Source organism: Hymenobacter cellulosilyticus, assembly GCF_022919215.1.
GTDB classification, from domain to species: domain Bacteria; phylum Bacteroidota; class Bacteroidia; order Cytophagales; family Hymenobacteraceae; genus Hymenobacter; species Hymenobacter cellulosilyticus.
Genome location: NZ_CP095046.1, coordinates 2,239,139 through 2,296,809, shown reverse-complemented (window position 1 = coordinate 2,296,809; position 57,671 = coordinate 2,239,139). Strand labels below are relative to the sequence as shown.

50 protein-coding genes and 5 pseudogenes (2 of these 55 running past the window's edge) are annotated in these 57,671 nt (G+C 60.0%); 27 read left to right on the top strand and 28 right to left on the bottom strand.

Going from position 1 to position 57,671, the window contains the following annotated elements; all coding sequences use genetic code 11:
• The 9 genes and pseudogenes from MUN79_RS11165 to MUN79_RS11130 all read right to left on the bottom strand — a co-directional run.
• Positions 1–979, bottom strand: partial view of an Ig-like domain-containing protein gene (locus MUN79_RS11165; protein WP_244677723.1) — the 5' portion only. Its footprint begins 833 nt before the window's first position; the window shows 979 of its 1,812 coding nt (coding positions 1–979); its start codon is at positions 977–979; the stop codon falls past the left edge of the window.
• The gene (locus tag MUN79_RS11160; RefSeq protein WP_244677722.1) at positions 922–1,248 is read right to left on the bottom strand and encodes a carbohydrate binding domain-containing protein; all 327 of its coding nucleotides are present in this window, start codon (positions 1,246–1,248) and stop codon (positions 922–924) included. Before MUN79_RS11160 ends, MUN79_RS11165 begins: the two co-directional genes overlap by 58 nt.
• Positions 1,245–1,628, bottom strand: coding sequence for a hypothetical protein (locus MUN79_RS11155; protein ID WP_244677721.1), 384 nt, complete (start codon positions 1,626–1,628; stop codon positions 1,245–1,247). The genes MUN79_RS11160 and MUN79_RS11155 overlap by 4 nt, the downstream gene beginning before the upstream one ends.
• A complete protein-coding gene (locus MUN79_RS11150) occupies positions 1,613–1,825 on the bottom strand; it encodes a hypothetical protein (RefSeq protein WP_244677720.1) in 213 nt (70 codons plus the stop codon). Before MUN79_RS11150 ends, MUN79_RS11155 begins: the two co-directional genes overlap by 16 nt.
• Positions 1,822–2,154 carry a PKD-like domain-containing protein gene (locus tag MUN79_RS11145; RefSeq protein ID WP_244677719.1) on the bottom strand — a complete coding sequence of 111 codons (333 nt, stop codon included), beginning with the start codon at positions 2,152–2,154 and terminating at the stop codon, positions 1,822–1,824. The genes MUN79_RS11150 and MUN79_RS11145 overlap by 4 nt, the downstream gene beginning before the upstream one ends.
• 11 nt (positions 2,155–2,165) lie before the next feature.
• Positions 2,166–2,978, bottom strand: coding sequence for a glycoside hydrolase family 16 protein (locus MUN79_RS11140; RefSeq protein WP_244677718.1), 813 nt, complete (start codon positions 2,976–2,978; stop codon positions 2,166–2,168).
• 170 nt (positions 2,979–3,148) lie between these two features.
• Entirely contained in the window at positions 3,149–3,361 is a 213-nt protein-coding gene (locus MUN79_RS32360) for a T9SS type A sorting domain-containing protein (protein ID WP_511177085.1), read from the bottom strand.
• Between the two features lie 150 nt (positions 3,362–3,511).
• Positions 3,512–3,733 (bottom strand): annotated as a pseudogene (locus MUN79_RS32355) (discoidin domain-containing protein); the annotation flags it as partial.
• Positions 3,734–3,752: 19 nt separating this feature from the next.
• Positions 3,753–6,641 carry a glycosyl hydrolase gene (locus tag MUN79_RS11130; protein WP_244677717.1) on the bottom strand — a complete coding sequence of 963 codons (2,889 nt, stop codon included), beginning with the start codon at positions 6,639–6,641 and terminating at the stop codon, positions 3,753–3,755.
• 920 nt (positions 6,642–7,561) lie between these two features.
• Between MUN79_RS11130 and MUN79_RS11125 the strand changes: the two genes are divergently transcribed.
• From MUN79_RS11125 to MUN79_RS11065, 14 genes are all read left to right on the top strand, one after another.
• A complete protein-coding gene (locus MUN79_RS11125) occupies positions 7,562–8,944 on the top strand; it encodes a ligand-binding sensor domain-containing protein (protein ID WP_244677716.1) in 1,383 nt (460 codons plus the stop codon).
• Positions 8,848–10,602 (top strand): ligand-binding sensor domain-containing protein, encoded by a 1,755-nt coding sequence (locus MUN79_RS11120; RefSeq protein ID WP_244677715.1) that lies wholly within the window; start codon positions 8,848–8,850, stop codon positions 10,600–10,602. The genes MUN79_RS11125 and MUN79_RS11120 overlap by 97 nt, the downstream gene beginning before the upstream one ends.
• Before the next feature lie 590 nt (positions 10,603–11,192).
• On the top strand, positions 11,193–11,999 hold the full coding sequence (locus MUN79_RS11115; protein WP_244677714.1) for an SDR family NAD(P)-dependent oxidoreductase: 807 nt from the start codon (positions 11,193–11,195) through the stop codon (positions 11,997–11,999).
• Positions 12,000–12,013: 14 nt separating this feature from the next.
• The gene (locus tag MUN79_RS11110; RefSeq protein ID WP_244677713.1) at positions 12,014–12,925 is read left to right on the top strand and encodes a helix-turn-helix domain-containing protein; all 912 of its coding nucleotides are present in this window, start codon (positions 12,014–12,016) and stop codon (positions 12,923–12,925) included.
• A gap of 271 nt (positions 12,926–13,196) precedes the next feature.
• Positions 13,197–14,390, top strand: a complete 1,194-nt coding sequence (locus tag MUN79_RS11105) for an MFS transporter (protein ID WP_244677712.1) — start codon at positions 13,197–13,199, stop codon at positions 14,388–14,390.
• Positions 14,391–14,462: 72 nt separating this feature from the next.
• On the top strand, positions 14,463–16,484 hold the full coding sequence (locus tag MUN79_RS11100) for a DUF3858 domain-containing protein (RefSeq protein ID WP_244677711.1): 2,022 nt from the start codon (positions 14,463–14,465) through the stop codon (positions 16,482–16,484).
• Between the two features lie 236 nt (positions 16,485–16,720).
• Positions 16,721–18,724, top strand: coding sequence for a transglutaminase family protein (locus tag MUN79_RS11095; RefSeq protein WP_244677710.1), 2,004 nt, complete (start codon positions 16,721–16,723; stop codon positions 18,722–18,724).
• 122 nt (positions 18,725–18,846) lie between these two features.
• A complete protein-coding gene (locus MUN79_RS11090) occupies positions 18,847–19,413 on the top strand; it encodes a DUF3857 domain-containing protein (protein ID WP_244677709.1) in 567 nt (188 codons plus the stop codon).
• On the top strand, positions 19,350–20,654 hold the full coding sequence (locus tag MUN79_RS11085; protein WP_244677708.1) for a DUF3858 domain-containing protein: 1,305 nt from the start codon (positions 19,350–19,352) through the stop codon (positions 20,652–20,654). Before MUN79_RS11090 ends, MUN79_RS11085 begins: the two co-directional genes overlap by 64 nt.
• 153 nt (positions 20,655–20,807) lie before the next feature.
• The gene (locus tag MUN79_RS11080; RefSeq protein WP_244677707.1) at positions 20,808–21,167 is read left to right on the top strand and encodes a hypothetical protein; all 360 of its coding nucleotides are present in this window, start codon (positions 20,808–20,810) and stop codon (positions 21,165–21,167) included.
• A gap of 17 nt (positions 21,168–21,184) precedes the next feature.
• Positions 21,185–21,361, top strand: coding sequence for a hypothetical protein (locus MUN79_RS11075; RefSeq protein ID WP_244677706.1), 177 nt, complete (start codon positions 21,185–21,187; stop codon positions 21,359–21,361).
• Between the two features lie 115 nt (positions 21,362–21,476).
• Positions 21,477–22,487: a reprolysin-like metallopeptidase gene (locus MUN79_RS29985; protein ID WP_262923021.1), complete on the top strand. Its 1,011-nt coding sequence runs from the start codon at positions 21,477–21,479 to the stop codon at positions 22,485–22,487.
• A 17-nt stretch (positions 22,488–22,504) separates the two neighbouring features.
• Entirely contained in the window at positions 22,505–23,947 is a 1,443-nt protein-coding gene (locus tag MUN79_RS11070) for a reprolysin-like metallopeptidase (RefSeq protein ID WP_262923020.1), read from the top strand.
• Positions 23,941–25,077 (top strand): T9SS type A sorting domain-containing protein, encoded by a 1,137-nt coding sequence (locus tag MUN79_RS11065; protein WP_244677705.1) that lies wholly within the window; start codon positions 23,941–23,943, stop codon positions 25,075–25,077. The genes MUN79_RS11070 and MUN79_RS11065 overlap by 7 nt, the downstream gene beginning before the upstream one ends.
• A gap of 93 nt (positions 25,078–25,170) precedes the next feature.
• Here the strand turns inward: MUN79_RS11065 and MUN79_RS11060 are convergent, their stop codons facing one another.
• From MUN79_RS11060 to MUN79_RS11045, 4 genes and pseudogenes are all read right to left on the bottom strand, one after another.
• A complete protein-coding gene (locus MUN79_RS11060; protein WP_244677704.1) occupies positions 25,171–25,953 on the bottom strand; it encodes a hypothetical protein in 783 nt (260 codons plus the stop codon).
• Between the two features lie 29 nt (positions 25,954–25,982).
• Positions 25,983–27,209: a ComEA family DNA-binding protein gene (locus MUN79_RS11055; RefSeq protein ID WP_244677703.1), complete on the bottom strand. Its 1,227-nt coding sequence runs from the start codon at positions 27,207–27,209 to the stop codon at positions 25,983–25,985.
• Positions 27,210–27,279: 70 nt separating this feature from the next.
• Positions 27,280–28,131, bottom strand: a complete 852-nt coding sequence (locus MUN79_RS11050) for a hypothetical protein (RefSeq protein ID WP_244677702.1) — start codon at positions 28,129–28,131, stop codon at positions 27,280–27,282.
• A gap of 151 nt (positions 28,132–28,282) precedes the next feature.
• Positions 28,283–30,603: pseudogene (locus MUN79_RS11045) on the bottom strand (S46 family peptidase).
• A gap of 139 nt (positions 30,604–30,742) precedes the next feature.
• Here MUN79_RS11045 and yidD point away from each other — a divergent pair.
• Together yidD and MUN79_RS11035 are read left to right on the top strand one after the other, a co-directional pair.
• Positions 30,743–30,964 carry a membrane protein insertion efficiency factor YidD gene (gene yidD, locus MUN79_RS11040; RefSeq protein ID WP_244677701.1) on the top strand — a complete coding sequence of 74 codons (222 nt, stop codon included), beginning with the start codon at positions 30,743–30,745 and terminating at the stop codon, positions 30,962–30,964.
• Positions 30,965–31,048: 84 nt separating this feature from the next.
• Positions 31,049–31,948 carry a hypothetical protein gene (locus tag MUN79_RS11035; protein WP_244677700.1) on the top strand — a complete coding sequence of 300 codons (900 nt, stop codon included), beginning with the start codon at positions 31,049–31,051 and terminating at the stop codon, positions 31,946–31,948.
• Between the two features lie 68 nt (positions 31,949–32,016).
• On the opposite strand, the gene lgt is transcribed toward MUN79_RS11035, so the two are convergent.
• From lgt to MUN79_RS11010, 5 genes and pseudogenes are all read right to left on the bottom strand, one after another.
• Positions 32,017–33,024, bottom strand: coding sequence for a prolipoprotein diacylglyceryl transferase (lgt, locus tag MUN79_RS11030; protein ID WP_244677699.1), 1,008 nt, complete (start codon positions 33,022–33,024; stop codon positions 32,017–32,019).
• A gap of 70 nt (positions 33,025–33,094) precedes the next feature.
• Positions 33,095–35,028 (bottom strand): annotated as a pseudogene (gene nadE / locus MUN79_RS11025) (NAD(+) synthase).
• A 292-nt stretch (positions 35,029–35,320) separates the two neighbouring features.
• Entirely contained in the window at positions 35,321–35,956 is a 636-nt protein-coding gene (rnc, locus tag MUN79_RS11020) for a ribonuclease III (protein WP_244678314.1), read from the bottom strand.
• A gap of 113 nt (positions 35,957–36,069) precedes the next feature.
• A pseudogene (fabF, locus tag MUN79_RS11015) lies at positions 36,070–37,316 on the bottom strand (beta-ketoacyl-ACP synthase II).
• A gap of 88 nt (positions 37,317–37,404) precedes the next feature.
• Entirely contained in the window at positions 37,405–37,641 is a 237-nt protein-coding gene (locus MUN79_RS11010) for an acyl carrier protein (RefSeq protein ID WP_100334675.1), read from the bottom strand.
• Positions 37,642–37,804: 163 nt separating this feature from the next.
• Here MUN79_RS11010 and MUN79_RS11005 point away from each other — a divergent pair, with 163 nt between their 5' ends.
• The 3 genes and pseudogenes from MUN79_RS11005 to MUN79_RS30885 all read left to right on the top strand — a co-directional run bounded on the left by MUN79_RS11005 (position 37,805) and on the right by MUN79_RS30885 (position 39,835).
• Positions 37,805–38,233 (top strand): IPExxxVDY family protein, encoded by a 429-nt coding sequence (locus MUN79_RS11005; protein ID WP_244677698.1) that lies wholly within the window; start codon positions 37,805–37,807, stop codon positions 38,231–38,233.
• A gap of 244 nt (positions 38,234–38,477) precedes the next feature.
• Positions 38,478–39,322, top strand: a pseudogene (pyk, locus tag MUN79_RS30890) (pyruvate kinase); the annotation flags it as partial.
• A gap of 15 nt (positions 39,323–39,337) precedes the next feature.
• Positions 39,338–39,835: a pyruvate kinase alpha/beta domain-containing protein gene (locus MUN79_RS30885; protein ID WP_375378252.1), complete on the top strand. Its 498-nt coding sequence runs from the start codon at positions 39,338–39,340 to the stop codon at positions 39,833–39,835.
• A 75-nt stretch (positions 39,836–39,910) separates the two neighbouring features.
• Here the strand turns inward: MUN79_RS30885 and MUN79_RS10995 are convergent, their stop codons facing one another.
• Complete coding sequence (locus tag MUN79_RS10995; protein WP_244677697.1) at positions 39,911–41,167, bottom strand: T9SS type A sorting domain-containing protein; 1,257 nt, start codon at positions 41,165–41,167, stop codon at positions 39,911–39,913.
• A gap of 400 nt (positions 41,168–41,567) precedes the next feature.
• The gene (gene rpsT / locus MUN79_RS10990; protein ID WP_135463256.1) at positions 41,568–41,825 is read right to left on the bottom strand and encodes a 30S ribosomal protein S20; all 258 of its coding nucleotides are present in this window, start codon (positions 41,823–41,825) and stop codon (positions 41,568–41,570) included.
• Positions 41,826–42,055: 230 nt separating this feature from the next.
• Between rpsT and MUN79_RS10985 the strand changes: the two genes are divergently transcribed.
• Together MUN79_RS10985 and MUN79_RS10980 are read left to right on the top strand one after the other, a co-directional pair.
• The gene (locus tag MUN79_RS10985; protein ID WP_244677696.1) at positions 42,056–42,520 is read left to right on the top strand and encodes an MFS transporter; all 465 of its coding nucleotides are present in this window, start codon (positions 42,056–42,058) and stop codon (positions 42,518–42,520) included.
• Complete coding sequence (locus tag MUN79_RS10980) at positions 42,487–43,224, top strand: MFS transporter (RefSeq protein ID WP_244677695.1); 738 nt, start codon at positions 42,487–42,489, stop codon at positions 43,222–43,224. Before MUN79_RS10985 ends, MUN79_RS10980 begins: the two co-directional genes overlap by 34 nt.
• A gap of 66 nt (positions 43,225–43,290) precedes the next feature.
• Here the strand turns inward: MUN79_RS10980 and MUN79_RS10975 are convergent, their stop codons facing one another.
• Together MUN79_RS10975 and MUN79_RS10970 are read right to left on the bottom strand one after the other, a co-directional pair.
• Positions 43,291–43,737 (bottom strand): DUF4142 domain-containing protein, encoded by a 447-nt coding sequence (locus tag MUN79_RS10975; RefSeq protein WP_244677694.1) that lies wholly within the window; start codon positions 43,735–43,737, stop codon positions 43,291–43,293.
• Between the two features lie 8 nt (positions 43,738–43,745).
• A complete protein-coding gene (locus MUN79_RS10970) occupies positions 43,746–44,060 on the bottom strand; it encodes a hypothetical protein (protein WP_244677693.1) in 315 nt (104 codons plus the stop codon).
• A gap of 337 nt (positions 44,061–44,397) precedes the next feature.
• Here MUN79_RS10970 and MUN79_RS10965 point away from each other — a divergent pair, with 337 nt between their 5' ends.
• Positions 44,398–44,847, top strand: coding sequence for a YheT family hydrolase (locus tag MUN79_RS10965; protein ID WP_244677692.1), 450 nt, complete (start codon positions 44,398–44,400; stop codon positions 44,845–44,847).
• 20 nt (positions 44,848–44,867) lie between these two features.
• A complete protein-coding gene (locus MUN79_RS10960; RefSeq protein ID WP_244677691.1) occupies positions 44,868–45,338 on the top strand; it encodes a YheT family hydrolase in 471 nt (156 codons plus the stop codon).
• A 291-nt stretch (positions 45,339–45,629) separates the two neighbouring features.
• Here MUN79_RS10960 and rsmG read toward each other — a convergent pair whose 3' ends face one another.
• The 3 genes from rsmG to MUN79_RS10945 all read right to left on the bottom strand — a co-directional run bounded on the left by rsmG (position 45,630) and on the right by MUN79_RS10945 (position 48,111).
• The gene (gene rsmG, locus MUN79_RS10955; protein WP_244677690.1) at positions 45,630–46,259 is read right to left on the bottom strand and encodes a 16S rRNA (guanine(527)-N(7))-methyltransferase RsmG; all 630 of its coding nucleotides are present in this window, start codon (positions 46,257–46,259) and stop codon (positions 45,630–45,632) included.
• A gap of 152 nt (positions 46,260–46,411) precedes the next feature.
• Entirely contained in the window at positions 46,412–47,035 is a 624-nt protein-coding gene (locus tag MUN79_RS10950) for an RNA polymerase sigma factor (RefSeq protein WP_244677689.1), read from the bottom strand.
• The gene (locus MUN79_RS10945; RefSeq protein ID WP_244677688.1) at positions 47,026–48,111 is read right to left on the bottom strand and encodes a glycosyltransferase; all 1,086 of its coding nucleotides are present in this window, start codon (positions 48,109–48,111) and stop codon (positions 47,026–47,028) included. The genes MUN79_RS10950 and MUN79_RS10945 overlap by 10 nt, the downstream gene beginning before the upstream one ends.
• 246 nt (positions 48,112–48,357) lie before the next feature.
• Here MUN79_RS10945 and tgt point away from each other — a divergent pair, with 246 nt between their 5' ends.
• From tgt to MUN79_RS10930, 3 genes are all read left to right on the top strand, one after another.
• Entirely contained in the window at positions 48,358–49,488 is a 1,131-nt protein-coding gene (tgt, locus tag MUN79_RS10940) for a tRNA guanosine(34) transglycosylase Tgt (protein WP_244677687.1), read from the top strand.
• Between the two features lie 172 nt (positions 49,489–49,660).
• Positions 49,661–50,737 (top strand): LptF/LptG family permease, encoded by a 1,077-nt coding sequence (locus MUN79_RS10935; protein ID WP_244677686.1) that lies wholly within the window; start codon positions 49,661–49,663, stop codon positions 50,735–50,737.
• A 114-nt stretch (positions 50,738–50,851) separates the two neighbouring features.
• Positions 50,852–51,814 (top strand): DMT family transporter, encoded by a 963-nt coding sequence (locus tag MUN79_RS10930; protein WP_244677685.1) that lies wholly within the window; start codon positions 50,852–50,854, stop codon positions 51,812–51,814.
• 9 nt (positions 51,815–51,823) lie between these two features.
• On the opposite strand, the gene MUN79_RS10925 is transcribed toward MUN79_RS10930, so the two are convergent.
• The 3 genes from MUN79_RS10925 to ispE are packed head-to-tail and all read right to left on the bottom strand — an operon-like array spanning position 51,824 to position 56,769.
• Positions 51,824–54,385 (bottom strand): DUF3160 domain-containing protein, encoded by a 2,562-nt coding sequence (locus MUN79_RS10925; protein ID WP_244677684.1) that lies wholly within the window; start codon positions 54,383–54,385, stop codon positions 51,824–51,826.
• 19 nt (positions 54,386–54,404) lie between these two features.
• Positions 54,405–55,934: a CapA family protein gene (locus MUN79_RS10920; RefSeq protein ID WP_244677683.1), complete on the bottom strand. Its 1,530-nt coding sequence runs from the start codon at positions 55,932–55,934 to the stop codon at positions 54,405–54,407.
• 25 nt (positions 55,935–55,959) lie between these two features.
• Complete coding sequence (ispE, locus tag MUN79_RS10915) at positions 55,960–56,769, bottom strand: 4-(cytidine 5'-diphospho)-2-C-methyl-D-erythritol kinase (protein WP_244677682.1); 810 nt, start codon at positions 56,767–56,769, stop codon at positions 55,960–55,962.
• A gap of 183 nt (positions 56,770–56,952) precedes the next feature.
• On the opposite strand from ispE, the gene MUN79_RS10910 reads away from it, so the two are divergent.
• Positions 56,953–57,671, top strand: partial view of a sugar transferase gene (locus MUN79_RS10910; protein WP_311136710.1) — the 5' portion only. 145 nt of this gene lie beyond the right edge of the window; the window shows 719 of its 864 coding nt (coding positions 1–719); it begins with the start codon at positions 56,953–56,955; the stop codon falls past the right edge of the window.

Here is a 57,671-nt window from a genome sequence, read left to right as displayed (position 1 = left end):
TCAGGCCCGAAGGTGCGGCCCCTACCGTTATGCTCACGGCGGCCGAAGTCGTTACAGCACCAGCGTTGTCGGTGGCGCGGGCTGTGAGCGAATAGGTTCCAGCGGCTACGCTCGTCCAGCTGAATGAGTAAGGGCTGCTCAGGTCTTCGCCCAGCTTGGTTGTGCCGTTGTAGAACTCAACCTTGCTAACTGTACCGTCAGCGTCAGCGGCGGTAGCAGTTAGGGTGATGCTGGCGGGGGCCGTAAACGTAGCACCGCTGGTCGGGCTGGTCAGGCTCACCGTGGGTGCTGCGTTGGGCTGGGTGCTGACGGCCGTCAGGCTGCGCAGGTTGTCGAAGTAGAACACCGAGCCGGTAAGGCTGTTGGGGGCAAACAAGAGCACGACGTTGTCCACGTCGGCGTCGGCCGTGCCCGCGTCGGGCGAGCCGGCGTAGCTGAAGGTAAGCGTGTGCCAAGCGTTGGTCTGCTTCACCACGGCCTGGTAGCTGCTGTGGCGGCCGGTGGGGTAGTTGCCGGGTGTGGTAGCCGTGCTATTTTCCAGCTGCCACGAGATGGGCGTGCCCACCGGGGCCGACGTGTACACGTCCATGGCAAACACTTTCTGGCCGCTTTCATAGGCAGTGCCGTCCTTAATCTGGGTGCTGGTCAGGGTCAGCACGTCGTATTGCGAGGCGGAGTTGCGGGTGTACTGCGCCACTTTGGCCGAGGTATTTAGGCCCGTAGCGGCCGGGTTGGTGGCGGCGGCCACGTACGTGCCGCTGGCCGCGCGCAGCGGTAGGTTGCGCACCGCGTCGTAGTCCTCGAATACGGTGCCGGCGGTATAAGTGGGCGTCGCCCGTTTCGCCACCCGGATGTTGTCGATGTAGTACGTGTCGCCGGAGGCTACGCCGCTGTTGAATAGGATGGCCAACTGATCGATGCTCACGTTGGCCGTGCCGCCATCGGGGTGGTGTTGTAGGCAAAAGTGAGCGTTTCCCACTGGTTCTGCCGGGTGGTATTGGCCAGGTACGTGCTGTTGCGGCCGGCCGGGTAAGCGCCCGCCGCGGCGGCCTTGTTTTGCAGCGTAATGCCCACCGGCGTGCCCACCGGGGCCGTCGAGTACACGTCAAACTGCAGCTGATAGGTCTGATTTTTGAACAGGGCCGCGTCTTCAATTACGGTGCCCGGCACGCCGGTGTCAAAGAACAGCACGTCGTACTGCTCGGCTGGGTTGCGCACGTAGCGGGCCACAGTGGCCGAGGTGTTCACGCCGGTAGCCGACGGATTGGCGAAGCCTGCCGTGTACGTGCCCCGGTAATCGTCGGGTCGAAGGTGATGCGGGCCGCGCCGTCGTAGTTCAGCAGCACATCCGTGGCTACGACGGGCGCGTCGGGCTTTTGCTTGATCAGTAAGTTGTCGAAATAGAACGTGGCGCCGGAGTTGGTGGCCGGCTGAAACAAGAAGGCCACGTTGTCAATGGCGTAGATATTGGTGCCCGCGTCCAGGCTGCGCTCGAACTCAAATTCGAGGGTTTCCCAGGCGTTCTGGCGGGTGGTGAAGGCCCGGTAAGCACTGTGGCGACCCGTCGGGAAGTTGGTAGCCGTGGTGGTTTGGCTGTTCTCAAACTGCATGGTCACCTTGCTGCCCACCGGGCCGTGGAATACACGTCCACGAACACCTTGCGGCGTCCGGCCACAAAGTCGTTGGCATTGCGAATGCCCAGGTTGCGCACGTACAGCACGTCGTACTGCTCGCTGGCATTGCGCACGTACTGCCCCACCTTGGCCGACGTATTACCCGCAGTAGCCGCCGGGTTGTTGGCGGCCTGGGTGAGCGTGCCCGTCACCACCCGTAGGTGATGACGCGGTTGCTCTCAAAGTCCTCGTACACCCGGTCCAGCTGCAAAGCGGGCAGCACCGTCACGGCCTTAGAGTACGTGCCCGTGGGGCAGTTGTTTACCGTCACCGTGGCCGAAATGGTGCCCGTGGTTGCGCCGCTGCCGAAGCTCACCTGCACGGCATTGGTGCCCTGCCCGCTCGTGATGGTTGCACCACTGGGCACTGTCCACGCATACGTGGCACCTGCAATGGCCTCCAGGCGGTAGGTTTTGTTGGCGTCGCCCTGGTAGACCTGGCCGGCTCCCAGCACCGCGGCGCTGAAAGCGCCTTTGTACACCCGCACGTAGTCTACTTGGGTGGTGGTGGGAAAGTCGGAGGGGTAGGATTTTGGTAGCCGGTGAAACCAGTGCCGGGCCCACCCACGGCTGCGTTCAGAATGATGTAAAAATTATTGTCGTTGAAAGGCCAGGAGCCGCCCACCGTAGTATTAGGCGAGGCCGTGTTAAACAACACGCCATCCACGAACCATTGAATTTTCTCGGGACTCCATTCCACCGCGTACACGTGGAAGGCCTGGGACAAATCGACGGCCGAGGTGTAGTCGCGGCCGGAGTAGCGCCAGCCTCCCGCATCGTAATGAATGGTGCCGCTAACCGAGGTTGGGTTCTTGTGCTTGGCCTCCATGATGTCGATTTCGCCCGTGGTGGGCCAGTTGCCGGGGTCGGCCAGCATCCAGAAGGCGGGCCACACGCCCTGGGCCGAGGGTAGTTTCATGCGGGCCTCGATGCGGCCGTACTTAAAGGTTTGGAGCGCCCCGCTGGCTTGCTTGGAGTAGAGCTTAGCGGAAGTATAGTTGTAGGTGCGGCCGCCAACCACTGTGTTTTCGTAGCGGGTGGCAATGTTTAGGACGCCACCCGTCACGGTGGCGTTGCCGGGGCGGTACACTTGCAGCTCGGCGTTGCCGAAGTTACAGTTGCCGGTTTCGCACCCGTCGCCTTCGTACACCTGCCACTTGCTTAGGTCGCCGGGCGTATCAAATTCATCTTGCCAGACCAGCTGGGTGCATTGGGCTTGCGCCGGCGTGGTTTGCAGGAGCCAGCCCATGCCCGTGGCAACGACCAACCGGGCCCAGCGGCCCTGAAAAATAGAAAGTGCTTTCATAGAGCGGTTGTGGAAATTGTGGAGGAAAAGCAGAGTGAGCAACCTGCCCAAAGAGCAGGAAGTAGCAGTAATGAACACAGTGATACTGACTGAAAACCAATTGAGTAGCGCGACTTACAGATGGCCGTGGCGGTCATCATGCGCGCTTACTCCAGTGGTTGCCGGTGGAATTACTCCAGCATCAAGCGGCTTGATTGGCCGCCACAGCGCACCAGGTACAGCCCCCGGGCCAGCTCAGCCGGCAAGGTGAGCTCCAACGGAGCGTCGTTTTGCACGGCTTGCTGCAGCACGACCCGGCCTTGGGCATCCAGCACTTGGACCAGCTGACCCGGCACGGCGCCCGCCACGCGTACCCCGGAACGGGCGGGGTTAGGCCACACCATCAATGGCGCGGTAGCATCCGGGCGTGCTTGCCCGCCGGTAGTCGCCAGGGCGGTGCGGGCCGAGAAGCCGCCGCAGGTCGTCAGCTCAAAAATGGAATAGCCCCAGACCGTCGTGCGCGCCGTGGCGGCCATGCGCAGGTAGCGGTACGAGCCCGAGACAGTCAGCACGTCGGTCCGGCGGTAGTCGGCGGCCGCGTCGGTGCTGACCGGCAGGTTGGTGCGCACGGCCAGCTCCTGCCACGTAGTGCCATCCACGGAGCCTAGCAGTCGATAGTCTCTGGCACTGGCACGCTCCCACACAATGGTTACCGTGGTCAGGGGAATGGTGCGGCCGTAGTCAACGGTGAGGTCCTGCTGATCAGTGAAAGCACTTTCCCAGCGCGTGTTCGGGTTACCGTCGGTAGCGTTGCGGGCGGGCTGCGAGGCCGTAGACGCGACGGTATTGGTGGCTACCTGGTTTGTGCAAGGGTCCGTTGGCGTGGGGGCGGGGTACCCAGCGTTGGGAAGGTGAGCAGGGTCCGCGCCGGCACGACGGCGGAGGTGACAATGCCCCCTGCGCGTTGTAGACGGTGCAGGTTTGGGCGCTGGCCGACGGGTTGTAGGCCACGGCGTGCGAGAAAGTCCCGTTGCGCTCAAACACGCTGCTGGTAGGGAAGTTGGTATGGAACTTCGAGGAGAAGTAACCCAGGTTTTGCTGGGCGTGTGCGTAGAAGTAGGTAAGGCCGGCCACCTCTTTGGCGTCCATGATGTAGCGCGGATCGGTGGTGGGCAGCCGCAGGTTGTCGGCCAGCAGCTTGGTTACGTACTTCGGATCGGCCATGTACTTGAAGCCCAGGGCCACGTGGCTCCAGTCGTCCTCGCCAAAGTCCAGCTCCGAGGCGTAGCCGTTCACGGCCCGGGACTCGCGCAGCAGGTCGCTGTACTCGCGCCGCGCCCAGGCCGTGTCGCGGGCCAGGTAGGTCAGGCCGGGGTTCACGGGCAGGTACTCAATGCCATGCACGTACTTTTCCTGGGCGCCGAAGTAAGTAGCGTGAGCCAGGCCCTGGTTGGAAAGGATGGCGCCCATGCGGCGGCTGGCGGCGTAGGCGGGCGGGAAAATGCGCTGCTTCCAGTCAAACCAGTACTCGAGGCTGGCCGCCGCCTCGCTGGTGTAGCCAAAGGCGCCGGCGGCGCGCATACCCGGGTCGTTCAGCGCATCGCCGAGCAGAAACAGGCCAATCCACGACTGCATGGCTTCCGACGACGACTCCTGGTTGTTGCCATTGCCCGAGCTGACACCGCCGGCGTAGCTGTGGCCTACCCACGGGTCGAAGGTGCGCATCCAAGGCTGGCTCCGGTCGGTTTTGTCCCAATTGGCGTACTGCTTGGCAATGAGGCGGGCCATGCCGCCGTACTGGTTCTCCTGCAGGAAAGTGGGGTCCACCATGCCGTAGATGGCGCAGGCCAGCGTGAAGTAGCCGTAGTGGAAGTGGTTGTCCACGAACTCCTCGGAGCCGAAGGAGGAATCAAAACCCACCAGTGCTTTCCACCGGTCGTAGCGGGCAAAGTAGCGGCTGCTCTCACCGGCCTGATACGTCATCCAGTTCACCAGATTGGTCTGGGCCTGGGTTTTGAGTGCCGCAAAAGCCGGGTGGTTCAGTTCCTTAGCCAGCAGCGCGTACTTGGCTTGCAGCACTATGTCCTTGCCGCCAAAGTACGTATCGGCACGGTTGGAAGAGTTCTGAGCGTACGCCGTCACCAAGCGGTTCAGTGTCGCAACGTCGTAGGGATTCACATCGGCTGCACGGCTGACCGGTGCCGTGTAGGAAGGAATAACGCCCTGGAAGTCATACGCAAACGGAAAGCTCGTGCCGGCCACCGTTTTCAGCGTGCCACGCGGGCTCAGGTAGTCATAGCTGGTGAAGGCCAGGCTGTGGGCGGCATTCTGGTAGAGGTGGGGCAAAAACCCCTGGAGCGTGGGCCCGCCGGCTTGCCCGGTACGCAGGTCCTGGGTTGTCAGGCGCCACGTCAGGTTCACTTTGCCGGCTATAGGGTCGTAACCGTACTGTACCTGCGTGTCCGTCACCTTGTTGTAAGCGTAGGCCTCATACGCCGTCAGGCGCTGGCCGGCGGCTTGGTTGCTCGTCGCGTTCAGGGCTGACACCACAAAATAGCTGTTCACCGAGCCGGGCGTCAGCACGAGCTGCGGCTGCTGGGTGGCGTCTGAGGCCCAACGCGTGCTCAGGTTGCCGTCGTTGACCAGCGTATTGACAAAGCCTCCCGTCGGCTGGGTAGAGGTTACCTCCACTGGCCGGTTCTGCGAAACCAGCGTGCTGCCGTCGAACACCTGCATTTCAAATAGCGAATAGCCAAAGTTGGTGGCGCGCTTGTTCAATACGAGCCGCACATAGCGGCCAGCCGCGCTCGGGGTTAGGGCCGTGAGGTTTTCCGTGCCGCCGGGGCTGGCGGTAGTGCTGTACACGCGTTGCCAAGTGGCTTTGTCGTCGGATACCAGCACGTCGTACGCCGAGGCAAAGGCCGCTTCCCACACCAGGCGCACCGTCGATACGGCGCGGCGGCTGCCCAGATCAATGGTCACGGACTGCTGCCCGCGCAGCTCTACGGTGCTGCCCGGGGCCACGTGCACGCCAAAGTAGCGCCCGTCGGTGTTCACCACGAACGAGTTGCGTGTCGGTAGGGTCAGGGGCGTGCCGTCGGCGGCCAGATAGGTGGCATCTCGCTCGAAATTAAATTTAGGGCTGATGCCCTGGGTTTCGACCCACACAAACGGCACGCCGTGGGCCATGCTCACGGTCATGTTCTTACCCGTCGTGGTGTCGGGCAGGCTCATCACCAGGCCCCAGTCCGACCAGCTCTCGGCTTGGGCCGTGCTGGGCGTATAGCCCGTGGCCGTCACCCGCAGGTTGCCCCCGTAGGCCATGTCGTAGCTGCCCCCGCTGCCGGCCGCCGTGCTAGGCACGTTGACGTTGATGCTATTGGGAAAATTCAGGTTGAGCCCGTTGGGGTCGGGGTCGGCGACGAGCGGGTACACCCACAGCAGCCCGGCATCCTTGCCGCGCACCAGCAAATCGGTCCACCAATCGTTGGTCGGAATGGGGCCGCTCTTTTTGCTGCGGGCCACATACAGGGGCTTGTTGTAAACAAAGTCCCGGAGCGGGCCCGGCGCGACGGCCCGGGGCGGGAAGGAGGCGTAGGAGCCAGCGCCTACCGGCACCGGCGTCTGCGCCCGCAATGCGGGTGCTGTTGCCAGCAAAGCCAGCAAGAATAGAGGTTGTTTCATAGCGGTAGGGAATTGGGGAAGGATGGACTACAACAGTGGGCGTAAGGCCTCGTGATGGTAAAGTCTACTGCGTGGGAAGGCAGCTATTCTCGCTCTCTGCCCGACCACTATAAGGCCGGCCTCTCATGCCCTTTCTCTCCTGCTGCTACTCCCGCTGCCGACGCTAAGTGGGCAGAACCAAATGTGTGCTTTCAGTCCCGACGAACCAAAAAAGGGGGTACGGGATAGGTACGGTCCGTTGAAAAGTCCTTGTGATACTTACTTAATGAATATTGCTTATTTATTGTCAAAACCTTAAAAATCAATGTATTAACTTACAATTCAGGTCTTATATGTCGGTTTTCTGCTAATGCCCTGCCCAAAAGCCACTACGGTTCCCTCCTGCAGGGCGAAACCCATACGTGTTACTCCACTAGTAGAGTAACTAAGCGTTCATAACCCCTGATATGACCGAATTTTGAAACTCAACACCCGAGTCCTCCGGCAGCGAATCGTGTCATTTTCCCAGTGCCGCAGTTAGCAGCCGACGGCACTTGCTATTTACCACCAGCAACGACTTTGCTTGTCAATAAACCGAACCGACTAGGCAACCTAAAACCGTTTTATGGCGAAGTCCCAGTCGGTTTAGCCCCGGTCAACTGCCCAGTCTGGACCACCCGATACCGGAGGTTTGTTCCCGATATACAGCCCCTTCATTAGCCCGCCGGTTACCGCGCATTCAGCTGCCTGAGCGGTGGACTAAGTTGAAAAATCATTTCGGGCCAACGAGTCAGTACGGTCGGCATAGCCGCGCTAAAGTTGGGGGTATGCTGAACACCAAGAGTACCTGGTCAATAAGCCATTCCCGACTTTAATGCTTATTGCTTCAAAATTCGTCCCGCCGTCTGGCTATGTTCAGTAAGCTCTACCTTCCCGAACGATTGACCATTCCAAGCATCTCCCGATTCCTGCTGTTGCTAGTCTGGCAGGTCTGGAGCTTGCCCTGCCGGGCTCAATCCTACCCGTTCTCCCATCTTACGGTAGACGATGGCCTGTCCAACAACAGCATCCTCAGCATCATTCAGGATAGCCGCGGCTTCATGTGGTTTGGCACTTATCATGGTCTAAATAAGTACGATGGCTACCACATCACACCCTACCTAGCCAACGCGCAGGATTCGCTGGCCATCAGCGACAATTCCATTACCTGCCTCTATGAAGACCGGCAACACACCTTGTGGGTCGGGACCCACCTGGGCGGGCTCAACCGCTACGACCGAAACCAGGATGCGTTTATCCACTACAGCAGCGAAAGCCGACCGCCGTACCGCCTGAGTGCCAACTGGGTAACATGTATTTTTGAAGATAGCCAGGGCCGGTTGTGGATAGGCACCGACTATGGCCTGAACCTGCTGGAGCGCGGCGCCCACTCCTTTCGCACCTTCCGGCACAACCCGCAGGATGCTACCAGCCTCAATTCCAGTCAGGTATACGCCGTCACGGAAAACGTGCGGGGCGACATTCTGGTGCTGACCAGCGCCGAGCACCTAAACCGGTACCAACCCGCCACCGGCACTTTCGTGCCGGCCAACGTGGGCGGCGAAGCGGGCCAGCTGCACTCGGCCCGGGTACTAACCCAGGACCGAGCGGGTCACTACTGGGCCGGCACGTTTGAACGGGGCCTGCTGCGCTTCGGGGGCGGACCACTGCGTCAGTATCAGCATCAGCCCACGAATTCGCGCAGCCTGAGCCGCAACCAGATCAAGGCCCTGCTGCCGACCAGCCGCGGCGGGCTCTGGGTGGGCACTGACGGCGGGGGGCTGGACCTCTACGACCCTAAGCACGACGGGTTCACGCACCTGCGAACCGACGAAGAAAACCCGAACAGTCTTAGCAGCAATGCGGTGCATTCGCTCTATGAAGACCGAACTGGTACGCTGTGGGTGGGCACCTTCAATGGCGGCGTAAACTACTACAACCCGCACCATAACTGGTTTGCACACTACACCCACCAGCCGCGCGTTGCCACAAGCCTCAGTAACCGCTCGGTACTGACCCTGCACCAGACGCCCAATGGCAGCGTGTGGGTGGGCACCGACGGCGGCGGGCTGAATGTATTCGACCCGAAGCGTCGCACGTTTCGCCACTTCCGCCACGACCCGGCCAACCCGCACAGCCTGGCGGCCGACGTGGTAAAGACCCTCTACCAGGACCGAAAGGGCACGTTGTGGGTGGGCACCTACCTTGGGGCCTCGACCGATACGACCCGGCCACTGGGCGCTTCGAGCACTACATCAACGACCCGGCCAACCCGCACAGCCTGACTAACAACCTCGTATGGGCCCTCTATGAAGACCGGCACGAGCAGCTGTGGGTGAGCACGTTGGGCGCGGGCTTGTGCCTGTTGGACCGCAGCCGCCGCAGCTTTACCCGCTTCCAGCCGCTCACGGGCCCCGGTAGCCTAAGCGACTACAACGTGGTGACGATGTTGGAAGACCGCACCGGCCAGCTCTGGATTGGCACTGAGGACCGGGGGCTGAATATGTATCACCCGCGCACCCGCACGTTCAGCTACGTGCAGCACGACGCCAAGAGAAGCAATTCCCTGAGCAGCAACCGGATTCAGGTGCTGTTTGAGGACAGTCGCGGCCAGTTTTGGGTAGGTACCGCCGACGCCGGGCTGAACCTGCTGGACCGCCGCACCGGCACCTTTCGCCACTTCACCACTCGGCAAGGCCTGCCCAGCAACATCATCAACAGCATCGTGGAAGACCAGACGGGCCAGCTCTGGATTGGTACCAACCAGGGCCTGGCGCGCTTCGACGCCGCCCGCGGTACTTTCAAAGTCTATAACCGGGAAGACGGCCTGCAGAGCAACGAATTCGCCATCAACGCGGCGCTGCGCGCTCAAAGCGGCGAGCTGTATTTCGGAGGCGTAAACGGATTCAACGTTTTCTCGCCGCAGACGCTGACCAGCAACCCCACGGTGCCGCCCGTGGTGCTCACCGGACTGTTGGTGTTCAACAAGCCCGTGCAGGCGCGGCAAGCGCCGGGGCTGTTGCGCCGTCACATCACCGAAGCTGATACGCTGACGCTCTCGTACCGAGAGGCCGCAGTCACGTTCCAGTTTGCGGCGCTCAATTTCATCGACCCGCAGAAAAACCGCTACGCGTACCGCCTCGATGGCTTTGATACCGAGTGGCGCTATGTGGGAGCCAGCCACGAAGCCACCTACACCAACCTGGACCCCGGTACCTATACGTTTCGGGTGCGGGCAACCAATAACGACGGGGTCTGGAACCAGCGCGGTGCGGCTCTTACCGTGGTAGTGACGCCCCCGTGGTGGAAAACGGTCTGGTTTCGCCTGGCAGCGGCGGTGCTGGCCTGGAGCGGAGTGATGAGTCTGTACCTTACGCGCACCGATCGGCTGCGCCGCCGCCTGGAGCAGGAAAAGCTGGTCGAGCTCAACAGCAAAAAGGCGGAGTTGCTCGAAGCGCGGCTCAAGCACGAGCAGGCGGTGGCCGAAATGAGCAAGGCGCAGCTGGAAAACGAGATGCTCAGCAAAAACTCGGAACTGGCTTCCTCGGTGATGAACACCGTGCACCAGAATGAGGCCCTGCTGACTATCAAAGACCTGCTTAAAGAAGCCCTTGATAACCAGGATGCCCAGGAACAGCGCAAAAAGCTGAGTCGGGTGGTACGCCTGATTGAGCGGGCCGTAACGCCCGACCAGCACTGGCAGCACTTCGAACAGCTGTTTAACCAGCTGCACGAAAACTTTCTGCAGCGGTTGAAGACAACCTACCCACAACTAACCAGCCGTGATATCAAGCTCTGTGCGTATCTGCGGATGAACCTCAGCAGCAAGGAAATAGCATCACTCATGGGCCTCACGGTACGGGGGCTGAAGACCTGCGCTACCGGGTTCGAAAGAAAATGGGCTTGGATACCGCCACCAACCTGGCCGAGTTTATCCTGCTGATGTAAAGCAGTAGTCTCCTTTCACTTATCGGACCATTCCGTTAATCTTCGAGCTACACTTGCGCAGTGGAAGCCAAGCCTGAGATTCTAGTCAAGTGGAAGCTGAGGTACCCGGAAGTTTCCATTGGCATGTGCCAAATGCGGTTGACTTGGAAGCGAGGCCCCGTTATCGAGACGACAGGCAACGATTATAGAGACGATGCGAGCTTGGTGCATTAAGGCGACACTGGACATTGAAGAACAAGCGCGGTGAAAGGGCTGTTGGCCTAAAGGCCTTTCCCTGGAAGTGCACCTGCACCAAACCATTTAACAGATTGCCGTGAACCGAGCCGGCACCCCGGCCGACGTGGCTCACGCCGTTTCGTTTTTGCGTCGGAGGCCGCGGGCTTCGATTCTTAAGCTCCGCCGAGCTTACAGGCGCACTTTCTCATAAGAAGCGTTTAGAGGAAGCTGTTCGGAAAATAAGCAATCCGCCTAAAGGCAGGCCCTTTTGCTACTGGCCGCCTTTCGCATACAACAAGCCGCCTTTTGGCTACAAGTAGCTACTACCAGCGCGCGTCCTTTGCCTGCTCAACTTCACCCAGGCACAATATGACCTATACGCTGATAACTGGGGCCTCCGGAGGCATTGGCCTCGCCCTGGCCCGACAACTGGCCGCCCAAAAGCACAACCTCATCTTAGTCGCCCGCAACGCGGAGAAGCTAACCCAGCTGAGCCAACAGCTCCAGGCTGACTATGGTGTTCGGGTTGAGGGCATTGCCGCTAATTTAGCCCGGCCGGAGGCGGCCCAGCACATTTATCGCGAAACCCAACAGCACCACTGGGATGTTGACCTCTTAGTGAACAATGCCGGCGTGGGATCGGGGGGCGAATTTGTCAGCTTATCGTTGCAATCGGAGCTAGAGCTGCTGCAACTTAACACTGCTTCGTTGGTCGCGCTGACTCATCTGTTTCTGCAGCCCATGCAGGAACGCCGCAGCGGCACGATCATCAATGTGGCATCCATGACGGCCTTTATGCCGGTGCCGTATATGGCAACCTATGCCGCCAGCAAGGCATTTGTGCGGTCCTTTACGGAGGCCCTCACCCAGGAATGTCAGCCGCACGGAATAGACGTACTGCTCTTTGCCCCGGGCCTGACCAAAACCAACTTCAATGAGGCCGCCGGAATCAACAATGAAAAAGCCGCCGGGCTAAATTCCGACTACACCACCGCGCCGGCCCAAACCCCGGAGGAAGTGGCCGAGGAGCTGATCCACGCGTGGCGGGCGAAAAAACCAGTTCATATTGCGGGCCGCCGCAACCGCTTGGGGGCTCGGCTACTAGCTTGCTTGCCCAATGCCATGATTGCCCGGTATGTGGCCCGCACCTACCAGCAAAAACTAGCGCATCACTAACTACTCCGGGGCCTATGGAAACGACGAGCACGGTACACATTCAGTCCATCACGCAGTTGCACCAGCTCTTAGGGCTCCCTAAGCCCACGCATCCGCTGGTCAGCCTGATTCAGTTTGAGCAGTTCCCTCCCATCACCATTGCCCAGCGGACCCGGTTAATCACGGATTTCTACCAGATAACGCTCAAAACCGAATGCCCCTGCCGTATCCAGTACGGGCAAAGCCTGTTCGACTTCGAGGAAGGAGTCATGTCCTGCTTTGGGCCTAAGCAGGTGAGTTTTCTGGACCAGGATTTTGTCTTTGCCACCGCCGGCTGGCACCTCTGCATTCACCCGGATTTTCTGCGGACATTTCCGTTGGGCAGCAAGATCAAGTCCTATGGCTACTTCGACTACGCCGTGAACGAAGCCTTGATTCTATCTGACGAAGAGCAACAGGCCATCGAAGCCATTTTTCTCCAGTTGCGCAAGGAGTCCTTGCGGCCCATCGACAAATTCAGTCAGGAAGTATGGATTGCCAATATCGAGCTGCTGCTAACATACTGTAATCGGTATTACAACCGACAGTTTATCACCCGCAAAGCAGTGAGCAGTGAGTTGTTGGCGAAGGTGGAGCAGGTGCTCAACACCTATTTTGCCGCCCCCCACCCCGACCTGGGCTTGCTGACTGCGCAGTACGTAGCGGAAAGCTTGCACTTATCGCCCAAATATTTAAGTGACTGCCTGAAACAGCTCACCGGCAGTACAACCCAGCAGCTGATCCACGAACGACTCATTGAGCAGGCCAAAGAACAGCTGTTGACCACAACACTTTCCGTGAGTGAAATTGCCTATGCCTTAGGCTTCGAGTATCCGCAGTCCTTTAGCAAGCTTTTCAAAGCCAAAACCCAGCAAACCCCATTGCAATTTCGGGCCGACTATAGGTAAGATGACGGTTTGCTGCTCAAGGGGCTACACTTTCCAGTCTCTGAAGCGGGGCCCGAAGAAACCACGCTTTTAAAGGATTTGGGGAAGAACAAGACTGCCACCGCAGTCGGGGCTTTTTCTGTAGCGCGAACTGTGTAGTTCGCGTGTCCCCCGCCAGCAGGTCGTGTAGGCACGCGAACTACACAGTTCGCGCTACTGGCGCTTCTACTTGAACAGGCGGCGGTGCCCGGATTTTCTGACGACCTTTGGGGCTGAATCGAGTTTGCCCTGAATGCAGCCCACCCAAACCAAAGTTTACACAGCCGGCTTCTGGCTGATGTGTTTGTCGTCGTTCTTGTTTTTCATGAGCTTCAACATGCTCCTGCCCGAGCTGCCTGACTTTCTGACGCGGCTGGGCGGAGCGGAGTACAAGGGCTTCATCATTGCGCTGTTTACCCTCACAGCAGGCCTTTCCCGGCCCTTTAGCGGCAAGCTGGCCGACACCGTAGGCCGGATTCCGGTGATGGTGTTTGGCTCATTGGTGTGTTTTGTGTGCGGCTTTTTCTACCCCTGGGTCAGCACGGTAGCAGGGTTTCTGGGGCTGCGGCTGCTGCACGGCTTCAGCACGGGCTTCAAGCCCACCGGTACGGCCGCCTTCATTGCCGACATTATTCCTTTCGAGCGGCGGGGCGAAGCCATGGGTCTGCTGGGCGTGGCTGGCTCGTTGGGCATGGCGGCGGGTCCGGCCCTGGGGCCTTACATTACGGCGGCCACCTCGCTAAACACGCTGTTCTACGCTTCTTCGGGCCTGGCCCTGCTAAGCCTCGTGGTGCAGGGCACGATGACTGAAACCCTGCCCAAGGAGCAGCGGCAGCGCTTTAGCTGGAGCCTGCTACGCCTGGAGTGGGACGAAATTCTGGAGCCCCGGGTGCTGTCGCCGGCCCTGGTTACGCTGCTCTGCCTGTTTCCCTTCGGCGCCATCCTGACCGTGGTGCCCGACCAAAGCCAGGCGCTGGGGCTGAATGCTGCGCACAAAGGCCTGTTTTACACCTGCTATACCTTGTCGTCCTTGCTGGTGCGCCTGGTAGCGGGCCGGGCTTCCGACAAGTACGGCCGCCTGCCGGTGCTGCGTCTTTCTACCTCCATGCTGGTGGTGGCCCTGATTCTGCTCACGCTAGTGGAACAATCGGTGCCGCTGTTTCTGGGCTCGGCCCTGCTGTTCGGACTGGCCACGGGTCTGAATTCGCCCACGCTCTATGCCTGGACCGTGGACTTGAGCCATCCGGCGCGGCGCGGGCGGGCCGTAGCCACCATGTACATTGCCCTGGAAGCCGGTATTGGCCTGGGGGCCCTGCTGGCCGGCTGGATTTTCGCCAACAACACCAGCCATTTGCCCTACGTGCACGCCATGAGTGTGGTCAGCACGCTGGCAGCCCTGATTTACTTGTTCTGGGGCGTGAAAAAGCAGCCGCTGGCCACGGCTTGATGCTGCATTTGCCGGGCCGATAGATTTGTTCCACCTTTGGGATTCTTTTATCTATCCAACAGCTTATTGCGCATGAATCTAACCTCTACCCGAGTATGGCTTATTGCCACTTTATTGCTTCTTGCTACTCCCCTGCTGGCCCAGAAAACGGCCCCGCCTCCCATTGTGTACGGCAGCGTCACGGCCGCTGACTTCACGGAGGCGTCGCCAGCCGACAGCAGCCAGGCCCCGGCTGAGTACCTCTGCGACTACGGCACTTCCAAGATTGAGGGCGGGCAAGGTCAGTTTCAGGTTATCTTTGAACGCACCACCCGGCTGCGCATCCACCGCAAGTCGGGCTACCGCTACGCCAGCGTGCGGGTGCCGCTGTATATGCGCGACGGCAAGATTGAGCGCCTCGTGCGCCTGCGCGGTACCACCTACAACATGAAGGATGGCCGCCTGGTCAAAACCAAGCTGAACCCCGACGCGCTGTTTCGGGAGGAGTTGGACAAGAACCACCTGCAGTACACCTTTACCATGCCCGAGGTGCATGAAGGCTCCATTGTGGAGTTCAGCTACATCATCAACTCCGACTTCGTCTTCAACCTACAGGACTGGCAGTTTGAGCACCGCATTCCAGTGCGCTGGAGCGAGTACCGGGCTTTTCTGCCCCAGTTCTACACCTACAAGACTATTACTCGCGGCTACCTGCCGTTTGTGGTAAACGAGGCCCTGACGGTGCCTTACTCCACGACCTATACCAACTCCAGCGTGGGCATTGTGCAGGGCAGCGAAAACCGGATTACGGGCCTGGCCCAACAGCTGCGCTGGGCTATGAAGGATGTGCCCGCCTTCCGGGACGAGCCCTTTATGACGACGCCCACCGACTACCTGCGCAGCGTGCATTTCGAACTGGCCGGGGTCAACTTCGATGGTACCTACCGCGACCTGACCGGTAAGTGGCAGGAAATCTGGGAGCGGCTGCGCACCGACGAGGAGTTTGAGGGCGCCATGACCAAGCAGACGCCTCCTCTGCTGCAGCAGGCCCAGGCCCTGTACCGCCGCTTTCCCTTCGACACACTGGCCCGCGCCGCCGCCGTGCTGGCCCTGGTACAACGCAGCGTGGTCTACAACGACGAGCAGCGCATGTACGCCTCGCAAACCCTGCGCCGCACCTACGAGCGTCATTTGGGCAACTCGGCCGACATCAACCTGCTGCTGGTGCAAACCCTGCGCGCCGCCGGCCTGCCCGCCACGCCCCTGCTGCTGAGCACCCGCGACCATGGGCAGATCCAGATGGAAGTGCCCGTCATCAGCCAGTTCAACTACGTGGCAGCCCACCTGCGTATGCCCGGCCGGCCTGATGTGCTGCTAGATGCCACCGAGCCGCAACTGCCCGTGGGCATGCTGCCTGAGCGCTGCCTCAACGGCCAAGGGCGCCTGGCCGATGCATCCGGCCGCTGGGTGCCGCTTAAAACCACGGGCCGCTACACCGACTACCGCACCGCCCGCCTGCAGCTCAGCCCTAGCGGGGAGCTTACGGGCACCGTAAAGCTGGAATATGGAGGCTACGCGGCCGTGGCCGTTCGGCGGCAGATCCGTCAAACCTCGCCCGCTGACTACCTGGGCAAGGTAACGCGCCGCTGGCAGGACTGGCAACCCACCAAGCCCCAACTCCAGGCCGACTCCCTGAAGCCGCTAGCCGTGGAGCTCACCCTGCAGCAGAGCCCAACCAATGCCGACGCCGCGCTGCTGTACCTGCCCCTGCTGAATCTGCCGGACGCGCTGCCCTATGACTTCCGGACCGAAAACCGCGTCTACCCGGTCGACTTCGGCATGCCCCGGGAGCACGTCACCGTGATTACGCTGGCTCTGCCCAAGGGCTACATCGTGCAGGAAATGCCAGCTAAGCTGACTATGGAAATACCCGGCGGCACCGGGCGCTACGTGTACCTGGTGACGCAGCCCACGCCTACCACCGTGGAGCTGACGACCCGCCTGCAATTCAACCGGGCCGAATACAGCTCCCGCGAGTATGGGGCCCTGCGCGAGTTGAACACCCGCATTCTTGCCAAACAAAATGAGCCCCTGGTCCTTAAGCGGGTGCCCTAGCAGCTACTGTCCGCCGCCACTGGCTGGCCCAGGCCCAGCCGATTTTAGTCAGATATAAAAATCTTGTGTGAAGCGGCCATGAAGTTTGGAGTATAGCGGGTTTTCCGCATCTTTATCCTACGATTATCCGCCCTTTCCGATTCGCCTCTATTTACTGTTCCATCTAGCTGCTTTTGCCTGGCTTTGGCAAAGGCATTTGTTGCTATTTCTCAGCTTTTCCTCTTTTATCTTCTTGTATGATAACACCTTTACTTCGCCGCACAGCTGTGGCTGTAGTAGTGGCGGGCATTACTTCTCTTCCGGCTTTAGGTCAGAATGAACCCGTTAAATTTGGTAAGATTGATGAGCGTGACCTGACCGCCGCAAACTTCGTGGCCGACAGCGCAGCCGAAGCCGTAGTACTCTGCGACTTTGGCCGCACCCGCTTCGAAGTCTTCGAAGGCGAGTTCCGGTACGTAATGGAGCGGGTTACCCGTATCAAAATCCTGAAAAAGTCGGGCTACGACTGGGCTACCGTGCGCATCCCGCTCTACCGCAAGGATGGCGACGCGGAAAAGCTCACCAACCTGCGCGGCTATACCTACAACCTGGTTAACAATCAGGTGGTAAAGGAGAAGCTGGAGCTGTCTTCCACCTTCACGGAGCAGACGACCATTAACAACTCCGTGCGCAAGTTTACCTTGCCCAACGTGCGGGAAGGCTCTATCATCGAGTACACGTACTTGCTGAGCTCAGACTTTACCTTCAATCTGCACGACTGGCGGTTTCAACGCAGTATTCCGACCCGCTGGAGCGAGTACCGCATTGCCATTCCCGAATACCTCGACTATAAGATGCTGCTGCAGGGCTACGAGCCCCTGGCTACGCAGGAGCGGGAAGTAACGAATACCCAGTACACCATAGCCGGCTCGGACCCGGTGGTGGCGCAGGTTACGAACTACCGCTGGGCTATGAAGGATGTGCCGGCCCTAAGCCGGGAGCCCTTCATGACCACGCCCGACGACTACGTCGCCCAGATGGATTTTGAACTGGCCGGCACCAGAATGCCGAACAGCGGCTACCGGAGTGTGACCAACTCCTGGAACAAAATCAACCAGATTCTGCTCGAAGACGACAACTTCGGCGCCCAGCTCAGCCGGGGCAGCTTTCTGAAAGAGCAGCTGACGGCCCTGCTGGCCAAGAATCCCAATGCTCCGGAGCGCATTGCGGCCATTCACGACCTAGTGCGCAAATCGGTGAAGTACAACGGTGCGGACCGCGTTTTTTCCACCTCCACGGTTCGCAAAGCCTACGACCAGCACAGCGGCTCGGCGGCCGACATCAACCTACTGCTGATTGCGGCCCTGCGCGAGGCGGGCCTGCAGGCCAATCCCGTGCTGCTCAGCACCCGCGACAATGGCATGGTGAACCAGAACTTTCCGCTGCTGTCCAAATTCAACTACGTAGTGGCCCACGTGGCTTTGCCCGAGGGCAAGGAAATGCTACTGGACGCCACCGAAGAGCTGGTGCCCTGCGGCATGCTCCCCCCGCGCTGCCTGAGTGGCACCGGCCGCCTGATTCTGCCCGACGCGGCTCAGTCGCGCTGGGTAAACCTGCAGCCCAGCCAGCGCCACCTGGAGTACCGCCAAGTAACGCTGACCCTGGATGAGCGGGGCGGCTATACCGGCAAGATTCACCAGGAGCACGGCGGCTACTCGGGCCTGAGCACCCGGGAAAAGCTGCAGAAAAACGGGGAGAAGAAGTTTATCGAGGAAATAATCAGCAGCCACGAAGGCTGGAGCATTCCGAAGTACACTTTCAAGGAGCGGGACTTGCTGCAGAAGCCCCTGGCCGTTGACTACGAGTTTAGCATGCCCGGTGCCGACGCGCCCGTAAGCACGATTTATTTGAACCCCATGCGCCAGTTTACGGACGAGAAAAATCCGTTCCAGCGCGAAGGACGCCGCTTCCCGGTTGACTTTGGAGCTCAGGTTGATGAAACCGTGATGCTCACCATTCAGCTGCCGGCCGGCTACCAGGCCGAAGAGCTTCCCAAGCCCTCCATCGTGGACTTGCCCGACAACGGGGGCCGCTTCTCCTACACGGTAATGGACAATGGCCAGGGCACCGTGCAGATTGCCAGCCGCATGAGCCTGCGCAAGCCCGTGTACATGGCCGAGGAGTATGCCTACCTGCGCGAGTTTTACAACCGGATGCTGGCCAAGCAGGCTGAGCAGATCGTGCTGAAGAAGAAGTCATGAGCCGGCTTTTTACTTCCGTAGCCGCCCTGCTATGGGCTAGCGGCGCCGCCGTAGGGGGCGTTCCCCTAAAGTACCCGGTAGCTACGCTGCCGGCTGCCCTCCGTGAGAATGCTCACGCTGTCGTGCGCAACGAAGAGCAGACGCTAGTCGTGAAATCAGCCAACCGCACGGTGGAAACCGTGCGGCGGGCCGTCACCATCCTCGACGAAGCCGGCGCCGAGTGGGCTACCATGCAGGTGTACTACGACCAGCTCAACACGGTCAGTTACCTGCGGGGAACCGTATACAACGCTGCGGGCCAGGCGTATTTGCAACTGAAGTCTGGCAACGTGCGCGACTACAGCCTGTCGGATGGGTTCAGCCTAGCCAACGACGGCCGGGCCCGGGTGGCCGACATGCGGCAGCCCGTTTACCCGTACACGGTAGAATACGAGTACGAGGTGACGTCCAGCAACCTCCTGTTTTATCCATCGTGGCACCCGCAGCCGCAGGAACAGCTGGCCGTGGAGAAGTCCTCGTTTCGGGTAGTTACCCCTACGGCCCTGCCCCTGCGATTCCAAGAACAGCATTTGCCCACTGGCAGCACGGCCCAGCATACCCTGCAGGGAACCAACGATGTGTACCAGTGGCAGGTACAGGATTTGGCGGCCGTGGAAGAAGAGCAGGATGCGCCCCCATCCGGGAGCTGACGCCGGCCGTACTCACGGCGCCATCTTCTTTCGAAGTACAGGGTCACGCCGGCACACTCACGTCCTGGCAAACCCTGGGTCAGTGGACCTACGACCTCAATGCAGGCCGCGACGAGCTGCCCGCTGCGCTGAAAAGCCGCGTGGCGGCCCTGGTGCAGGGCGAAACCGACGAGCGGGCCCGTATCCGCAAAGTATACGAGTTTCTGCAAGCCAATACCCGCTACGTTTCTATTCAGCTCGGCATCGGCGGCTGGCAGACGTTTCCGGCGGCTTCGGTAGCGGCCAATGGCTACGGCGACTGTAAGGCCTTAACTAATTACTGCAAGGCCCTGCTGCAGGCGGCCAACGTAACGGCCTATTGCGCCCTGGTACGGGCCGATGAGCCGGATATTCACACCGAATTTCCCAGTACCCAGTTCAACCACGTGGTGTTGTGCGTGCCCCTGACCAAAGGGGCCAAAGCGGATACCGTGTGGCTGGAATGCACCAGTCAGACCAACGCCTTCAACTATATGGGCAGCTTTACCGGCAACCGGCATGCGCTGCTCCTGACGCCCACGGGCGGGAAGCTGGTGCGCACACCGCGCTACGGGGTGGCCGAAAACCGCCAGGAGCGCCGCGCCGACGTGTACCTCGACGCCCAGGGCAATGCCACGGCTACCATCCGGACCCTGCGTACGGGCCTGGAGCAGGATTACTCTAATGCCTTGCTGCACAATTTGTCGTCGGCAGAGCAGAAGAACAAAGTAGCGGACCGCCTGCCTTTGCCCAGCTTCACCATCACCAAGTTCAATCTTGCCCCGGGAGTGGCTACCTCCGTTCCGACCATGGTGGAAACCCTGGGCCTGAGCGTGCCCAACTTGGCACCGCCCAGTGGCAAGCGCGTTTTTCTGACTCCTAACCTGCTTAGCCGCACCTCTTCCTTGCCCGTGGCAGTCGGTGAGCGGCGGGCCGACATCTGGCTCGACAACGCCTTCGTGCATTCGGATACCATCCGGATTCACGTGCCGGCCGGTATGAAGCCCGAGAGCCTGCCGGCCCCGGTTAAGCTGACTACAGCCTTTGGCACCTATTCCAGCCAGGTGCAGACCCTGCCCGACGGCACGCTGCAGTACGTGCGGCAGCTACGCATGCCCCAGACGCGCTTTGCCCGCACCGAATACGGAGCCTACGTGGAGTTCCGCCGCAAAATCAGCGCGGCCGACAAAAACCAGTTGGTTTTCGTTAAAACGGAATCCTGACCTAGTCTGATACTACGCAAGAAGCCCGGCCGGATGCCTTCCAGCCGGGCTTCTTGCGTAGTATGCCAAGCTTAGCTGCGAGAGTTCGGCAAGGTTCTGGACTAAGAGCTGGCAGTATCAGGAGTTATCTGCTCACCCTTTCTACCGGCCTCTATGCTTGCTGCCCTTTCCCTGACTTTCGCCGCCGCTTCTCTTTGGACCCAGGCCTTTGCCACTTCTTTGCCCGTCGGTTCGCCGTCGGTACCCACTTACTGGCAGGTCGTGGCTCCGGCGCAGGCCAAGCGGCTCGGCAAGCCCCGGATTCAGATGCAGCACTACCAAGTATGGCGGCTCAACCTGGAGGCAGTGCGTCGAATTCTTTCCACCGCTACCGCCGGGCCGGCGGGTCCCGAGTTGCAGCTGCCCCTGCCCGATGGCACTGTAGCGAGGTTTCGGATGCGTACTTCCTCCGTAATGGCCCCGGCGCTGGCTGCCAAATATCCGGAGCTGCAGACGTATGCGGGCAGGAAGTAGGCCAGCCGGCCAGTAATGTGCGCCTGGAAATCACGCCGGCGGGGCTGCGGGCCCAACTGATTCGGCATGGCCACACCTATTTTATCGAGCCTTTTCGCCCGCGGGACACAACGTATTACCTATGCTTCGACCAAGCCAGCTTACCGGCCGGCAGCAAGCAGAAGTTTGAAGGCTCCGCCGCTTCCCCGCGCTGATGGGTTAAAGGGAAGAAGGAAATTCGCGTTGATGGGCTTAAGGCATAGGCAAAAATTCTATCTTAGGGCTTCTTAATCAACTCCGAACAATTCTTCTTTTCCCCTAATCCAAACTATGTCTTCACTTTTTACGAATTCATGGCGCACGTGGCGGCCGGCCTTATTCGGCGGTTTGCTAGTGGCGCTGGGTGCTTCGCAGGAAGCCACCGCCCAACGGGTGCTGTGGGCCGACGATACCCAAGTTCCCGTAGCGGCCCGCTCCACGACCTCCGCCCTGCGCCAGTTCCGGCCGGTAGCTTTCCAGTTGGCCGCCGTGCGCGACGCCCTGCAGAAAGCGCCCGCCGAGAAAGGCGCTGGTGCCCGCAACTCGTCCACGGTTATTTCTCTGCCTCTGCCTGATGGCTCCTCGCAGCGCTTCCGCGTAGTCCAGGTGCCCGTGATGCATCCTTCGCTGGCCGCCCGCTTTCCGGAAATCAAGACCTACGAGGCCCAGGGCATCGACGACCCCGCAGCTACGGCCCGCCTGGACGTGTCGCCCGCCGGCTTCCACGCCATGATCATGGGCGCGCAGGGTAAGACAACTTACATTGACCCCGCCGTTCAGGGCGACAACGTGCACCACTTGGTATTCGACCGGCAGTCGATGAACCAGGTTGCCATGGGCCGGGCGTGCTTGAACTCCGAACAGGAAGCCATTGACCTGCCACAGCCCACGGAATTCAAACGCATTCCCAACGGTACGCAACTGCGCACCTACCGTCTGGCTTTGGCCTGTACCGGTGAATATGCGGCTACCAAAGGCGGCACCAAAGCTGGGGCACTGGCGGGCATGGTCACGACTATGAACCGTGTGAATGGCGTGTACGAGAAGGAAGTGGCCGTGCGGATGGTACTCATTGCCAACAACGACCAGATAATTTATACAGATGCTGCCGCCGACCCTTTCACCAATGATGATGGGTTTGTGCTGCTCAATGAAAACCAGCGGACCATTTCCACCATCATCGGCGATGCCAACTACGACATCGGCCACGTATTCAGCACTGGCGGTGGTGGGGTAGCCCAGAAGCCTTCGGTCTGCATGCCGGTTAATGCCACTTATACCCAGGGCAAGGCCCGCGGGTAACGGGTCTGACCAACCCGGTGGGTGATGCTTTCGACATTGACTACGTAGCCCACGAAATGGGCCACCAGTTTGGCGGCGACCATACCTTCAACAGCAACACCGGCAACTGCGCCGGTAGCAACCTGTCGGCCGTATCGGCTTACGAACCTGGCAGTGGCGTGACCATTATGGCCTATGCCGGTATCTGCACGCCTCAGGACTTGGCCCGCAACAGCGTGCCGTATTTCCACTCGCGCAGCTTCGACCAGATTGTAGCCCACATCAACGGGGCCGGCAACTGCGCCGTGGCCACGCCGACCAATAACACACCCCCGGTAGTAAATGCCGGGACCAACTACCAGATTCCGGTTCGCACGCCCTTCAGCCTGACCGGCTCGGCCACCGACGCCGACAACGACCCGCTGACTTACAGCTGGGAGCAGTACAACCTGGGGCCGACGGGTCCGCCAACGCAGCCCGTGGGCAACGCACCGATTTTCCGGTTTTTTACCCCAACGGCTTCGCCCACGCGCACCTTCCCCAAGATTTACAACCTGATTACCAACACCGACACGATTGGTGAGATTCTGCCCACGTACGGCCGCCGTCTGATCTTCCGCCTGGTAGCCCGCGACAACCGCGTGGCTGGCGGTGGCGTCGACTACGACTCCATGCACGTAGTAGTAGTACCCACGGCGGGTCCGTTCCTGGTAACCTTCCCGAATACGGCCACTCCTGGCCCCGTTCGGTGGCTGGCCGGCGCTCCGCAGCAGGTAACGTGGGATGTAGCCAACACCACGGCTGCCCCCATCAACGCGGCAAATGTGGACATCATGCTCTCCACCGATGGTGGCCGCACTTTCCCCACCACCCTGCTGGCTAATACTCCCAACGACGGTACTCAATTGGTAACCGTGCCAACGAGCATCGCCGCCTCTTCCCAGGCTCGCATCAAGGTGCAAGCTTCGGGCAACATTTTCTTCGATATTTCGAACAGCAACTTTAGCATTGAAGTACCCACCGGTCCCACGTTCTTCCTGACGCCGACCACGGCTTCGGGAACGGCCCCAACGTTCTGCCCGGGCGCTTCTACCACCCTCAACGTGGCCGTAGGCCAACTGCAGGGCTTCTCAGGCGCGGTTGCGCTGTCGGCATCCAACCTGCCCGCGGGCATGACGGTAACGTACGCCAACCCTTCGGTTACGACGGGCGGCTCCACTACGGCAACCATCACGACCACCACGGCTACTCCTTCGGGCTCTTACCTGATCAACCTGGTAGGAACCAGCGGCAGCGTCACCCAGCAGCAGCAGTTCCTGATCAACATCGACCGGCTGGCAACGCAGGCGGCGGTACCAGTGGCGCCAACGGCTGCCAACCGCAGCACGCTGCGCCCCCGCTTCTCGTGGGCTCCGGTAGCCAACGCCACGGGGTACGAGATTGAAGTAGCCACCAACTCCACCTTCACTACCCCGTGGTAGCGCTGACTCCGGTAACCGGCACAAGCTTCACGTCCAGCATCTCGCTGCAGCCCAATACGACCTACTTCTGGCGCGTACGGGCTACCAGCCCCTGCGGTGTGGCTCCGTTCTCCGCTGTTACCCAGTTCCAGACGGGTGTGGCGCTATGTCAGACCATTGCTGCCACGCAGGTGCCAAGGGCTATTCCAGCCGGTGCTACCCGGGTAGTAACTTCGGTTATCTCGGTCGGCACTTCGGAAGTTGTTTCCGACGTGCGCATCCGTAACCTGGTGCTGACTCATCCGGCCGTAAGTGAGCTGACGCTGACGCTGACCAATCCGGCCGGGCGCTCGGTTACGCTGGTAGCCAATGCCTGCCCCGGTACCGCCGACATCAACCTGAACTTTGACGACGCGGCTACGGCGGCTCTGAGCTGCCCCTTGAGCACAGGAGCTACGGTACGGCCGGTAGGCAACCTGGGCGACCTAGCCAACGTTCCTGCCAGCGGCGAATGGACTCTGACCGTCAACGACAACAACGCGGCCAACGGCGGCTCGTTGCGCTCCTGGAGCCTGGAGCTATGCACGCTGGGCACGTTGCCCCCTGCTCCCTTCGCGCTGCAGACGCTCTACAACACGTTCAGCAACGGCACCGGCAAAGTAGACGTCATCTGGTCGGCTGACCCAACTTCTAACGCCGCATCGTACGAGGTGGAGCGTTCCTTCCAGAATAACACCAACTTCCAGCGTGTGGCCACAGTAGCGGCTCCCAACACGTACTACGAAGATCAGGTGACTGCCACGGGCCGCTACTTCTACCGCGTCCGTTCGGTCAACACCATCGGGGCCTCGGCCTATACCAACGAAGCCAACGTGCTGGGCAACCAGACGGCGGCTTTGCTCAAAGGCATTCAGGTGTACCCGAACCCGAGCACGGGTATCTTCAAGGTTAACATGGACAACACCCAGCGCGGCACCGTTACGCTGCGCGTAACCGACGCTCTGGGCCGCACCGTAGCTACCCAGGCTTTGACCAAAGGTGCTGCCCTGCTGCAGTATGAGCTGGATCTGAGCAAGCTCGGTACCGGCGTATATCAGCTGCACATCGACATGCCAGAAGGCACGGCGGTGCAGCGCCTGCTGAAGCAGTAATCAGCAGCTGATAATCCCTAAAAAAGGGCGGCTCCACATTGGAGCCGCCCTTTTTATTTGCCCGCAGCCTTTCTAGTAACCATGGCAGTGGGGTTAAAACCGGTAGCGGGCCTGCACCTTTACCTCGGAGCGCCGCGGCCCCTGCAGCTCTTCCAGGCCCGAGCCCACCGTGGTTTGATTGCGGTAGTGGGTCTCGGCGTAGCGCAGCCACAGCGTCAGGTGCTTGGAGAATTTCACCTCGGCAATGGCGTAAGCCCGGGTACCCTGCCCACTGAGAGCCGGCACGGAAAAGGCGTACAACACGTCTTGCTCAAACACATATTGGCGGGTGTCGAAGTCGTCGGTATCGAACAGGGCGTAGCGGCCACTGAGCTGCAGCCGCCTACCAATTTTCACCGAGGCGTCCTGAGCTAGCACGTAGCCCGTGCGCTGCGGGCCGTCGTCTTCGCGGAAGTGCGTACCCTGCAGGCGGGTACGCAAACTCAGAATCAGCGTGGGGCTGGTGTCGTAGAACAACAGCAGGCTGCGACGCTGCGTGGGAGCCGTCAGGGGCAGGTTGCGGCCGGGCGCGGTGGCCACGTCGTACTCTTTCATCCTGTTGCGAATCTGGGCGTAGAGCAGGCTGGTTTTGGATGGGGTAAAGGCCACCCGCACCAGCCAATCGTGACCCTCGGTGGGCGTACCGGCCTGAAACTTCAGCCACGGGAAGCTGAATTGGTCATAGTAGGCCGACACTTCCCAGCGCGACACCGGGCGCACTTTCAGGCCCACGTACAGCCCTTTCTCGTTGATGTTGCGGGTATTTTCGCTCAAGGCGTTGCCGTAGAACGTGTGAAAGTCGCGGGCGTAGTTGCGGTACAGCATCGACACATCCACGTTGGAGGCCAGGCTAGCCAGCAGGCCGTTTACCGTACCGATGCCCCGCTGCTGGAGCGGGCCGTTTCGCCAAACAGGATGATGTTTCGAATAACGTAGCTGTAGTTGACGCCAATGGCCAGGTTGTGCCGACCCCGAAACTCGAAGGCGTTATACAGCTCGGGCTGGCGCTGCAAGGGCTTGTCGAAGTGCGAATCCACGGCCGTGAGGCCGGCGCTGAAGTTGCTGCTCCGGCTGGTATAGGTCAGGTTGCCGCCCCCGATGGTTTCACGCAGGGTCTGGCGGTTGGCCAGTTCGTTGGCCGTGCGGTGGAAGCCCGTAAGCAGAAAGCCCGAGGAAAACTCGTCGAATTCAGCCAGGGAGTCGGCGGCGGTTTGCACGTTGGCATCCACCCGCTTGCGCGACACGAAGGCCGTGGCCCGCAGCGTGGAGGTCAGCGTAAAAGTGGCCGCCGCCCCGCGGAAAAACGTGCTTTCCAGCACCGAGGAATAGGGCCGCACGCCCAAACTGCTGCGCCGGATGGTGGTAATGGTTTCGGCGCCCTTCCCGACCTGCAGGCCCGAAGACAGCAGCAAGCCTTGCCCAAACTGCAGTTGGTAGTCGCCTAGGGCCAGGGTTTTGAGCTTACCCCGCTCCTGCAGTACAAAGTGACCGGAGTAGAAGTCGGCGCCGTAGCGGCGGGTACCGGGGCTCCAAACCAGCGGCTCACCGGCGTCTTTCTCGGCCGTGATGCCCAGGCTAAAGTCGCGCTGATGACTCACGCGGTAGCGCACCAGCAGCTTATCCGGGGAGCCTAGGTAGCGGCTGGCGGGCCGGCCGGTGCTGGTCGTATCGGGAGCAGCGTAGCCCTGCCGGTCTTGCAGCACCCGCTCGTAGCGCACAAACAGGGCATTGTTTTCTTCCTGAGCAATGCGCTGCCACAATGGGCCGCGGGCTGCGTTGCCAGTGCTGCTTTGCACCGCCACAAAGGGTGAAACCCGGTAAATAGTACGCAGATCGAAGCCTTCCACACTTTGCAGCTCATACAGGCTGATCAGGTTGCCCTGGGCTGCGCGGTGGTCGAGCAGGGCCGTAATCTGGGTTTCTGACAGCAACAGCAGGGCCCGCAGCTCTTCACGGGTAGCGGTATTCAGATTGAGCGGCGTTTGATAATACAGCAGCAGGGTTTCGTAGAGGTCCTCGTAGGGTACCTGGTCACTCTGAATTTCGGCAAACAACTCCTGTACCAGCCGGTCGAGGTCGGCCGGGGGGCGCACGTACTCCTGGCCCGGACGGGGCGGGCGGCTAGCAGCAGGGAAAGTGCTGCTACAGATAAGAACACCCGTTTCATTTGGCGGCCCGGTTTAGCTGCACCCCAATGGCCAGATGCTGACTCAGCCCCAGCGCCGTGTGCCAGGCCGCAGCATAGTCGAAGCGGAACTGCCCGGCCCGCAGCCCTACCCCACCAGTAGTCTGGCGGCTGAGCGTAGAAAACCCGCCGCGCACGGCCAGCGCCTCAATAACCTGATACTCGAGGCCGGCCTTGAAATCAGCAGCTTGGTCTACATCCTTTTCGGTTTCGACGTTCAGCATCACCTTGTCGGTGGGCCGAAACGAGAGGCCGGCCTTGAGCACTGTGGGCACCCGCTCGTTCTGGTATTCGGCCAGCCGAGCCTGGTTCAGGTTGTAGAGGTACGCCCCGAAATACAGCTTTTTGGGCAGCACTTCGGCCTGCCCGCCCAAGGACACGGCCACGGCCCGCTTGCTGCCCAGCCCCTCAATACTGACTTGCAGCACATCGAAACGGGCACCGACGCTGATTAGACTGCCACGGTAGCCGTAGCCGGCGCCCACGCGCTGCTCGGAGTAGAGCTTGTCGCCGAAGCGCTGGGCTTCGAAGCCCACTACGCCGCGGGAAGCCTTGCCGTCGGTAGTGGGACCAATGGGCAAGGCGGCAGCCAGCACGGCCGTGTTTAAGGCCCGGCTCAGGTAGCGGTTTTCGGCGTAGAAGCCCACGGCCGCACTCGTGACCTGTCCCAGTCCTGCCACGTTATTGCCCACAGACCACACGTCGGTCAGCGTCAGGGAGGCGTTGCCCAAAGCGGCGGCACGGGCCCCGCGCACGCCGGGGCCGTTGCCTTGGGCGGCAGCCAGAGTAGTAAGCAGGAAAGCACTTAGTAGCGAGTATAATTTTAGCATAGGCTGCAGCAAATAGTTTTTAGCTCCCTAAGTAGCTCAATGTTCAGGTAAAATGACGCATGCCAACGCCGCTATTTTCGGACGACACGCAAAAAGGCCCCGACGCTACGTGCACCGGGGCCTTTCAAGCTGAAAGAAACGGGGTTATGCCTTACATGCCGGCCGCCGCTTCCTCTTTTTCCTTGCCTTTCTTCTTCTTGATCTTGGTCTTCTGTCCGTCGTCGGTCTTGACCTTCATCTTGTCCACGTCGCCGAGTTGATTGAGCATGGCCGAGCCGCTGCCCTGCGGGCCCACGCCGGGGTTCGGGCCGTTGTTGACGATGGTCATTTCATCCACCAACGCCTTGGCGCCGCCGAGCTTCTCTACGCACCAGAGCACGTAGCGAATGTCCACGTTGATGCAGCGCTTCAGGTCCTTGTCGTAGGCCAGGTCGCCGGTCATGGCTTCCCAGTTGCCGTCGAAGGCAATACCGATCAGCTCCCCGCGGCCGTTGATAACCGGGGAGCCGGAGTTGCCGCCGGTGATGTCATTGTCAGTGGTGAAGGCCACGTGCAGGGTGCCGTCCTTATCGGCGAAACGGCCGTAGTCCTTGGCTTGCAGCAGCTGGCTTTCCTTAGCCGGCACCACGAATTCGGGGTTGGTGGGGTCTTCCTTGTCCAGAATGCCCTGGGCGGTGGTGTAGAACTTATAGTCCACCGCGTCGCGGGGCGAATAGTCGCGCACGGTGCCGTAGCTCAGGCGCAGGGTCGAGTTGGCATCGGGCGAGTACACCTTGTCGGTATTCTTGGCCCGCAGCGCAGCTACGTAGGCGCGGTTGGCCCGGGCCAGGGTGGCCTGATTGGCCTGCATTTTGGGCAGAATGTTCTGAGTGTAATTCGTGTACACCGAGTTCCAGGTCTTGAAGCCAGGGTCGGCTTCCAGCTTGGCCAGCGTGGGCGCGGCCAGGAAAGCATCGGTCTTGGCTTTCGAAGTCAGGAAGGAGTTGGCAAACACGTAGTCGGCGTACTTCTGCATGGAGCCGCCATACTGCTTCTGCACGGTCTGGAACACGTCGGGCAGCTGGTTTTTGGGCACATCGGTGGCGTAGAGCTGCATCAGGGCCACAAAGACCTTCTTGTCGGTTGGGGCGTTGTAGTCCTTGAAATGCTCGGCTACGGCGTCCTTCAAATCGGCCGTAGCTTTCTGCACGGCGGCTTTGTCGGCTTTGGGGTCTTTAAGGGTGCTGTAGAGAGGAGCCAGCCGAGCCGCAAAGGCCACGATTTCGGTGCCGTAGGCCGCTTCGTTCATGTACACCGAGCTCAGGTTATAGTCGCGCAAGCCAGCGTAAGCCTGGTTGATGTCGTTCAGGGCCGAGCCGTAGTTCTGCCCGCGCGAGGCGTCAGCCGCAATCCACTGCATGAGGGAAGCCTCCTCCGCTTTCTTTTGGTCCACAGTTTTGAGGCGCTTCATGCCCTCGTTCTGCCCGATGAAATACTTCCAGTAGTTGGCAATGCTGGCGTATTTGGAAGCGTACTTCAGGCGAATAGCCGGATTAGCGTCCGAATCTTCTTTCCAGAGCTTCAGCCGCGTGTCGCGCAGCTTGATGCGGGCCGGGTTGCTTTGGTCGAGCGTCATTTGCAGACCGGCAGCAGGCAAAAAGCGCTGGGTGCGGCCGGGAAAGCCGAATACCATGGCAAAGTCACCTTCATTTATTCCCTGCAGGCTTACACTCAGGTGCTTCTTGGGTACGTAGGGCACGTTGTCGGCCTGGGGCCGGCGGTGGGCTTGTTGTTCTTATCGGCGTACACGCGGAACATCGAGAAGTCGCCGGTGTGGCGGGGCCACTCCCAGTTGTCGGTATCACCGCCGAATTTACCAATGGCTTCCGGCGGGGCGCCTACCAGGCGTACATCGCCGAAGCGCTGGTACACGAAGAGGTAGTATTCGTTGCCGGCAAAAAAGTCGCGCACGTAGGCCACGTACTGCCCGTTTTCCTTGGCGGCATCGGCCATTTCCTTCTGGCGCTTCTGAATCAGCACGGCGCGCTCTACTTCCGAGGTCTGGGGCGTAATGCCTTCCAGCACCTTGCCCGTCACGTCTTCCATGCGCACCAGAATATCCACAAACAGGCCAGGGTTGGTTTTCTCCTCGCTCTTGGTCGTGGCGAAAAAGCCTTTCTCCAGAATGTTGTTTTCCGGCGTGCTGTGGGTCTGAATAGCGTCGTAGCCGCAGTGGTGGTTGGTCAGCATCAACCCCTGGCTGCTCACAAACTCGCCGGTGCAGAAGCCGCCGAGTTGCACAATGGCATCCTTGAGGCTGGCGTTGTTGATGTCGTAGATTTCTTCGGCCGTCAGCTTAAGGCCTTTTTTCTGCATGTCGGCGTAGTTGAGCCGCTTCACGTAGAGCGGCAGCCACATACCTTCGTCGGCGCGGGCTACGGCGGGCAGCAATAATGCCAGCAGCAGGACCTTTGCCCAGAGTTTTTGTACCATGGGTGGAAAGAGGGAGAAAGTGAAAGGAAACCCGAACCGCGGCCCGGGCTGTTTACTAAGTCAAACTTACGAAAACATGGTTCGGTTCGTGCCACCAGCGCCCTGCCGGCCGCTTTACCAGCTTCCTGTATCTTCGCGCATGTCCTACCTTTTCCGCCAGCTGCTGCTGGGCCTGATCTGGGTATACCGCAACCTGATTTCGCCCCTGACGCCGCCCAGCTGCCGCTACCAGCCCACCTGCTCAGCCTACGCGGCCCAGGCCGTGCAGAAGTACGGGCCCTGGCGGGGCGGCAAGCTGGCATTGCGCCGCATCAGCCGCTGCCACCCCTGGGGCGGCCACGGCTTCGACCCCGTACCCTAAGCCCACCGGCTGCGTATACGATACCTCGTTTTCACGCCTTTGCCCGCGGGCAAAGGCTTTTTTTCAGCTATACTCCTTTCACGCATGCGCTTATTTCTGCTGACGGCTTCCCTCTCTACTGTTCTGTTTTCCACTAGCTGCTCCGAGGCCCAGAGCGACGAAAACAAGGGCAAGGGCGGCAAGAAAAAGGACAAATCGGAAAGCCTGGAAAATAACCTCATCGAAAGCAGCATTCCGGGCCTGCGCAAAGTAGGCGCCCTCAACGGCGGCGTGCCCGAAAGCTCGGGCCTGGCCCGGGCCGAAACTGCCGGCACGTTTTACACCCACGCCGACGCGGGCAACGAGCCGGTGCTTTACAAGATTGACATGACGGGCCGCCTGCTGGGTAAATCTACCCTGCCGTTTTCCAACATCGACTGGGAAAGCCTGGCTCAGGACAACAAAGGCAACATCTTCGTGGTCGACGCGGGCAACAACAACAACACCCGCCGCGACCTGGTGGTGTACCGTATCAATCCTACGTCGAACTCCCAGGACCTGAGCCGTTCCAACTTCAGCTACGCCGACCAGACGGCCTTTCCTCCCAGCAAAAAGCAGCGCAACTTCGACTGTGAGGCCTCGCTCTGGTACGGCGGCAAAGTGTACCTCTTTACCAAAGACCGGGGCGCCGGCCAGACCAGCAAGGTCTATACCCTCTCCGACCAGCCCGGCAACCAGAAGGCCCGCCTGCTGACTAAGATTGCCATTGCCGGCGAAGTAACCGGCGCCGACGTGAGTTCGGATGGGCACCGCATTGCGCTACTGGCCCGCGAAGAGCTGTTTATGCTGGAAGGCAACAGCTTCGAAGCTGCCCTGAAAGCCACTCCCCGCCGGATTTCGCTGAAAGGTGCCGGCCAAACGGAGGGCATTGTCTTCCACAAAGACGACAACAATAAGCTTTTCATCAGCACCGAGGAAGGCAACATCTACGAGTATTCGCTCTAGCCCGTCACGTTACAAAGCACAAAAGGCCGATTCAGCAGTGAATCGGCCTTTTGTGCTTTGTTGGGGTATTACCGGACCCGGGCTACGGGCTTGGTTTCTTCCTCCTGTCCTAAGTCGCGCGGGGCGTAGCCGTAGGGGTTGCGCGGGTCTTTGCCGGCCCGCCACAGCACCCAGATGCCCACCAGAATCAGCGGAATGCTCAGCAGCTGCCCCAGGTTCAGATGCGTAACGTCCATCATCGTCCGGTCCCAGCCGCCTTGATCTTCCTTGAGGAATTCGCCCAGGAAGCGCTGCGTAAACAAGATGACGACAAACAGCCCGAACAGCAGGCCGCGCGGGGTACGCTCCTTGGTACGGTTCCACAGCGCGTAAAGCAACAGGAGCAGTACTATGCAAAATACCGATTCGTAAAGCTGCGTGGGGTGACGGGGCACTGCCACTTCGGTGGCCGAAGTAGGTGTGTGGTCAGCACCAAACGTCTGGATGCCCACTTTGCCGTCGGCCTGCACCTTGCGCTCCACGTACAGGGCGCCGGCAGGCAACGTCTGGCCCGGACGAGCCGGCTCCAGGTGCTCAGTGTCGCGCGGGAAGACGAAAGCCCAGGGCTTATCCGTGGGCTGCCCCACAATTTCGGAGTTCATCAAATTACCCATCCGAATCAGCGCCCCGCCGATGGCTACCACAATCACAATCCGGTCAAGCACCCAGAGGTAGTCGAACTTATTGTTGCGGGCAAAAAACCAGCAAGCCAGCAGAATGCCGATGGTAGCGCCGTGACTGGCCAGGCCGCCTTCCCAGATCTTGAGAATCTCGATGGGGTTGGCCAGGTAGTGCTTGGGGTCGTAAAACAAGCAGTGCCCCAGCCGCGCCCCGATGATGGTGCCAGCCAGCATGTAGAGCGTAATAACATCTACCCAGCGCGGCGATACCCGCTCCGACTTGTAGATGTGGGACAGCACGAAAGTGCCCACCACGAAGCCCGACATGAACAGCAGGCCGTACCAGCGCAGCGTCAGCGGGCCGATTTCGGCAATGATGGGCGACACGTCCCAGGTGATATAGGCAAGCAGGCTCATAAACGAAAGGAAATATTGGGCCCGAAAGTACGCAATGCTGCCAGAATGCCACACACCCGGCCCGAAACGGCTAGAGGCTGTTGAGCTCCTGAGTGAAGCCGCCGCTCAAAATCGGGAAGCGCAGCCACGAGCGAGGGTCCACATTGTAGTCGTCGAGGTGGAAAGCCGGGGCAAACCGCTCCCGCTTCCACTGGTTGCGCGACCAAAGCGAATAGAAGCGCTTCACGTAGGTTTTGAGCTGCTCGGGGTCGGTGTCTTTTTCCTCCTGCAGCAGCGTGACGTACACCTGCTGCGGGCTCAGCCGGTTGTAGAAGGCCAGCCGCTCAATGCGGTTGAGCAGAATGTAGGGCATCAAGTCGCGCTCGTCGGTTTGCTTGTCTTCCTGGGCCGCAACTCGGCCGTGGGCTGCAGGGCATTCACGTGGCGCAGACCGGGGTAGTTCAGCTCGGTTTCGGCCCAGCGCAGCCACTTTTTCACGAAATCCTTGTCGACGCCGGCAATGGGCGAGATGCTGCCGGCCGTGTCGCCGTCCATGGTGCAGTAGCCCACCGAGGCCTCCGAGCGGTTGGAGGTGGTAATGAGCAGGGCGTTCTGCACGTTGGCCAAGAGCCAGATGGCGGGGGCCCGCACCCGGGCCTGAATGTTCTGCAACGCCAAATCGTCGGTTTTCCAGGTCAGCTCCCGGCCCAGGGCATGCTCAATCTTGCCTACGTAGCCGGTTACTTCCTCATCAATGCCCCAGTTATAGAACACGGCCCCGATGGAATCGGCCAGCTCTTTAGCCGAGTTAAATGTGTCGTCTGAGGAGTTGACGGTGCCCTGGTAGGCGCAGGTGAGCAGGTGTCCGGTAATTTCCTGCTGCTGCCGCTGCTGCTCGGCGTTGGGTTGGGTGTGCGAGGCGTCTTTCGGGCCCGGGGCGTTCTGGTCGGACTGGGGCTCGGCCGGCCCGGCTATGCGGGCAATATCGTCGGCGGTAAAGCAGCCGGAGCGGCGCATAAACTCGGCCATCCCGATTTCCTGGGTACCCAGGCGCACCATTTCGGCCACGCCCACGGCACACATGCAGGAGTCGGCCCCGCCGCTAAGGCTGAGCACGAAACCGCGTGTGCGGGCCTTGCGCATATAGTCAAACAAGGCCAGGCTCAACGCCTGGTTCAGCTCCCGGTACTCGTCGGGCTCGGGCAACGGGGTCAGAGTAGCGGCTGGGGCCAGCGGCGTGGCAAAATCCACGTCCACATACTCCATGTCGACCTCCTTGAAGCTCAGCAGCTGGTTACGCATCAGCAGGTGGCCGTTGCGGGCCACCAGAATTTCGCCATCGTAAATCATGCGGCCGGCCTCATTACCGAGCAGGTTGGCATAGAGGTAGGTGCAGTCGAAGTTGCGCGAGGCATTCAGCACCAGGTTGTAGCGCACGTCGGTTTTGCTCATGGCAAAGTGGCTGGCCGACGGGTTCATTATCAGGTCTACGCGCCCCTTCAAGCGGCAGGCGGGCCGCTCGTTGTCGGGCCGCCAGGCATCCTCACAGATTTCGAAGCCAAACCGCACGCCTTTGTGCTCAAACACAATGTCGCCGATGGGCCACTGCTGCTCTTCCCAACTTACGGTACCGGTTTCGCCGGCGCGCCAGGAATTGAAGAAGCGCGGCTCGTAATGCACGCCGTCATTGGCTAGAAACTGCTTGGCTGCAAACCCCAGGATTTCTCCGTCGCGCAACACGGCGGCCGTGTTGTAGGTACGCCCGTCCAGTCGCACGGGCAGGCCCACGCACACCAGAATGCCTTCCGTCCAGGGCCGCACCTGCTGCAGGTACTCCAGCGCTTCGGCCGAAAGCCAGTCGCTCAGAAACAAGTCTTCGCAGCCGTAGCCGGTCAGGCACAGTTCCGGCAAGCATAGCATCTCAACCCCGGCGGCCTTGGCCTGCTCAATGGCTTCTTTAATCGTGCGCAGATTATGCTGCCAGTCAAAAGGTATCTGGTTGAGGGCGGCGCCGGCTAGTCTCATAAGTTTGGGAGTGTTTCCACAAAACAACTGCTTTTCACCGCAGCAGGTTGTGTTTGATGCGTAAAAAGGCCAGATACCGCCAGGGTTGGCGGAGCTGAGGAGGCAACAGCAGCCGCTTCACGTTTGCCACGGCGCAGTCAGCACCTGCGTAACCAAGTCATTGTTAGGCCTAGGCTCAAGTTTCTACCTCGAACCTTCTAACGCAAAAGCCCCGACGTTGGCGTAACGTCAGGGCTTTTGGCAAAAGGTTGCATCGTGCCCGTAGCGGCCGGATATTAGCAAAAGCAAGCTGTTAGATGCCCAGCGCCGCCAAAGCCCGTTCGGCAGCCAGCTGCTCCGCCTGTTTCTTCGACAAGCCCATACCCGTAGCCACGGGCTCATCGTCCAGCAGTACGGTGGCCGAAAACTCCATTACCCCGCCCGCCCGGGGCTGGCCGGTCAGGTCGTAGCGAATGGTTTTGCCCTGCCGCTGGGCCCACTCAATCAGCTTACTCTTGAAGTTGGCCGTCGTTTCAATCAACGACTTGACATCAATAAAGGGCTTAATCAGGCGGGTCAGCACAAACTTGCGGGCCGCTTTATAGCCTTGGTCGAGGTAAATAGCTCCTACCAAGGCTTCCAGCGCGTTGCCATTCACGGAGCGGGAGCGGGCGGCGCGGCCCTGAGCTGGGTCGAGCTGCACGAGCTTATCCAGCCCGATTTTCAGGGCCAGCCCGTTCAGGCTTTCCCGGTTTACGATGCGCGACCGAAGCTCGGTTAGGAAGCCTTCCTGCTCGTAGGGAAACTTACGAAACAGGTACTCGGCTACCACGGCCCCGAGCACGGCGTCGCCCAGAAACTCCAGCCGCTCGTTGCTTTGGTGCCGGGCTGTGTCGCCCTGCTGCCGCACCACCGAGGAATGGGTGAAGGCTAAATGGTAAAGCCGCACGTTGTCAGGCGTGCGGCCGATTACCGTAGCAATGGCTTGGCGAAAAGCCCGGTCCTGCCCTAGCAGCCGCCGGAAAAATCCGAAGAGCGGTAGTGGCTGACCCGGTCGAAGCATTAGTCGCGGAACTTGCGGAAAATGACCGACGTGTTGTGGCCCCAAACCCGAAGGTGTTGCTCATGGCCACCGTCACTTCCCGCTGCTGGGCCTCGTTGAACGTGAAGTTCAAGCGCGCGTCCAGCTCGGGGTCGTCGGTAAAGTGGTTGATGGTGGGCGGTACAATGCCGTGCTGGATAGCCAGAATGCTGGCCAGCGCCTCAATACCTCCCGCCCCACCCAGCAGGTGACCGGTCATGCTCTTGGTAGAGCTGATGTTCAGATTATAGGCGTGCTCTCCAAACACTTTCTGGATAGCCTTGATTTCGGCACCGTCGCCCAGCGGCGTGCTCGTGCCGTGGGTGTTGATGTAATCAACGTCTTCCGGACCGATACCAGCATCCCGCAAAGCGTTCTGCATGACCAGCACCACGCCCTCACCCGTAGGGTCGGGAGCAGTGATGTGGTAGGCATCCGACGACAAGCCGCCGCCGATAATTTCGGCGTAGATCTTGGCGCCGCGGGCCTTAGCGTGCTCATACTCCTCGATGACCAAAGCGCCGCTACCCTCACCCAGGACGAAACCGTCCCGGTCTTTGTCGTAAGGGCGGGAGGCTGATTGCGCATCGTCGTTGCGCTCACTCATGGCCTTTAGGGAATTGAAGCCCCCTACGCCGGCCTCCGTAATGGCCGCTTCCGAGCCGCCGGTTACGGCCACGTCGGCCATACCCAGGCGGATGTAGTTGTAGGCGGCCACGATGGCGTCGGACGATGAGGCGCAGGCCGAGGTCGTGACGAAGTTAGGGCCGCGAAAACCATTCTTAATCGAGATGTTTCCCGACGAGCTGTCGGCAATCATCTTCGGGATAAAGAAAGGGTTGTAGCGTGGCGTACCATCTCCTTTGGCGAAGTTGAAGCACTCCTCCTGGAAGGTTTTCAGGCCCCCAATGCCCGAGCCCCAGATAACGCCGACCCGGTCCTTGTTGACGCCCTCAAGATTGGCGTCTTTAATGGCCTCGTCGCTGGCAATGACGGCAAACTGCGTGAACAGGTCCATCTTCCGACCTTCCTTGGTGGGGAAGTAGTCGTCAGGATTGTAGTTTTTTACCTCGCAGGCAAAGCGCGTTTTGAACTTGCTGGCGTCGAAGCGGGTGATGGCGGCCGCACCGCTTACGCCGCGCGACAACCCGTCCCAGAATTCGGCGACGTTCTTGCCCAGCGGGGTAATGGCACCAAGGCCGGTCACAACAACTCTCCGAAGAGACATAGGCGAAAGTGGAGACTGAATAAAAAGCAAAACGGCCGGCGGCTAGCCGGCCGGTAAGCACTAAAACAGGGGAGAAAGAAGCAAAGCCTTACTTAGCGTGCTCTTCCAGGTAGCTGACAGCCTGACCAACGGTGGCAATGTTTTCAGCCTGATCGTCGGGGATAGACACGTTGAACTCCTTTTCGAACTCCATGATCAACTCGACGGTGTCCAGGGAATCAGCACCCAGGTCGTTCGTGAAGCTAGCCTCAGGAGTAACTTCAGACGCTTCAACACCAAGTTTATCGATGATAATGGCTTTTACTTTTTCTGCAATTTCAGACATTTCCGTGGGGGTTTAGAGAAAACTCGGCACAAATAACACTAACTTCCCTAACATTTTCAAACCGGCAGCCTGTAATCTTGGCAGTGTAAGATTATGGCTGAGGTGGTTTCTTTGGCCCTGTTGCGTGTGTAATTTTGTTCTTCCTTGTTTTTGGTAGTGCCTTATGAAAACGCTCACACTGGACGTAGACTATGATTGTGACTTCGACTTGTTCGGCATTGTGTCGTCGAGCCGGGAGCATAAGCTGGCCTGGACGCTCAACAGTTCGCTACGCCTGCGCCTGATAAAGCAGCAGGATTTAATCTACGATTTGTTTGCCCAGGGCCGGCTGGTCATCAGTAATTACCTCCACGCCACCGAAAACAGCACCCTGCGCCTGCTGCGCAACCGCTCGGTAGACCCCTCCCCGCTGAAGAAACCATTTCTGGCTCCCGACATCAAAGAGTATGACTACCTGATTCAGGTCAGCAACGGGGCCGGGCCGCTGGCCCCGGAGGAGCTGCTGGAGCAACTCACCCGCCTGCCGGAGGTACAGTACGCCTGTCAATTCGACCCGAATACGTTAAAATTCAAAGAAAATCTGCTCTTTTGAGCTCGCACAACCTGTGGCGGCTAGCTGAGTCGCAGCCAAGGACCTTTTTCCGTTACCCTGATTCCCGGCCTAAATAGCATTCGGCCGCGGTTTTTGGCAGCGGGATGAGGTCCTTCGCTTGCCCTCCGCCTAGGCGCCATTCTTAAAAACCCGAACCGTCGTACATGGAACCGACCCCCATTTTAATAAAGTCAAGATCGTGGCCACTGTGGGCCCCGCTTCCAACACCTATGAAAAGCTGGGCATGCTTATCCGCGAAGGCGTGGATGTTTTTCGCCTCAACTTTTCGCACGGCTCCCACGAAGACCACCTCTCCGTTATCAACACCGTACGCCGTCTGAATAAGGATTTGCGCACGCACGTGGGCCTGCTGCAGGATTTGCAGGGACCCAAGATTCGCTTGGGGGAAGTAGAAGGCGGCGGCGTCGAAATTAAGGCCGGCGACAAAATCAAGCTGGTGTGCGGCGAAAAGGAAATCACGACGGCTACCCGCCTGAGCACGATTTACCTGGGCCTGGCCCGCGACGTGAAGCCCGGCGACATGATCCTGATTGACGATGGCAAAATCGAGCTGCGCGTGCTGGCCACCGACCGCGACAAGGAAGTGGATGTGGAGGTAATCTACGGCGGCCTGGTGAAGCCCCGCAAAGGTATCAACCTGCCCGACTCCGAGGTCTCGGCTCCTTCCATGACCGAAAAGGACATCGAAGACCTGAAGTTCGGCTTGGAGAATGATGTAGACTGGATTGCGCTGTCCTTTGCCCGCCGGGCCGAAGACATCCGCTTTATCAAGAGCCTGATTGCCGAAAGCGGCAAAACGGCCCGCGTCATTGCCAAGATTGAGACGCCCGAAGGCCTGAAAAACCTCGACGAAATCATTGCCCTGACCGATGCCGTAATGGTAGCCCGCGGCGACCTGGGCGTGGAGGTGAAGATGGAAGAGGTGCCGATGGCCCAGAAAATGATTGTGGAGAAGTGCAACAAGGCCGGCAAACCGGTAATCGTGGCGACCCAGATGATGGAAAGCATGATTTCGGCCCCCGCCCTACCCGCGCTGAAACCAGCGACGTGGCCAACGCCGTTATCGACGGTGCTGATGCCGTGATGCTGTCGGCCGAAACTGCCGTGGGTGCTTACCCCGCAGAGGTTATCCGCTCGATGGTGGCTACTATTCTGAGCGTGGAAACCCGCATGCCGAGCCTGTTTAACCGCTGGCACCCCATTACGCCCGAGTCGCCATCTTTCATGGTCGACAGCGTGCTGTCGGCGGCCTGCCACCTGGCCAAGAACACCGGCGCCAAGGCTATTACCGGCATGACGCACCGCGGCTACACGGCCTTCCAGATTGCCAAGTACCGGCCCAAAGCCAACATCTTCATCTTCACCGACAACCGCCCCCTGCTTACTACGCTGAGCCTGATCTGGGGCGTGCGCGGCTTCTACTACGACCGGATGCTGAGCACCGACGGCACCGTGTCGGACATCAAGTACGTGCTGACGACTACCGGCAACCTCAACAAGGGAGACGTATTCATCAACACCGCCTCGATGCCCATCAATGAGAAGGGCAAAACCAATATGGTAAAGGTGAGCGTAGCGTAGCACTCAGCTCCTTTTCACAAAAAAGCCCCGTCAGCACTATCTGACGGGGCTTTTTTGTGAACCTATACCCTGAGCTTACGGCAGTTTTTGCACCCGTACGCTAGGCCCGGGTACAGAACCTTCCGTAGTTTGCAGCTGCACCTGGTAGATTCCGGCCGGTTTTCCCCGCAATGATACCGGCATTGCAGTCTGGCCGGCGGGCACTGCAGCCTGCCACACCAGGCGGCCCAAGGCATCGTGCACTATTACGCTGGTGCCTGGCTGAGCAGGAGCTTCTAGCCGCAGCTGCAACATATCGGTAGCAGGGTTAGGAAAGGCCTGAAAGCGGGGAGCCAGCTGAGCCAAGCGGGCGGGCAGTAGCGTGGCGAAGTCGCTGCGGTTGCCACAAGTCTGCTCTACTCCGTTTACGGTGCGCCGGAAATAGGTTAAGCGTTGCTCAAATTGGTCAATCAAGCCCACCCCAACTCCTAGGATCTGGGTCCAGCCCGCCAAATCAATGGCCGGATAATCATTATAGCTGCCACTTTGGGTCCGATACAGGAGTTGCTGACGCAGCATTGGCGTGGGACTGCAGGCGTTGCTACTGAGAGTGGTTACCACCGGGAATCCCATCAGCAGGGCGGTTGGATTGTTTGCCACGCTACGATATTCGTAGGACAACAAATCAGTGTTCACCGGCAGTAGCGCCGAATTCGGGTTGTTAGCCCCGGCCCATTTGCCCGTGCGACGCGAGGCCGCTACCCGCACCAGCTCCAAGGGCGACAAAGGAATTCCGGTGCCGAAGCACCCCGGCGCTGTGCTGTAGGTTAGTTTTCTTTGTTGCTGAAAAGTGTAGATAATACTGTCCGCCGTTAGCTGCCGGGTGAGCACGCGCCGTAACAGCCACCCCGAGTAGCAAGGAAACGCACTGTAAATAAGCGGCTCCCGGTAGTACCCTAGCTCGTTGCCAGGCTGCAAGTCTAACAGTGTAAGCGGGTTGTAATAACTCTGTCCGGCTGGCAACGGTCGCCGGGCTAATGTCAGCATCCTGGGATTCGGCATGCCAAAAAGCAAGTCGCTAGGTGCCGACACGAGGCCGTAATTCTTGCTCAACACCACTGTCGCACCAGTGTTCAGCCGGAAAGTAGCCACCGAGTCCGTCACGCCATCGAGTTGCTGCGTTCCCCGCGATACTAGCGTGGTAGTCACCCCATAGTCGGTAAACGGGCTGCCCCAGGTGTCGCCAACCCGGGCGAAAGGCTTCAGCACCAGAGTTCGGTCCAGCGTATTAACGGGCGTTGGACCACCGTCCCAGAACAGAAAATACGTGCGCTGGGCCCGGTCGTAGCGCATGAGCTTGCCCAGCTTGTTGTTGCGCGACTTTTGCCAAGACGAATTTCCCCGCTGCTACGGCGCATGGTACGGTTGAAGTAATATACCGAGTCGGTACCCTGAACGGCTGCTGAGTCCAGCCGCATGGTCAAAACGGTATCGGCCGAGGCGCCCCGGAAGGCATGCACGTCCTGGTTGGCCCGAAAAGGCCGCCACTGTTGGGCCCGGGCTGCCTGCGGCAACAGGCCTATTCCGGCAATCAGCAAATAGTATAGGTTTTTCATTCCGAATACGTTGCGTGTATCAATTCCGGAAAATATAGAATAAAGCGGATACGTGAGCTATAGCGGCAGCAAACAGAAAAGCCCCGGCGCTTGCGCACCGGGGCTTTCGTATAACAGAGCAGAAAAGTCAGTGGTGCTTAGGCAGCCAGCGACTTCACGAACTTAGCCAGCTTCGACTTGTTGTTGGCGGCTTTGTTCTTGTGAATGATGTTCTTCTTGGCCAGACGATCCAGCATCGACGATACTTTCTTCAGCAGCTCTTGTGCTTCCGAAGCATCGGTGGTGGCGCGCAGCTTCTTAACAGCGGTGCGGGTCGATTTAGCCTGATAACGGTTCAACACGCGCTTCGCTTCGTTGGAACGGATGCGCTTGAGGGCCGACTTATGATTTGCCATGGGTATGGTAAAATTGACGTTCTGCTCGAATTGGGTTCAATTGGGTTGGCAAAGGTAAGCCTTTGGTTTGAAATAACAAATACCTGGTTTGCATTTGCCCTCTCCCACCCCGTTTTGCCCGCAAGATACCGTTTAAAAGCCGATTTGCGGGCTCTTTTTCAAAGCACAGTCATACCACCCGCCCAAAATCTGCTTCTTGCGTCGGCACTTCCTCTTCTGGCAATCTGGCAATGAAATTCCTTACCCGCACCATCTGGCTGCTTTCCCTGGTCAGCCTTTTTACCGACCTAGCCAGTGAAATGCTGTATCCGGTGATGCCGCTGTACTTGCAGAGCATTGGCTTCTCGGTGGTGTTCATTGGGGTGCTGGAAGGACTGGCCGAAGCAGTAGCTGGCCTGAGCAAAGGCTACTTTGGGCAATGGTCTGACCGGCTGGGACGGCGCCGGCCCTTCGTGCAGTGGGGTTACGGGCTCAGCGCGTTGTCGAAGCCGCTGCTGGCCGTGCTGGCCGCGCCCTGGTGGGTATTCCTAGTGCGGGCCCTCGACCGGCTGGGCAAGGGGCTGCGCACCGGCGCCCGCGACGCGCTGCTGGCCGACGAGGCCCCGGCCGGCCGGCGTGGCGCCGTCTTTGGCTTTCACCGGGCCCTCGATACGCTCGGGCCGTGTTGGGGCCGGCAGCGGCGCTGTTCTGGCTGAGCCAGCACCCCGGGCAGTACCGCCTGCTGTTTGTGCTGGCCTTTATGCCGGGCTTGCTGGCCGTGCTGGCTACGCTGCTGGTGCGCGAAAAACGACAGGAGCCCTCGGGTCAGTCAGTGCGGCCGTTCTGGGCCTCGTTTGGCTATTGGCAGCGGGCCCCGGCCAGCTACCGGCGCATTGCTGGGGCGTTGCTGATTTTTGCCCTGTTTAACAGTTCCGACACGTTGCTCCTATTGCTGGCGCGGCAACAGGGTCTCTCCGATCCGGCCGTCATCGGGGTATATATCTTCTACAACCTGATCTATGCTGCGGCAGCATTACCCGCCGGCTTGCTAGCAGACCGCCTAGGACCCACCCGAGTGCTCGTTGTGGGCCTGCTGGTGTTTGCTCTTGTGTACGGGAGTGCTACTCAGGTGCATTCGTGGCAGGCTTTCGGGGCTTTGTTCGGCTTGTATGGTCTGTACGCTGCCGCAACCGAAGGCGTGGGCAAAGCGTGCCTGAGCCGACTGTGTGCGCCCACCGATAAAGGAGCGGCGTTGGGCACCTTCGCGGGCCTGAGTAGCTTGGCAGCCCTTGTCGCTAGCACGCTGACTGGACTAGTGTGGCAGATGCTGGGAGCCCCAGCCGCTTTTGGTCTTTCCGCCGTAGCGGCTCTGGGCGTAGCGCTGTTTTTAGGCATGAGTGCCCGGTACGACAAACAATAGCCCCGCCGCGCACAAGGCACGAACGGGGCTACAGTTTGCCCGATCAACGGGCCGATATGCGAAGGGTTAATCCACCTTCTTCTCTAGCTCATCAGCCATGGTGTGGTGCGAGCGAAGCATAGGCAGTGTTTTAGTTGCAAAAGACTTCACCGCTGGCGTTTCAGCACCCTTGCTTTTCACCTCAAACATGGTCACGTCCATCTTGTGAGCGGTTTCCATGGCATCCATATACGCTTCATCAAATGCTTTGCCCGACTTGTTCATCAACTGGTCGGCCATAGCCTGGTGAACCGGCATCAAGGCAGTAGGCATGGTCACGCCCAAGGGCATAGCTACCGTTTTAAGTTCCTGGGTGGCCTTGGTGTGGTGGTCAACCATCATCTGACCAAACTTCTTCACGTCCGCATTGGTCGATTTCTGCAGGGCAAGTTTTCCCATCTGGATTTCCAGCATGTTGCTGCTGGCTGCCGTCATCAGGAAGGTGGGGTCGGGCATGGTGGCGAAAGTGGCCACAAAAGCATTCAGGTCGGTAGCGGGGCACTGGCGGAGCCGGCTGCCGTACCAGTACTGTTCATGCCGCCGGTGTTGCCTACGGCATTGGCGCCTACCGTGGTGGGCGATACGGCCGAGCCAACGCCGGTATCAGCTACGCCGCTGCTGGTGCCTACCGATGGGGTGGAGCTGCCCGAAGTAGAACCGGACGCAGCCATATCCGTGCTGGTGCCGGTGGAACTGCCCGAGGTGGAGCCGGAAGAACTCATGCCAGTATTGGTGCTGCTGCAGGCAGTGCCGAATAACAGTGCGCTGCCTACCAAAAGTTGAGGAATTACTTTCATCGTTTTCATAGAGTTAGTTGTGAGATCATAGCCTTATACGAAAGTTGAATTATGAGGACGCTAGTGTTCAGCTTTTTAGTGCGGTAAAATCATTACCAGCAAACTACTTCCCCTTCTGCCCACGCATAGCTCATTGCCGGTGTCAGCTTACTTCAGCCGCGAACCTTCTTTCGTGATTAGTGCTTTTTAACTGGGTAAACTCCTGGAAGCGGCTTGCATGAATCGTATGCATGCCTACCTTTTCTGCGTATCTTTCCCGGGCGGCTGGTCCGCTATTGGTACTGTTTTGCTGTCGTATGCCACTTATTGCTCATTCCCGCTATCAGCCCCGTTTTATATGTTCAATGGTCATGTGCAGACCATTGTACCCAGCCTGTGGCGCTCCGTTCCCGACGTGACCTACCAGCGGGAGCGGGTCGAGACGCCCGACGGCGACTTTCTGGATCTGGACTGGTCGCGCCAGGCTGCCGGCTCCGCCGATACCCTAGCTATTGTGTCGCACGGGCTGGAAGGCGACGCGGGCCGGCCCTACGTGCGCGGCATGGTGCGGGCCCTCAAGCGCGCCGGCCTCGATGCCCTGGCCTGGAACTACCGCAGCTGCAGTGGGGAAATGAACCGCCTGGTGCGCTCCTACCACCTCGGCGATACCGACGACCTCGACTTTGTTATCCGTTATGCCCTGGCTACGGGCCGCTACCGCCGCATCTTCCTGACTGGCTTCAGCGCCGGCGGCAACGTGACGCTGAAGTACCTGGGTGAAAATCCAGACCGGGTACCCGGGAAGTAGCGCGGGCGGCCGTATTCTCGGTGCCTACGGATTTAAAATCCAGCTCCTACCAGATTTCCAAGCCCGAAAACCGGATTTACTTGGCGCGTTTCCTCAAGTCGCTGCGGGCCAAGATGCGGCAGAAGGCGGCGCTGCTGCCCGGGCAGATTGACGTGGAGAATCTGGAGCTGCTGCGGGACTTTCCCCAGTTCGACGACCGGTTTACGGCCCCGATGCACGGATTTAAGTCGGCCGATGATTACTACGAGCAATCCAGCTCGGGGCGCTACCTGGCTACCATTGCCATTCCTACGCTGCTGGTGAATGCCGAAAATGACCCCTTTCTGGCTCCCTCCTGCTTCCCACGCGACGTGGCGGCAGCCTCAAAGTTCGTGTTTCTGGAAACGCCTCCCGAAGGCGGCCATGTTGGATTCGCCGAAGGCACTCCGGATGGCGAATACTACTCTGAGCGGCGCGCCGTGGAGTTTCTGATGGCCGAAGTACCGGCCTAAGCTGATGTTCAACGGGTCCTTGCGAGCAACGCGAAGCAATCCGTCCTCTAAAATGTGCTGAATTACCTAAAGTGAAAAGCCCTTCCCCGTGCGAAACGAGAAAGGGCTTTCTAGGTAAAGAGCATTAGTCACTAGCAGAGGACGGATTGCTTCGCAAGCTCGTAATGACGAGAAAGAAAAGAGCTTTCTGACGGAAGGCATGACAATCTTCGCAGCAGACGGATTGCCGCCGCTTGATACGCGGAATGTCCTTCTTCCTGGCAATGACACGCGTTTTCACAGTAGCAGAGGCTACCGGCCGTCGGATGTGGTGGGGACAAAGACGACTTTTTTGGTTTCGAAGAACTCCTCCTGAAAATAGTCGCTGAGGTTGTGCACGTGGGCAATGAGGCCGGACTCCTCGATTTCCTCGGTCAGGTCGCCGCCTTTCAGGTAATAGAGGCCGGTAGTAGCATCGCCCTGGGACTTGTAGCGGTGGGCAATCCAGGGGTGGAAGGTGGCCAGGCGGGCTACGGCGCGGCTTACCACGTAGTCGTATTTGGCGCGCACCTGCTCGGCCCGGGTTTGCTCGGCCGTGAGGTTGTGCAGGCCCAGGGTATGAGCCATTTCCTGCACCGCCCGGATTTTCTTACCGATGCTGTCGACGAGGTGAAATTTCACTTCGGGAAACAGAATAGCCAGCGGCAAGCCCGGCAGGCCGCCGCCGGTGCCCACGTCGAGCACCGAAGAGCCGGCGGGAAACTGCACCACTTTGGCAATGCCCAGGGAGTGCAGAAAGTGCCGCTCGGCGAGGTTATCCACATCGGTGCGGGCTACCAAGTTGAGGCGCTCATTCCAGCTGCGAAACTCGGTTTCGAGCTGGGCAAAATGCCGCTTTTGGTGGTCGGTAAGGTCGGGAAAGTAGCGGGCCAGAATATCCATTGAGGCAAAGATAGGGATGCAAGGCGGTGAGTGGCGTGTTTAGAAGCCTAAACCCAGACCGTCATGTCTCCCGCTGGTCGACATGACGGTCTGGGTTGGAAAAAAACATAGACACAAAAAAGCCCCGACTTACGACGGGGCTTTTTGTATGCTTAGATGATGTGCTTCTTGTTTTTCACCATGTCATAGAGCAACTCCCGGGCGCGGTGCAATTGGGCTTTCACGGTGCCGAGCGGGGCTTTCAGCTCGGTGGCAATTTCCTCGTAGCTCAACTCATCGAAGTAGCGCAGCGTCACGAGACGCTGGTATTTATCGGGCAGCCGGGATACCACGTGCTGCATGATTTCGATTTTCTGGTTTTTGATGGCCGACTCCTGCGGGTTCAGGTTCTGGTCGCGGAAGTCGATGGTGATTTCGTCGCCATTGTCGATTTTGATGGCCGAGTCAATTGACATCGTCTTGATTTTATTCTTGCGAATAAAGTCAATGCAGTTGTTGGTGGCAATTCGGAACAGCCAGGTGCTGAAGGCGTACTCCGGGTTGAACTTGTGCAGGTTGCGGAAAGCTTTGGCGAAAGCCTCGATGGTCAGGTCCTCGGCGTCGTCGGGGTTGCGCACCATTTTGAGCACCACGTGGTACACCGGCTTCTTGTAGATCTGCATCAGCTCGGCGTAGGCCTTTTCGTCGGCCTGCTCCACGGCGGCGCGAATCAGCTTGAAGTCGTGCTTGGCTTTAGCAGAAAACTGCTTTTGAATTTCCTGATTGTTTACTTCCATCGGAGGTTACGGTAGAGGAACAGCGAAATTCCCAGAGCTAGATAGTAAAAAAAATAAACAGCGTCGAGAACGGGCAACAAAGCTACGGGTAGCCGGTCATCGAGTCGTTGGCCAAGCTTGGCATATGCAACACATATGACCGAAGTACGAATACCCCACAAGGCCGTCAAAGGTACCCAATCGGGGCGGGAAAACAGCAGCACCAACGTTGTGAAATAAAAAAGCAGATTAGTGCCAATAAAGTTTCCGATTCTTATTCGATCGGCAAGCCGGTAGTGCCGGCCGGCCGACAAATGCCGTCGTTTTTGACGCCACCATGCTTGCCAGGTTTCGGCTGGTACACTCAGGGTGTGCGCAGCTGGCTCGGCCTCAACAACCACCCGCTGCCGCTGCTGCACGGCGTCCTGCACAAACAGGTCGTCGTCGCCGCCGAGGCTGCGGATATGGGAAGCAAAGCCTTTGGTTGCGCGAAAGCACTGCTGCGTATACGCCAAGTTTCGGCCCACGCCCATGTAGGGTTGCCCCCGCCACGCGAAGGACAGATACTGTGCTCCGGTGAGCAGGGTTTCAAAACGGACGAGTTTATTTAAAAATCCGGGCGCTTCGGCGTAGGCCGAATAGCCCAGAACGACGTCGGCCGGCCGCGAGAAGCCGCGCTGCATCAGCCGAACCCACTGATTAGAAGCCGGAATACAATCGGCATCGGTAAAAAGCAGACGCGGATGACGGGCCACTTTTATTCCCAAGGTCAGCGCATATTTTTTTGGCGACAGGCCTTCCGGAGTCTTATCGACGGACACCAAACGCACGTTGGGGTAGTACTGGGTGAGCTGCTGCACGTACAGATATGTGTCGTCGCCGCTGCGGTCATCGATGAGGACAATCTCGAAGCCAGCGGGGTAATCCTGCTGCAAGAGCAAGGGAAGCAGACGGCGCAGGTTTTCCAGCTCGTTGTGGGCGCAGACCAGAATCGAAACGGGCTCGGCATCGGCCTCCGGACCGGCGGGTGGCGCAGTTTCGGGCCGGAGGGCGAAGGGCAAAAAATAATAGGCCGCGTAGCCCAGCTGCACCAGCACCGAGGCCAGCAGCAGCCAGATGGCGGGAGAAAAAGGGACGGACAACGCGTAGAAATTGGGTAAGTGGGCAAAAGTAGGTATTCAACACGAGGGAACCGTGGTAAGGGTTTACCTTTGCAGATCATTACGACTTTCACGCCGGATCTTAAGGAGTAAAACCGTCGGGTTGGACAGTGCTTTGTAGAGCGACACTGTGAGACCCGGCGCTTATCACCGCGAAACCCTGCGTGAAACTGACTTCCCAGCATGACCTTCGATTTAGTAGCGCACGACCCCCAATCCAAAGCCCGCGCCGGGGTGGTACACACGGCCCACGGCGCCATTCAGACGCCCATTTTTATGCCAGTGGGCACGGCCGGCACCGTGAAGGCCGTGCAGCAGCGCGACCTGAAAGACGATATCAAAGCCCAGATTATTCTCGGCAACACTTACCACTTGTACCTACGCCCGGGCCTCGACGTGCTGCGCGCCGCTGGCGGCCTGCACAAGTTCAACGGCTGGGACCGGCCTATCCTCACCGACTCGGGCGGCTACCAGGTGTACTCGCTCAGCGGCACGCGCAAGATCAAGGAGGAAGGCGTCAAGTTCCGCTCCCACATTGATGGGAGCCAGCACCTGTTTTCGCCCGAGGGGGTGATGGACATTCAGCGCACCATCGGGGCCGACATCATGATGGCCTTCGACGAGTGCACGCCCTGGCCCTGCGAGTACGACTACGCCGCGCGCTCCCTGGACATGACACACCGCTGGCTCAAGCGCTGCATCGAGCGGTTCGACAGCACCGAGGGCCACTACGGCTACGACCAGACGCTGTTTCCCATCGTGCAGGGCTCGACGTTTAAGGATTTGCGAGTGAAGTCGGCCGAGTTTATCGCCGAGCAAGGGCGCGAGGGCAACGCCATCGGCGGCCTGAGCGTGGGCGAGCCGGCCGACATGATGTATGAGATGACCGAGCTGGTCTGCGACATTCTGCCCAAGGACAAGCCCCGCTACCTGATGGGCGTGGGCACGCCGGCCAACATCCTGGAAAACATTGCCCTGGGTGTGGACATGTTCGACTGCGTGATGCCGACCCGCAACGCCCGCAACGGCATGCTGTTTACCACGCAGGGCATCATGAACATCACCAACAAGAAGTGGCAAATGGACTTTGAGCCGATTGACCAGGAATTAGGCGGCTACGTGAGTACGTTTTATTCCCGTTCCTACGTTCGGCACTTGTTTCAGAGCCAGGAAATGCTCGGCCCGCAGATTGCCTCGATTCACAACCTGTCGTTCTACCTCTGGCTGGTGCAGCAGGCCCGGGAGCAAATCATTGCCGGCACCTTCCGCGACTGGAAAGACAAGATGGTGAAGCAGGTCATGACCCGCCTGTAAGGTTAAAAGGCTGTCATTGCGAGGCGGAAGCCGAAGCAATCCGTCCTCTGAAATGTACTGCGCTTTCTAGCTTGACACACCTTTTCTGATAAAGGCTTTCTGGTAAAAGGACATGACTACCTTCGCAAAGGACGGATTGCTTCGTGCCTCGCAATGACACTCAACTTAGTAAATGAAGCTCCTCGATAAATACATACTGCTGAAATTCCTCACCTCGTTTTTCTTTGTCGTGGTGGTGCTGGTGAGCGTTATCTGCGTGATTGACTTCACGGAGAAAAACGACGACTTCATTCAGCACAACCTCTCGGCGGGCAAGATTATTTCGGAGTATTACGTCAACCTGTTTCCGTACTACGCCAACCTGCTCTCCCCCATCACGGTGTTTATTGCGGTTGTTTTCGTGACGGCCCGGCTGGCGGCGCGCACCGAGATTGTGGCTATTCTGGCCAGTGGCGTGAGTTTTCAGCGGCTGCTGGTGCCGTACTGGATGGGCGCTTTCGTCATCGGCGTCATCACCTTCGGCCTCATCGGCTGGGGCATTCCGATGGCCAACAAAACCCGAGTGGCCTTCGAGAAAAAGTACATCAAGAACCCCTACCGCTACGACGCGCGCAACATCCATATCAAGATTGGGCCCAAGGCCTACGTGTATATGGAAAGCTACGACAACGTGAACAACGTGGGCTACCGCTTCGCGCTGGAAACCATTGAGGGCACCACGCTCAAGCGCCGCATGACGGCCGACGCCATTACCTGGGACTCGACGCGCCGGGCCTGGAAGCTCACCCCGCAGCTGGTGCGCACCTTCAACGGGCAGCAGGAAAAGCTGCAGACCATTCCCGCCCGCGACACCACCCTGAACCTTTACCCCAAGGACTTTGCCAGCACCTGGCGCCTGTCCGAAACCCTGACTTTGCCCGAGCTCAACGCCTACATTCAGCAGAAGATTGACCGGGGCGCCGACGATACCCAGGTGTACCTGAGTGAGAAATACGAGCGGTTTGCCTACCCGTACGCCATTTTCATCCTGACCACCATCGGCGTAATTCTGAGTGCCCGCAAGTCGCGGGCCGGGGTGGGTGGGCAGATTGCGCTGGGCTTCGTGCTGGCCTTCGTCTTCCTGATTTTCGTGATTCTGAGCCGCAACCTGGCCCAGGTCGGGGACATGAGCCCCATGCTGGCCGCCTGGGTGCCCAGCATCATTTTCACCGGCATTGGGCTGGCCCTTTACCGCTTCGTTCCGCAATAACAGTGAAATGGTGAGCTGGTGAAATAGTGAGTTTTCTGTTCCGACTGCGCAGCTGGTGCAGCTTGAACGACAACTCACTAGTTCAATATCTCACTATCTCACCACTTCCGCTTTATGCTCAAAGACTACCTGCGTCTGCACTTCATCGTCCTGCTGTGGGGCTTCACGGCCATTCTGGGCAAGCTGATTTCGCTGCCGCCGGTGGAGCTGGTGTTCTGGCGCACGTTGCTGGCTTCGGCGGGACTGGGCGGACTGCTTGTGCTGCGCAAGCAGAACTGGCGCTTGCCGCCGGCCCAAGCCCTGCGGCTGCTGGCCGTGGGCTCCCTGGTGGCCGTGCACTGGATTACCTTCTTCTTAGCGGCCCGGCTATCCTCGGTGAGCGTGTGTCTGGCGGGCCTGGCCACCCTGGCGCTGTGGACGTCCTTGCTGGAGCCTCTGCTGCTTTGGCGGCGGGTGCGGGCTTACGAAGTCGGGCTGGGCCTGCTCACGATGGTGGGCCTGTACCTGGTGTCGCAGGCCGAACTAGACCAGCTGCTGGGTTTGGGCGTGGCCATTATTTCGGCGGGATTATCAGCGCTTTTTAGCGTGCTCAACTCCAAGCTGGTTAAGCAGCACACGCCGCTCAAGCTCACGTTTTACGAAATGGCCGGTGCCTGCCTGAGCATTGCGCTGTTCTTTCCAGTGTACAGCCGCTATTTTACCCAGGGCCAGGGGCTGCACCTCCGTCTGCAAATGAGTGGCTTTCCGGCGCCCTGGTCGTGGGTCGGCGACTGGTTCTGGCTGCTGCTGCTGGCCGGCGTGTGCACGGTCTACGCCTTTTCCTCGTCGGTGGAATTGATGAAGCGGCTGTCGGCTTTCGTCATCAACCTGACCATCAACCTGGAGCCCGTGTACGGCATTATTCTGGCCGTGCTGATTTTTGGGTCTCAGGAAAAGATGTCGACCGGCTTTTACCTGGGCACATGCATCATTTTGCTTAGCGTGCTCATTCATCCCATCCTCGACCAGTGGAACCAGCGCCGGGCCCGGCGCCAGCATCAGCCCGTGCCGGAGCAGGTGGTTGTGACGAATCCGTAAGGCTTTTAGCTAGTCAAACCGGCCGCCTTCCTTGCTGGCCAACTGTTTGACGGGCACAATAAACTCCTGCAGCCAGATGGGCCGGGCCGGAGCCTGCTGCCCGAGCTGGGCCTGCCACTCTTCGTCGGTGAGGCGCTCCTTGCTGATAAACTCGTAGTAGCTAAAGGCCGCGCCCCGGGCCAGCACCGGCGCGCCCTCAATGTCGACTACCACATACAGGGCGTCGACGGCGCCCACGGCTTCTTCCAGCACTTCCTGGTTAAAGCTGTACACATCGGCTACCAGGGCCACGTGCCGCTCCCGGTCGGGCAGCTGCTGGGTTTTGAGGATGCGGAAAGTCAGGGTTTCCACTTCTCCGCCAATCCAGGTCAGCTTTTCCATTTCCTCCACCGTTAGCCGCTCGTGCCGGATTTCCTTGGCACTGATGTCGCGCAGGCGGGTTATGAGCTCCCGGATTTCTTTGTTGAGCCCGGCCAAGTGGGCGGTGTTGGCGCGCAGGCGGGTCAGGCTGCGGTCTTGTTGGGTGAGCAAGGCCAGAGCTGCCTCCCAGAACGGCAGGTTGGGCTCTACGTAGCTCAGGTGGCGCGGCGGTGGCGGCCCCCCGCCGGGCCCGCCGGCTTCGGCGCCCGAAGGCTGCTCGGTGTAAAGCAGCAGGTCGTGCTTGAGTTCGGCCCAGCCGCCCAAGGCCGTGCTCAGGTTGCGCTTCTGCCAGGCCGGAGTGCGGGCAAAGAGCGGCAGCTGCTGTGGCGCGGGGGCCGGCGCGTTGAGCGCCAACAGCAGCTGCATGGTCTTGGTATACAGGTTCTGGTCCCAGTTCTTGAAGCCCGCGAACTGCCGCTGCAGCGCCCGCAGCGTGTCAGGGTAAGCCGGCCAGCGGGAAGCTTCCCGGTACTGAGTAAGCAGGATATCCTGGGCAGTGCGGTTGCCGAAGGTGGCGAATACGTCGAGGCCCTTGGGAAACGGCCGGGGCGGGTCCTGCCGGGGCTTGGGCCGCAGCACGTTGGTCAGGCGCGACAGTATTTCTCCATCAAAAGTGTAGCGGCCGGCCGTAAACAGCAGCTTGGGACGCTCCACCGCCACCGTCGCGTGGGCCGAGGCACCCTTCACCCGGATTCGGTCGGTGCCGGCGGCCACCAGTTCCCGGCGAATGACGGCCAGCGTGGCCGGAGCCGAGAGCTGGTCGAGCGTCTGGCCGGGGTAGCGGGTTTTGAGCAGACGCAGCAGGTGAGTCAATGAGCGGTTGTCCTCGTCGCCGACCAGCACGTCCAGCACTTGGGTCAGATTTTCAAAGCCGCGCTGCCCGGCTGTGCTGCCCGCCAACGCCTGAGCCAGGGCCACGGCGCGCAGCACACCGGCGTCGGAATCCAGAAACACGGGGGCCGAGTTCAGCCATTTTACCGTCCGGAAATAGCGGCGCGTGGTATCGTTGCGGGTATACATGCCCCGGGGCTTGCACACGGCATAGTCGAAGAGCGTATCCTGCAGCAGCACCGACTGACGGCCTTCCGCCACCGTGCACAAGGCCACTTCCCGAGCTGCGGCAGCGGTATAAGCGCCACTGGCGGGCAGCGGTGCGCCGGTGAGCAGGGCCCGGGCCACGCCGTAATAGGCCACGGCCCACTCGGCTGCGTCGCGGGCCTGGGGCTGCTGGGCGCCTTGGGCTAGTTGTTGGGCCTGCCCCACGCCCTGACTTAGCACGGTAGCCACCACGGGGCCCAGGCGCTGCTCTTCCACGTCGCTCAGAATGCCGTTCAGGTACTTGTGCAGCAGCTGCAGTACCAGGTCGGTGGTAATAAAGTTGGGGGTAAAATCGTACTGGTTCTGGTCGTAGATGTAGAAAAGCTGCTCTTCGCGGGTGGGCACCAGCACGAAGTTGTTGCGGTTGAGCACCGCGCGCATGGGTGGCGTCACCAGCAGGTCACGCTGATTCGTGACGTAGTCGAAGCCCACCATTGCGTAGCCGTTCTGCCGGGTTTCGCGCTGTTGCAGCAGCTCGGTTTCGCGGGCGTGCACGCGCTGCACAAAGGCCAGTTCCTGCGGGTTGAGCGGCACCTGCATCACCGAATCGGCGGGCTGCAGTTCCCGGCCGGTGCTGTCGGTAATGGCCTCGCTCCACACGGGCCGGTACCAGCTTTGCTTGCTGAAATACTGCCGCGCCGTGACGTTCAGAAAGCAGTAGCCGTTGCGGGCGTACACCGTGTTGCGCAGCAGTAGCAGGTCGAGGTAAGACTTGCCGGCCAGGCTTTGGTTATAGTCGAAGGTGGGCAGCGGGGCCTGGTGGGCACTTTCGGGGCTGAACTCCCGGTAGTAATCTTCCTCGTAATACTCTTTGATGTAGGGCCGCTGGTAGTAGCTGGTCAGCAGCTGCTTATTGGCGGCGGGTAGCACGTGCACTTTCTCCCCGAAGCCATTATCGTGCACCGAAGCCGTAAGCTGTGGCACAGCCGACACCGGGGCTGCTGCCGGGCCCGGGGCCACGGGTTGAGCAGCGGGCCGCAGCCAGAAAAATAAACCAGCTCCCACAGCCACGAGCACGGCCACAACGACCCCAATTACTGCGTTACGATTCATTAAAAGGCTGCTTTATAACTTAGATAAACTGAAAATAGGCCGCGTCCAAAGAGCGGCTTTGATGAATAAACCGGTCGAGTGTTAGCCCGAATCCTTGCCAGTAGTAGCGTCCCACGTAGTAGCGGCCATCGGGAGCCCGCTCCAAGGTAAGCACAACGGTGCGTCCATCCGCACGACGCGCCGGCCGAAAATACAGCAGCCGGTGTACTACCTGGGAACCCAGCCAGCGGGGCACCCAGCGGCCTTCCCGCAGCCGGTACACAAACAGGCGCCGGCGCACGGTGGAGTCGAAGCGCGTGGCTTTTATCGGGCCCACCAGCAGGTCTGGCTGCCCGTCATTGTCCACGTCGCCCTGGGTGAAGCGGTAGAGCGGAAAGCCCAGATCCAGCAGCGTGGTCCGAGAATCAACCCTTGTGTGCACTTGGTACTGCCGGGCCCGGGCGCGGTAGCGCAGCCGCGCAGTGGCGGCCGGCTGCGTCCTCGTTGCGGGCAGCGTCAGGTGGCGCGTCATAAACGCTGACGTGGTATCGGCGGGGGTGGCCGGGGCGTTGGGCAGCAGCTGCCAGCCCAGGTCTGGCGCGTCGGCAACCAACCTTACTTTTTTGGCAAGACCCAGCAAACGAGCAGCTAGTGCGGTGCGGGCTGGCGCGTCGGCGGGCTGCGGCAGGGGGCCGCGCAGGCGCAGCGGCCGAATCCAGGTGGCGACTACCTGCCCGTCGCGCACGTCGAAATCGGCCTGCACGGCCAAATCGGCGCCCCTACCCTGCTGGTCGAAGAGAAAGTTGCCGAGGCTGTACAAGATGGGCCGGCCGCGGTAAAACTCCGCCGACTGCACCACGTGCGGGTGCGCGCCGACTACGGCCGCCGCGCCGCAGTCGATAAGGGCGCGGGCCTGCTGGCGCTGGGCCGGCTCAGGCTCAGCGCTGTACTCGGTGCCCCAGTGCAGATACACGATGACAGCCCGGCGGGGAAACAAGGTTTTGTAGGTGGCTACCCGTTCGCAGAGCGCCGCAAAGTCCCGACTGCACAGGCAACTTTCGCCCTTCACGCCCAGGTGCAGGGCAGAATAAGCAAAAACGGCGGCGCTGCTGTCGGGTCCCAGCAGCGTGGGACGGCAGCCGGCCAACGAATCGGCGGCAACGCCCAAACCGGCTATTCCGGCCTGCTGCAATGCCTGGGAAGTAGCCCGCAGGCCCGGGAGCTGCTGGTCGAGCGTGTGGTTGTTGGCCAACGAGAGCTGCGTAAAGCCCAACCGCCGCAGCCACTGCGCGTCTTGGGCCCGCCCCCGAAACGCAAACGCCTTTTGCACGGGCTGACTACCAGTAGCCAGCGGACATTCCAGGTTACCAATTACGTAGCGACTCTGGGCCCAGAGTTGGCGGGTGGTGCGGCGCAACGCGCTACTGTCGCGCTGCAGGGCCGCCGGCACGCCCCGGTCCAGCAGCACGTCGCCCACCACGCTGATGCGCAACGGTGCAGGCTCGGTTGTGCCACAGCTCGTTAATAGCAGACCGACAGCCAAGCCCAGCAGTTGGTAAAAACCGCGCATACGTCCGATCAAAGCCTGCAGCCACCTACAGCCGACCACTCCAAACCTGGTAGTCCGGTGGCCACGTAAGCTGGGGCAACTCGCCCTCCGGAAACAGCCCGTACACCGCTGAGCCTGAGCCCGACAGGCTGGCATACGTGGCTCCTGCCGCGTAGAGTGCGGCTTTTATCTCGCCCAACACCGGGTAATGTGGCGTCAGCGCGTCCTCGAAGTCATTGGTTACCGTGTCGCGCCAGGTCGCCATGGGCTGGGCCAAACTCGGCCGCAACTCGTGGCGGGGCGGACGGGTACCCACGCGGGCGTAGGCTTCGGCTGTGCTGATGTGCAGATTTGGGTACACTACCTGGCAGGCTACCCCCGTCAGATCAAGGGCAATGGGGGCGAATACGTCCCCTTTTTCGTAGGCAAAAACCGGCTTGTTTTCCACAAAAAACGCGCAGTCGGAGCCCAGCCGGCGGGCGTACTGCTGCAGCTGCGCCGTGGTCAGCCGCAAGCTAAACAGCTCGTTCAGGGCCCGCAAAGCAAAGGCTGCGTCGCCGGAACCGCCACCCAGACCCGCCCCGATGGGCACGGCCTTGTGCAAATGCATCTGCACGGGCCGTAGGTCGAAATCAGCCCGCAGTAGCTCGTAGGCCCGCCAGCAGAGGTTGGTAGCCGTGTCGCCCGGAATTGGGATACCCGACAAGCTCAGGGAATTGGCCGCGGCGGGAAGCACTTCCAGCGCGTCGGTCCAGGGCAGGGGCACAAACACCGATTCGAGGTTGCGAAACCCGTCGGGCCGCAGCTCCGTGACGTAGAGGCCCAGGTTGAGTTTGGCGTTGGGAAAGACGAGCATAAGCAAAACAGGCAGAGGCGGAAAGCAAAAAAACCGGGCTCCCAGCGCCTGCGGGTTCAACCACCAGAACCGGAAGTTGAACGCGCCAGGGCCCGGGCACGGCGCAAGCTACTGCCTGCGCTGCACAAAAAGCATATTTTTGCCCATCGGCCCCGGCCACCGACCATGGCTTTTGTTGCGCGTATGCCCGTTTCTGATTCCGCATCCTGGTACCGCCTTTGGGGCAAGCGCGTGCTTGACCTGGCAGTAGCCGTGCCCGCGGCCGTGCTCACGCTGCCCCTGCTACTCGGGGCCGTCGGGCTGCTGGCGCTACAAAACCGCGGGGCCGTGCTGTTTCGCCAGCTTCGCCCGGGCCGGCACGGCGCGCTTTTCACCCTCTACAAGCTCCAAACGATGTCGGACGCCCGCGACGAGGCCGGCCACTTGCTGCCCGATGCCCAGCGCCTCACCCGCCTGGGCCGGTGGCTGCGCGCTTCGTCCCTGGATGAGCTGCCCCAGCTCTGGAACGTGGTGCGCGGGGAGCTGAGTTTGGTGGGGCCCCGCCCGCTGCTGCCCCAGTATCTGCCGCTGTACTCGCCCCGGCAGGCCCGGCGTCACGAGGTAAAGCCTGGTATTACGGGCTGGGCCCAGGTTAATGGCCGCAACGCGCTGGCGTGGGAACAAAAGTTTGAATTCGACGTCTGGTACGTCGACCATGTGTCGCTGGCCCTGGACCTGCGCATTCTGCTGCTCACCGTGCGGCGGGTGCTCGGGGCCCAGGGAATCAGCGCGCCGGGCCAAGCCACTACTGAGGCCTTCACCGGCTCCCCGTCCGCCCTCACCCACCTGTTGCATGACGCTTTCTACCAATTCCACCCCAGCGCCGGAGCCTTTACCCAAGCTGGTGATTTTCGGGGCCGGCG

Excerpts from the sequence above, each read along its gene's own strand:
- MUN79_RS11105 (WP_244677712.1), top strand. The coding sequence starts at position 13,197 with ATGCAGCCCACCCAAACCAAAGTTTACACAGCCGGCTTCTGGCTGATG.
- MUN79_RS11005 (WP_244677698.1), top strand. The coding sequence starts at position 37,805 with ATGAAAACGCTCACACTGGACGTAGACTATGATTGTGACTTCGACTTG.
- MUN79_RS10950 (WP_244677689.1), bottom strand. The coding sequence starts at position 47,035 with ATGGAAGTAAACAATCAGGAAATTCAAAAGCAGTTTTCTGCTAAAGCC.
- MUN79_RS11100 (WP_244677711.1), top strand. The coding sequence starts at position 14,463 with ATGAATCTAACCTCTACCCGAGTATGGCTTATTGCCACTTTATTGCTT.
- yidD (WP_244677701.1), top strand. The coding sequence starts at position 30,743 with ATGTCCTACCTTTTCCGCCAGCTGCTGCTGGGCCTGATCTGGGTATAC.
- MUN79_RS10935 (WP_244677686.1), top strand. The coding sequence starts at position 49,661 with ATGAAGCTCCTCGATAAATACATACTGCTGAAATTCCTCACCTCGTTT.
- rsmG (WP_244677690.1), bottom strand. The coding sequence starts at position 46,259 with ATGGATATTCTGGCCCGCTACTTTCCCGACCTTACCGACCACCAAAAG.
- MUN79_RS10920 (WP_244677683.1), bottom strand. The coding sequence starts at position 55,934 with ATGCGCGGTTTTTACCAACTGCTGGGCTTGGCTGTCGGTCTGCTATTA.
- lgt (WP_244677699.1), bottom strand. The coding sequence starts at position 33,024 with ATGAGCCTGCTTGCCTATATCACCTGGGACGTGTCGCCCATCATTGCC.
- MUN79_RS11095 (WP_244677710.1), top strand. The coding sequence starts at position 16,721 with ATGATAACACCTTTACTTCGCCGCACAGCTGTGGCTGTAGTAGTGGCG.
- tgt (WP_244677687.1), top strand. The coding sequence starts at position 48,358 with ATGACCTTCGATTTAGTAGCGCACGACCCCCAATCCAAAGCCCGCGCC.
- MUN79_RS11130 (WP_244677717.1), bottom strand. The coding sequence starts at position 6,641 with ATGAAACAACCTCTATTCTTGCTGGCTTTGCTGGCAACAGCACCCGCA.
- MUN79_RS11010 (WP_100334675.1), bottom strand. The coding sequence starts at position 37,641 with ATGTCTGAAATTGCAGAAAAAGTAAAAGCCATTATCATCGATAAACTT.
- MUN79_RS11110 (WP_244677713.1), top strand. The coding sequence starts at position 12,014 with ATGGAAACGACGAGCACGGTACACATTCAGTCCATCACGCAGTTGCAC.
- MUN79_RS11080 (WP_244677707.1), top strand. The coding sequence starts at position 20,808 with ATGCTTGCTGCCCTTTCCCTGACTTTCGCCGCCGCTTCTCTTTGGACC.
- MUN79_RS11115 (WP_244677714.1), top strand. The coding sequence starts at position 11,193 with ATGACCTATACGCTGATAACTGGGGCCTCCGGAGGCATTGGCCTCGCC.
- ispE (WP_244677682.1), bottom strand. The coding sequence starts at position 56,769 with ATGCTCGTCTTTCCCAACGCCAAACTCAACCTGGGCCTCTACGTCACG.
- MUN79_RS10970 (WP_244677693.1), bottom strand. The coding sequence starts at position 44,060 with ATGAAAGTAATTCCTCAACTTTTGGTAGGCAGCGCACTGTTATTCGGC.
- MUN79_RS10925 (WP_244677684.1), bottom strand. The coding sequence starts at position 54,385 with ATGAATCGTAACGCAGTAATTGGGGTCGTTGTGGCCGTGCTCGTGGCT.
- MUN79_RS11050 (WP_244677702.1), bottom strand. The coding sequence starts at position 28,131 with ATGCTAAAATTATACTCGCTACTAAGTGCTTTCCTGCTTACTACTCTG.
- MUN79_RS32360 (WP_511177085.1), bottom strand. The coding sequence starts at position 3,361 with ATGGTGTGGCCTAACCCCGCCCGTTCCGGGGTACGCGTGGCGGGCGCC.
- MUN79_RS10965 (WP_244677692.1), top strand. The coding sequence starts at position 44,398 with ATGTTCAATGGTCATGTGCAGACCATTGTACCCAGCCTGTGGCGCTCC.
- MUN79_RS29985 (WP_262923021.1), top strand. The coding sequence starts at position 21,477 with ATGTCTTCACTTTTTACGAATTCATGGCGCACGTGGCGGCCGGCCTTA.
- MUN79_RS10930 (WP_244677685.1), top strand. The coding sequence starts at position 50,852 with ATGCTCAAAGACTACCTGCGTCTGCACTTCATCGTCCTGCTGTGGGGC.
- MUN79_RS11035 (WP_244677700.1), top strand. The coding sequence starts at position 31,049 with ATGCGCTTATTTCTGCTGACGGCTTCCCTCTCTACTGTTCTGTTTTCC.
- MUN79_RS11140 (WP_244677718.1), bottom strand. The coding sequence starts at position 2,978 with ATGAAAGCACTTTCTATTTTTCAGGGCCGCTGGGCCCGGTTGGTCGTT.
- rpsT (WP_135463256.1), bottom strand. The coding sequence starts at position 41,825 with ATGGCAAATCATAAGTCGGCCCTCAAGCGCATCCGTTCCAACGAAGCG.
- MUN79_RS10985 (WP_244677696.1), top strand. The coding sequence starts at position 42,056 with ATGAAATTCCTTACCCGCACCATCTGGCTGCTTTCCCTGGTCAGCCTT.
- MUN79_RS30885 (WP_375378252.1), top strand. The coding sequence starts at position 39,338 with ATGCTGTCGGCCGAAACTGCCGTGGGTGCTTACCCCGCAGAGGTTATC.
- MUN79_RS10995 (WP_244677697.1), bottom strand. The coding sequence starts at position 41,167 with ATGCGCTACGACCGGGCCCAGCGCACGTATTTTCTGTTCTGGGACGGT.